This window comes from Desulfofundulus luciae (genome assembly GCF_030813795.1).
In the GTDB taxonomy this organism is placed as follows: Bacteria; Bacillota; Desulfotomaculia; order Desulfotomaculales; family Desulfovirgulaceae; genus Desulfofundulus; species Desulfofundulus luciae.
Window position 1 is genome coordinate 56,622 of record NZ_JAUSUX010000011.1, and the last position, 48,762, is coordinate 105,383.

Consider the following 48,762-nt stretch of genomic DNA (forward strand, 5'->3'; position numbering starts at 1 on the left):
CGACTGGGTTGCGGATGTACGGGCTCCCACCCCTTCGGCGGCGGCGGAAATGGTGGTCCCGGTCCGGGAGGAAATGGCCCGCTACCTGGGTCTTCTGGAAGGGCGCCTGTTGCGGGCCATACGGGAAAAATTGCAAACCTGCCGGGCAAGGCTGGATGCCTGCCGTCAGAGCAGGGTACTCCGTTACCCGGTGGATGTTCTCTGTGGTTTCCGGGGACAAATGGTGGACGATCTATTCCGCCGCTTAAACCGGGCCATGGAGCAATATCGCCTGCGCCAGCAAAGCCGTCTGGCGTTGCTGTCCGGCCAACTGCAGGCCTTGAGTCCGCTGGCCACCCTTGCCCGGGGGTACAGCATTTGTACCCGTTCAGACACAGGTGAGGTGGTGCGGCGGGCCGGGGAGGTTGCACCGGGGGAGAAGGTACAGGTAGAGCTCTATCGCGGCCGTCTATGCTGCCAGGTGGAGGAATCAATTATAGAGTAAGTAAATGTTCGGTAAAACCGCTTTTTTAACTACAGGGGCACGGCGTTGTCCGTAGCGTATGAGTGAGCGGATAACGCCTGCCTTAGGCGGGTGACTAAACAGACGCCCATGATGCTTTCAGCGTCACCAGGAGAAGATGAAAATCGCTGCCGTTTTGCACGTAAGCGAGCGACATTGAGCCGAGCAGATGCCAAACTTAGCGAGACCGAGGGCGGAGGCGGGGCCGAGGGCATGGATGCCCGAGGCCGGCCCCTGAGGCATGGATGCCGAATGGGCCGGGAACCCCGCCGAAGTCCGAGGTCGAGCGCTAGTTTGGCCTGCGAGGCGAACGGAGCGAGCGCGTGCAAACGGTAGGCAATTACTTTTTTCAGGGTATTTAAATAGAGGAAATGTAAAGGGGGAGGCTAAACATGGCAGCGACACTTATTGATGGGAAAAAGGTGGCGGCGGAGATCCGGGAAGAGGTTAAGGCCGAAGTGGCCCAGTTGAGGGAACGGGGTATTATCCCCAAGCTGGCCGTGGTCCTGGCCGGTGACGATCCGGCCTCCGTGGTCTATGCCCGGTCCAAGGAGAAATCCTGTGCCAATGTGGGCATCGAGTTTGAGCTTTTCACCTTGCCCGGCAACGCGCCCGAAGAAGAATTGCTGGCGCTCATCGACCGCTTGAACAGGGACGACAGCGTACACGGGATTATGATTGAATTGCCCCTGCCCAAACACATGAACAAGCAGCGGGTGCTGGAAGCCGTGTCGCCGAAAAAGGACGTGGATGGCGTCCACCCCATCAACCGGGGTTACATTTTAAGCGGCGGGGACGGCCTGTTCCCGGCCACACCCCAGAGCTGCATTGAAATCATGCTCCGTACCGGCATTGAAATCAAGGGTAAAAATGCCGTGATTGTGGGCCGGGGCGAGACGGTCGGCAAACCCCTCATCTTCATGATGCTCAACCAGAATGCCACCGTTACCGTGTGCCATACCAGGACCGCCGATCTGGCCTACCATACCCGCCAGGCCGACATTCTCATTGCCGCCGTCGGCAAACCAAGAATGATCAAGGCCGACATGATCAAACCCGGAGCAGTGGTGGTGGATGCCGGTATCAACCAGGTGGAGGGCGGCATTTGCGGTGACGTGGACTTTGAAAACGCCAAGGAGGTAGCCGGGGCCATCACCCCTGTGCCCGGCGGTGTGGGCAGCCTGACCACTGTGCTGATTCAAAAGAACGTGCTCAAAGCCATCAAGCTGCAGGGGAAGATTTGAGGAGGTGTTTTTTGGTGAGCGAGATTTTTGATTTTCCCTTTCGCAGGATACTGGCGGTAGCTGCTTCCGACGCCCCAACTCCCGGTGGGGGCAGCGTTTCCGCCATAGTGGGTGCCCTGGGGGTGGCCATGACGGCCATGGTCGGCAACCTCACGGTGGGCAAGCCCAAATTTGCCGATGTGGAGCCCCAGGTCAAGGAAATTACCGGCGCGGCTTACTTTATCATTAACAAACTGGAAAAGCTGGTGGCGGCCGATATTGCAGCCTTCGGCAAGTTCATGGAAGTCTACCGGATGCCCAAAAACACCGAGGAAGAAAAGGCCAGGCGGGAAGAACTGATGCAAAAGGCCCTGAAAACGGCCACTGACACTCCCATGGAAGTGGCCCGCACCCTCCTGGAGGCCCTGGAGATTACCGAAAGGCTGGCTAAGATTGGCAATAAAATGGCCATCAGCGATGCGGGCGTGGCCGCCTACATATGTGAAGCGGCCATCAACGCCGTACTTCTGAGTGCCGACATCAACATCCCCATGATTAAAGACCAGGACTATGTCAAGGGCATTCTGGCAGAAAAGGAAAGGATCGTTTCCGAGGCCAAACGGTTAAAGGATGCGGCTGTGGCCGTGGTCCAGGAAAGAATGAAGTAAAGAACCTCCCGATTTCATTTTGACGGGCGGGTCTGCCGGCAGCAGGCGGATCCGCCGGTCGTTTTATACATGGTTTAATTTATTTTAGCTAATAAAAAGTCACCTCGTTTAACTTGATCCAGCCCAGCAGGTCCAGCAGATCTACCAGTTGATCAAATAATTGCTTTTGTTCCTCCAGGGAGAGTTCTTCTATTGCCCGCACCAGTTCCTCTATCCGGGACATATTTTCACCCCCCTGATACATACGATAAGCAATGCCCGCTCCTTTGTCAAATCATCCACAAACAAAACGGGTATTTGTGCTGCCGGCCATTTGTGGTAAGATAGGGGCCAGGAGGGTCATCAATGTCCGCAAGCCAGACCCGCTACCGGGTTTATTCGGAATTCCTGAAGGAAAAATTCGGGGGCAAAGTATACAAGTTGCCCATCAACCTCCCCGGAACCTGTCCCAACCGGGACGGCACAATAAGCACCGGGGGGTGTATCTTCTGCGACGAGGAGGGGGCGGGTTTTGAGTGCCTGCCCAGCAGCCTTTCGGTAGAGGAACAGCTGGCAGCCAACCGGGAGTTTTTCCGCAAGCGCTACAAGGCTGATAAATTCATCGCCTATTTCCAGGCTTTTACCAACACTTACCTGCCCTTTGAGCGCTTCCGGGAGTATGTCCTGGCTGCTGCCGGCGGGGAAGACATGGTGGGCATTTCCATTTCCACGCGCCCGGACTGCATCAACGACCGTTACCTGGATTTCCTGGCGGAAGTGGGCCGGGAAAAAAATCTGGTTATGGACATCGAACTGGGGCTGCAGACAGTCAATTACCATTCCCTGTTGCGGGTAAACCGCGGGCATACCCTGGCCGAGTTTATCGATGCGGTGCAGCGCATCAAAGAGCGGGAGCTGGAAATCTGCACGCACCTGATCCTCAACCTGCCCTGGGACGATATGGTTGACGTGATCGAAAACGCCAAGATTCTCTCCGCCCTGCAGGTGCAGTATGTAAAGCTCCACTCCCTTTACGTTGTCCGGGATACCGTACTGGGGGAAATGTACCGGCGCGGGGAGTTTTCCATCATCCCTATGGAGGAATACGTGGACCGGGTGGTCACATTTCTGGAATACCTGCACCCGGATATCGTCATCCAGCGCCTGGTCGGCCGCGGCCCCTATGACCGGGTGCTTTTCTCCAACTGGGGAGTGAGCTGGTGGCAGGTAAAGCAAAGGATTGAAGCCAGGCTGGAAGAACTGAACACCTGCCAGGGGCGACTCTGCGACTATTTAAACGGCCCGGCGTTGCGGAAGAGATTTCCCTGCGGGCCGGAGTAGACACCATCACGCTTTCAGCGTCGTAACTTTTCAGTAAAACCGTTACCACCGGCACGGTGCCGCGTTGTCCAAAGCGAACGACTTGCGGAGCGCTGGTTACAGCACCCGGCGAAGCGAGGGTAACCGGACTGCGGCGCGAAACCAGCGGCACCGAAATATAGCTTTAGCAAAGACAACTTAACTGAAACGGCAAAAAGATGACAGTAAGGTGCAACTGCCATGCCGCATTTGCAGCGCCGCTAGTCCGGTCCGAAGCAAGCCGCGGTGCTGTCAGCGCGGAGCACTGGAGTGAGCGTGGACAACGCGGCACCATAACGGGGTTATTGAACATTTACTCATCTTCACTGCCGTTTTGCACGTAAGCAAGCGACATTGAACCGAGCAGATGCTGAAGAGGTTCACTATTGAAGCGAGGTATAGCCATGAAAAAACTAACCTTTGAAGAAGCGCTGGCCAGACTGGAAGCAGTGGTACGGGAACTGGAAGAAGGACAGTTGCCTCTGGAAAAATCCCTGGCCCTTTTCGGGGAGGGGATTACTCTTACGCGTTTCTGTCATCAGGAGCTGGAAAAGGCCGAGGAGCGTATTTCCATACTCACCGCCAATGAAAAGGGAGAACCGGTATTAAAAGATTCCGATCCCTGTCTTGCTGATCTGCTCAATCCGGATAGGAAGGAGTAAGCAAGTTGGATTTTTTGACCGAACTAAAAGCCAGGGCAGCCCTGGTGGACCGGGCACTGGATGAGCTTGTACCGTCAGAAGATACTTATCCGCCTGTAATTCACCAGGCCATACGGTACAGCCTTTTTGCCGGGGGGAAACGGCTGCGGCCCGTCCTGGCCCTGGCAGCGGCCGAAACGGTAGGCGGCAACCCCGCACGGGTATTGCCGGCGGCCTGTGCCCTGGAATTGATCCATACCTATTCTTTGATCCATGACGATTTGCCTGCAATGGATAATGATGATTTCCGGCGGGGAAAGCCGACCTGTCACCGGGTTTATGGTGAAGCGGTAGCCATCCTGGCGGGGGACGCCCTGCTAACTCATGCCTTTGCTCTTCTGGCCAAAAATGCCCAGAACCAGATGGCACCGGCAGAACGGGTGGTGCAGGTTATTGCGGAGGTGGCGGCGGCTGCCGGCACCCTGGGGCTCATTGGCGGGCAGGTGGTGGATACCCTGGCTGCGGACACCGCAGTAGATGCCGCCACCCTGGAGTATATCCACCGCCACAAAACCGGGGCGCTGTACCGGGTGGCCGTGCGGGCAGGGGCCATTTTAGCCGGCGCAAATGAAAAGCAACTGGAGGCCTTGACTATTTACGCCGAGAACCTGGGTCTGGCTTTTCAAATACAAGACGATATCCTGGATGTGGAAGGTGACCCGGCCAGGCTGGGCAAACCCGTGGGCAGCGACGAAAGAAATAAAAAGGCTACTTATCCGGCTCTTTTCGGATTGGATGTGGCCAGGGCAAAGGCCGGGGAAGCGGTCGCGGCAGCCCTGGCCGCCCTGGAGCCTTTTGATGAGCGTGCCGATTTTCTGCGGGAACTGGTCCGGTTTGTAATTGCGCGGGATTTTTAGAGCTTTAAGGAGATTTAGCGCATGGCAATGACCCTGAAGGGTTTGTATATCAACGGCGAGCTACTGCCAACCGGGGGTCATCCTAAAGGTTAGCAGCACCATTTGCTTTTATTTCTGAGCTTATGTTATAATTCATTTCCGAAACTAGAAAGTGGGATAAGTGACGCAGTATCCTAGTCAGGTATGCCTTTTTTGAAGACGGGCCTAAAAATCCGTCGCGGGCACATCGATGAAGTTCCTGGTGCTGGCTGCTGACGCCCAGTCGGGGGCTGGTACTGGGAGTTAAGGAGTGAGGGCGAGCCGCAAAGGCATGCGGGCGTGGACCCTGACTCCGCGGAGACCCAAGTGCGTGGGAAAGCGTAAAAGCCGTACTATGGCTTGGGGTGTGAACCTGCACGTGGTGAAAGCTGCGTGCAGTGTAGCCTGCCTTGAGTGGTAGCGGTGGATGTCGTTGGCAACCGGTACCTCATATCCCCAGTGGGCCCAGGGGAAGGTGGCCGGTGGACTGAAACCGTTACTGCAAAAGAGGCTAGAAAAGGGCCATCCTGCCGGGGAAAACTCCTAGGCTGTCCGGTAACACCGGGGCAGCGCGGGGATTGCAGTGTGGACTAAGTGGTAATCCAGCCCCGGGACCGGCAACGTCCCGGAAGCAGCCCGAAGGGGAAACCGCCGGCCTGGCGACAGCCGGTGGCTGCTTGGGAAAACCTGCTGGACCTTAAGCCACAATATTTACCCGCGCTGCTGTCACTTGTCCCCGTGATACATAACTCTCTTTTCCCTTCCCGTATGAGGTGACTGTATTTGGGAAACAATAAATCTACAGTTTCAGGCCGGTACGTACTTATGGTGGGTACGGCCTCTTTTTTACTGGCCATAATATTTTTTTGGTTTTCAGAATTGCTGGCCGGTAAGGTGAAAAGTCTTTTTTTATCTTTTCTTTTTTTAGTTATAATTATACTGATCGGTATTCTGGCCGATATCGTGGGTACGGCGGTGGCAGCTGCTGAAGAGTCCCCTTTCCATGCCAAAGCGGCCAAACGGGTGCGCGGGGCAAGGGAAGGGGTATATCTGATCCGGAACGCCGACCGGGTGGCCAACATCTGTAACGATGTTATCGGGGATATTGCCGGAACGGTAAGTGGTGCCCTGGGAATTGCCCTGGTTTTGCAAATCTTACTTTACTGGAAGGGTATCAACCAGGCTTTGTTGAATATGATGGTAACCGCTCTCATTGCCGCTTTTACCGTAGGCGGCAAGGCGGCCGGGAAGCGCATAGCCATTTCCCGGGCCAACGAGGTAATTTTTCTGGTGGGAAAGTTGCTGGCTGCCTTTGAACAGTTGACGGGGATAAGGGTGATCAGGAAAAAATACCGTCGGGCGGGCAAATAACACCAGGTACGTCGGGAAGGGGAAAAAATGGGAGACTTGCTTTCAACAATTAATTCTCCGGCGGATCTACGCTCCCTGGATATGGCCGCTTTACAGCAGCTTGCTTCCGAAATCCGGCAGGAGATTATCGAAACGGTGGCCAAAAACGGCGGCCACCTGGCCCCCAATCTGGGGGTGGTGGAACTTACCCTGGCTTTACACCGGGTTTTTCAAACTCCCCGGGATAAAATTATCTGGGACGTAGGCCACCAGTCCTATGTGCATAAGCTGGTTACCGGCCGTCGCCCCGTTTTTCATACACTGCGCCAGTTTGGGGGCATCAGCGGTTTTCCCAGACCCCAGGAGAGCGAACATGATGCCTTTGGTACCGGGCACAGCAGCACCTCCATTTCCGCAGCTTTAGGTTTGGCCCTGGCCCGGGACCTGAAGGGCGACAATTACTCCGTGGTAGCGGTGATCGGGGACGGGGCAATGACCGGGGGCATGGCCTTTGAGGCTTTAAACCATGCCGGCCACCATAAGACCAGTTTAATCGTTGTTTTAAATGACAACGAGATGTCCATTGCCCCCAATGTAGGAGGGCTTGCCAAATACTTGAGCCGCCTCCGTACCGATCCCATGTATTCCAAAGGCAAGGAAGAACTGGAACAGCTTTTAAAGCGCATTCCAGCCATTGGTCCCCGGGTGGTTAAAGCGGTGGAGCGGGTAAAGGATTCCCTGAAATATCTGGTAGTACCCGGCATGTTTTTCGAGGAACTCGGCTTCATCTACCTGGGGCCGATTGACGGGCACAATATCCAGACCATGATCAATGTCTTCCAGCAGGCCAAAGCCACCAGGGGACCCGTCCTGGTACATGTGCTCACCCGCAAGGGGCGGGGCTACCCGCCGGCGGAGGAGAATGCCGATAAATTTCACGGAGTTGGTCCGTTTGAAGTTAAAACGGGCCAGGTAATTAAAAAGCCGGGGCAGCCTCCTTCCTATACCGAGGTATTTGGGCGCACCCTGGAAGAACTGGGACGCCGGGACAAGCGCATTGTGGCCATTACCGCGGCCATGCCTTCCGGCACCGGTTTGGATCGTTTTGCCGCTGCCTTTCCCGAACGGTTCTATGATGTTGGTATTGCCGAACAACACGCCGTTACCCTGGGCGCGGGCCTGGCAGCGGGCGGATTAAGACCCGTAGTGGCTATTTATTCTACCTTTTTGCAGAGGGCCTACGACCAGGTGCTCCACGATGTCTGCCTGCAAAACCTGCCCGTAACCTTTGCCCTTGACCGGGCGGGCCTGGTCGGGGAAGACGGAGCCACCCATCACGGCGTGTTTGATTTTGCTTACCTGAGATCCATTCCCAACCTGGTGCTCATGGCCCCCGGGGACGAAAACGAACTGCGCCATATGTTAAGAACGGCGCTGGATTACCCGGGACCGACAGTTTTGCGCTATCCCCGGAGTGCCGGTACGGGGTGCCCGCTGGATGAAGAAATTGTCTCCCTGCCGGTCGGGAAGGCCCGGGTGCTCCGGGAAGGAGACGACATTACCCTGCTGGCCGTGGGCACCATGGTTTCCCTGGCCGGGGAGGCGGCTTCCCTTCTGGAACAGCAGGGCATATATGCCACGGTGATTAACGCCCGGTTCGTCAAGCCACTGGATGAGGAATGTATTACCCGCTATGCCCTGCGCACCCGGCAGGTGGTTACCATCGAAGAGCACGTCCTGCAGGGAGGATTCGGCAGCGCCGTCCTGGAACTGCTTGGGGACAGGGGGTTGCGCAACGTCCAGGTCATCCGCCTGGGAATTCCCGATGAGTTCATCGAGCACGGCAGCCGGGCCGTTTTGCTGGCCCGCTGCGGCTTGACCGTGGAAGTGCTGGTTAATACCGTATTAAAGGCCCTGGGCGCAAACAGGGCAAAAACAAAGGTAAAAATTGGGGTGCAATGGCCATGACCGCTGCCAGGCAGCGCCTGGATTTGTTGCTGGTGGAACGGGGACTTTTTGCCAGCAGGGAAAAGGCCAGGGCTGCGGTGATGGCCGGCCAGGTACGGGTGGACGGGCAACCGGTAGATAAGCCGGGCCGGCTGGTGGACCCCCGGAGCCGGATTGAGGTTACCGGGCGGATGCCTTACGTCAGCCGCGGCGGTTTAAAACTGGAAAAAGCCATTCACAGCTTTCAGCTCGATTTTACCGGCCGGGTAGTTCTGGACGTGGGGGCATCCCACGGCGGGTTTACCGACTGTGCCCTGCAGCATGGTGCCCGCCTGGTTATTGCCGTGGATGTGGGATACGGTCAGATGGCCTGGAAGCTCCGCCGCGACCCCCGGGTGGTAATCCTGGAGCGCACCAACATCCGTTACCTCCGGCCGCAGGACCTGCCATGCCTGGCTGACATAGCGGTGGTAGATGTTTCTTTTATTTCCCTGGAGAAGGTGCTGCCCAAACTGCAGGAACTGACCACCGGCGATGCCCTGGGTGTAGCGCTCATTAAACCCCAGTTTGAGGCCGGCCGGGAAAAGGTGGGCAAAAAGGGAGTGGTACGGGACCCGGCGGTGCACCGGGAAGTCATTACTGCCGTTTGCCGGGCCATTAAAGATCTGGGGTGGGGCGTACGGGGTCTTGATTTTTCGCCAATTAAGGGCCCGGAGGGCAATATCGAATTTCTGGTTTGTTTTGACCGGAGTGTCCCCGGCCAGGTAGACCTTTCTTCCACCATCCCGGCGGTGGTGGCGCGGGCCCACGCCGAACTTGACGCCGGTAACAGGGATTAGCCTGCTGCCGGCGGTTTTAGCTAAAAGGAGTGACCCGATGAAAACCATCGGCCTGTTGGTTAACCCGGGTAAACAAAGGGTAGCCCCCCTGGTGGAACAAATTGTTGACTGGCTGACTGCACGGGGTTGCCGGGTGGTGATGACCGTTGATGCGGCCACCGTCCTGGGCCGGCCCGAGCTGGGTCTCCCCCGGGAACAGCTTGTTGGGGAAACCGAAATTCTGCTGGTACTGGGCGGCGACGGTACCCTGTTGCGCTGTGCCCGGGAATCTGCTCCCCGGGGTATACCGCTTCTGGGAATCAATCTCGGCCATCTCGGCTTTCTGACCGAAGTTGATGTTCCGGAACTTTTGCCCGGTTTGGAGAAACTTTTAGCCGGCCAGTACACCATCGAGGAGCGGATGATGCTTGAGGCCAGGGTTATCCGGGAAGGGCTTATAGTGGAACGGGTTATTGGTTTAAACGACGCGGTTATTACCAAAGGAGCCTTTGCCCGGCTCATTTTTCTGGAAACCTATGTTAACGATGATTTCGTCAGCACCTATCCCGCCGATGGCCTGATTGTAGCTACCCCTACCGGTTCCACGGCCTATTCCCTTTCTGCCGGCGGCCCCCTGGTTACCCCGGAGCTGGACCTGATGGTGGTCACCCCCATTTGTCCCCATTCCCTCTGGGCACGACCACTGGTCATTAATGCTGCCAGCCGGGTGCGGGTGATTGTTCGCTCGGAACAGGGGGAAGTAATGTTAACGGTTGATGGCCAGCAGGGCTGCAAATTACAATTTAATGATACGGTGCTGATCCAGCAAGCGGCCCACCGCGCCCGGTTGATCCGGCTGAAAAACCGCAGCTTTTTCTATCTCCTGCGCCAGAAGCTAAGTGAGGGTGAGCGTTTGAATGGTTGCTAGAAGTGCCAGTGCGGTCCAGTGGGCGCAAAGCTTTATTGCTCCGGTGCTGGTGCCCGGTTGCCTGGCGGTGGACGCCACCGCGGGTAATGGCCAGGATACCCTGTTTTTAGCCCGGGGTGTGGGGCCGCAGGGGAAGGTTTTTGCCTTTGACATTCAAATCCAGGCCCTGGAAAAAACCAGGGAAGAGCTGGCCGGGGCCGGTTTGCTGGACCGGGTGATCCTGCTGGCCGCGGACCACCGGGAAATGGCCGCCCATGTTCCCGGTGCCGTGAAGGCAGTTATGTTTAACCTGGGCTATTTGCCCGGCGGGGACCACCGGATCATCACCCGGCCCGAATCCACCCTGGAAGCGCTCAAAGCGGCCCTGTCCCTTTTAGCATCCGGGGGGCGCATTTCCCTGGTGGTTTACACGGGACATCCGGGCGCCGCAGAGGAATTGAGGGTCGTGGAGGAGTTCACCCGGGGCCTTTCTCCCCGCCATTATACGGTGGTAAGGCTATCCTTCTGGAATCGTTCTTCAAGGGCGCCGGTAGTAATTCTTCTGGAAAAGGCGGGTGCAGAAACGTGAAGGCCCGGCGGCAAAGGCAAATCCTTGAGATTATCCGCCAGCAGGTTATCGAAACCCAGGAAGAACTGGCGGAGGCCCTGCGGGCCGCCGGGTTTCCCGTTACCCAGGCAACCGTGTCCCGGGATATCCGGGAGCTGGGATTGGTCAAGGTACCCGGAGAGAACAATACCTTTCGCTATGCCGCTCCCGGTGAAACGCCCCCTTTAAGACGGTATGAACGGTTGAAGAGACTCCTGCGCAGTTCGGTACAGTTCATCGATTTTAGCGAAAACCTGGTGGTGGTAAAGACACTGCCGGGCGAGGCCCAGGGTGTGGCATCGGCCATTGACCAGGCAGCCTGGCCGGAAATCATCGGCACCGTGGCCGGGGACGATACCATTTTGATTATAGTTAAACCGAAAAAACTGGTAAATACAGTTTTGCAACGCTTAAATCAGCTTGCCAGGGGGTGAGGAATTGCTGGTTTCCCTGGATATTCAGGATTTCGGCCTTATTGACCGGCAGACCATTGAATTTACCCCCGGGTTAAATGTACTCACCGGGGAAACGGGGGCGGGAAAATCCATAGTTGTGGAGGCCCTGCAGGTGGCCCTGGGCGGCAGGGCGTGGGCGGAATTTATCCGCACAGGCAGGGAACGGGCCAGGGTTACGGCGGTTTTTGAGATTCACCCGTTAGCTATGCTAAAGGAAAAGCTAAAGGCGTGGGGAATCCCGCTGGAAGACGACGGGATACTGATCATGGCCCGGGAACTGGCCCGGAGCGGGCGCAACATTTGCCGGTTAAACGGGCAGGTGGTTACTTTAAGCGCCTACCGGGAAGCGGGCCAGTACCTGGTGGATGTCCACGGCCAGCACGAAAGCCAGTCGCTCTTTAACCCCGACCGGCACAGGGATCTCCTGGATCGTTTTGGAGGATTGTGGTCCTTGCGGCAAGAGGTGGCCGAAATCTACCACAGGTGGCGTGAGCTTACGTCTCAGCTGGAGGAACTCCGCCGCGGTGCAAGGGACAGGCTGCACCGCCTGGACATGCTTACATATCAGGTCCAGGAGATTGATCGTGCCCGCCTCTCGCCGGGAGAAGAGGAAGCGCTCACCCAGGAGCGCAACCGGCTGGCCAATGCCGGGAAGATTGCGGCCCTGGCCGGCCGGTGTTATCAGACCCTGCATGGAGGAGAGGAAGGCATCCCGGCGGTAATAGATCTCCTGGGCCGGGCCTGCCGGGACCTGGAGGAGCTTTCCCGGCTTGATCCGGAGCTTTTGTCCCTGGCCTCGACCCTGGACGGCGTCTTATACCAGGTGGAGGATGTGGCGCGGGAACTGGCCCGTTACCGGGACGGGGTGGAATTTAACCCCGGCCGCCTGCAGGAAGTGGAGGAGAGACTTTCCCGTATTCACGACCTCAAGCGCAAGTACGGTGATAGTGTGGAGGAAATCCTGCGTTACCGTGAAGAGGCGGCAGCCGAGCTGGAGTTACTGGCTTCCAGCGAGGAAAATGCGGCGGCGCTGGAGGATGAGATCAAACTCTGGGAAGAGCGCTGGCAGCAAAAGGCACTGGACCTATCCCGTGCCCGCCGGGAGCATGCCCGGAAGCTGGAAGGGGCGGTGGCCCGGGAACTGGCGGATCTGGAAATGGGAAAGGTGGAGTTCCAGGTTCTCTTTGAAGACCTGGCCCAGCCTTCCGCCGCCGGGCGGGAGCGCGTGGAGTTTCTGATCTCTCCCAACCCGGGGGAACCCCTGCGTCCCCTGGCGAAAATTGCTTCCGGGGGTGAGCTGTCCCGGGTGATGCTGGCCATGCGCGCCATCCTGGCTACAGTGGATGAGCTACCCACCCTGGTTTTTGACGAAGTAGATGCGGGCATCGGTGGGAGGACCCTGGTGGCCGTGGCTGAAAAGCTGGCCGATATCGCCGGCCACCGCCAGGTGATCTGCGTTACCCACGCGGCCCAGATAGCCAGCTTTGCCCGCACCCACTTCAGCATTTCTAAAGAGGTCCAGGCCGGTCAAACCACTACCCGGGTGAGAAGGCTTGATGAGGAAGGCCGCCTGGCGGAGCTGGCCCGCATGCTCGGCGGACGGGAGGCAGACGGCCTGGCCAGGGATCATGCCCGTCACCTGCTGGAACAGGCCAGGGGAATTATAGAAAAATAAAACACCTATGACGCTTTCCATGTCACCAAGAGAGGATGTAAATCCCTGCCGTTTTGCACGTAAGCGATCGACATTGAGCCGAGCAGATGCCAAACTTATTTTTAATTTCTAAAAGCCCAATAATGGGCTTTTTATTTTTTTAAACGCAAATAAGCCAATAACGGCACATTTAGTCAGAATAATTGATATTACCTCGGGCTATCTTAAAAATGCACACTTTTATTTTAATTTTTAGTACCTTATCTGGATACCAGTATGCAGATGGAGGTGGGACAAAAAATAAACGGGGAGGCGATTAATTCTGAGCAGAAAAAGGTTTTTTTCCATCATGGCAATATTCACCCTGGTCCTGAGTCTTTTGTGCGCAAACATAACCGTAAAAACTTTATTTATGTCTTTGGGGCCAAACGTGGCCATAGGCGACCCCCTGATACCGCGGGGATTACCCGCAAAAATTTTTAAAGTAGAAATTTTGTCCGGACAGCCAAAAGCCAGATGGACCTCCGGGCAAGGGGTCGTTCCCGTAGCCACCGTCCCCGGCCGGGTTGATATGCAAATAAAGCTTCTGGGTCTTATTCCGCTAAACCGTATGGTGGTTAATGTGGTGCCTGCCGTGAAGGTCGTCCCGGGAGGGCATTCCATAGGCGTTCTCCTTCATGCCCAGGGAGTAATGGTGGTTGGCCACGCGGTGGTAACAGACCTGAAGGGACAACGGCACAATCCCGCCCTGCAGGCAGGAATTTCAAACGGTGATGTTATCCTGAAAGTAAACGGGTGCCGGGTACAGAGTGAGCAGCAGGTACGCAACGAAATAAGCCGGTGCGGTGAAACGGGCCGCCCGGTCACCCTGGAAATAAAACGGGGGCAACGTGTCTTCATCACCCGGGTTAAACCCATCTTTTGTGCCGAAACAAGGCGTTACCGTATTGGGCTTTATGTGCGGGATAGTGCTGCCGGTGTCGGTACCCTGACTTTTTATGAACCGCGAACCCAAAAATATGGTGCCCTCGGTCACGTGATTACCGACATTGAAACCAACCGCAAAATTGAGCTTGGTGACGGTCAAATTGTGGAGGCAATGGTACAGGGGATCCGCCCGGGCCGCCGGGGCCAACCGGGGGAAAAAATAGGTCTTTTCAACGGCAACGGGTTAACCGGTAATATTGAAAAAAATACGTCCTACGGAATTTTTGGTTACTTGCGCAGGCCCCTGACCAATCCCTTATATCCCCAACCCGTGCCCGTAGCCCTGGTCTACCAGGTGAAAAAGGGTCCGGCTGAAATGCTCACGGTTCTAAAGGGAAATCGTATTGGGCGTTTTTCCGTGGAAATATTACAGGTGATGCCCCAGAACAAATGGGAGGGAAAGGGCATGGTGATTAAAGTTAACGATCCCGAGCTTTTACGACAAACCGGGGGCATCATCCAGGGAATGAGCGGTAGCCCGATTATACAGGACGGAAAGTTTGTCGGAGCCGTAACGCACGTGTTTGTTAACGATCCCACCCGGGGTTATGGCGTACTTGCCGAGTGGATGCTCTGGGAAGCCAATTTAATGCCCATTCCGAAGGAGAAAAAAGCTGCCTAAATATAAGTTTTTTCGACTAAGACCCAGATTTTATGCATAAGTAACTCATTTAGTGTCATATATTAACAGAAATAGTAAATAAAATAATTTACTCCGTATAGAAGGAGTTTTTTTTTGCGCGTCGAAATTGGCTATAAATGCCATTAGAGAGAAAATATAAAGAGTAGAATATTCAGGAGGCGGGATTTAATGGTGAAAAAAACCGTTAAGGTGCTAATTGCTGATGATAATCGAGAGTTTTGTGAATTACTCAAAGAATTTATCAACCAACAGGAGGACTTTCAATTATCAGGTATTGCATATAATGGTTTAGAGACCCTGGAGCAAATTAAACAGCAAAAACCGGATGTGGTAGTGCTGGATATCATCATGCCCCATTTAGATGGCATTGGCGTGCTTGAGAAGTTGGGGAGTGTTTCGCCCCGTCCCAAGGTAATTATGCTTACGGCCTTTGGCCAGGAAAGTGTAACCCAGCGTGCAGTTGAGCTAGGGGCCGACTACTATATTCTAAAACCTTTTGACTTTAGCGTGCTGGCCACGCGTATCCGGCAACTTGCCGATGGGGTTAATGTATCCCAGTACATTTCCCCGTCCAAAACCAGAAACCTGGACGTTGCGGTAACAAACATCATCCACGAAATGGGCGTACCGGCCCATATCAAAGGCTATCACTATTTGCGGGATGCTATTCTGGCAGTAATTAACGAAGTCAACCTGCTGGGGGCAGTAACCAAAGAACTTTACCCCATGATTGCCCAGAAATATCAAACCACGCCCAGCCGGGTGGAAAGGGCTATCCGTCATGCCATTGAGCTGGCGTGGGACAGGGGTAATGTGGAAATGATGACGAAATTTTTTGGTTATACTATAAATATACAGCGGGGTAAACCAACCAATTCCGAATTCATAGCCATGGTTGCGGACAAGTTGAGGCTGGAGGCCAAGGTGAGTTAAAACTAAATACCAGAACCTGACCGGCGGTCAGGTTTTTTTACGAGTTAATATTCAGTAAAACCGTTATGGAGCGGGGACCCAGCACTCACCGGGATACCAGCTCTTCCCAAAATCGGATGTGTCAATTAAACCTGAAACACGGAAGCAGAGTCATATTTTGGTGAGTGCTGGGCCGCAACCGGGTTCACTGAATATTTACATTTACGAAACAGGGACCGTTTCTTGACTGGCCGCTACAAAAACTGTAAAATGTTAGAGAAATGTTAAGGCGGTGAAAGTGGCATGCACGTTAAGGGTATTGCCCGGGTGGACAGGCGGACCAAGCACCTGGTCAAACGTCTGGCGGCTCACGAGATTGCCATTATCAACCACCCTGAACTTGATGACGTCGCCGCCCGGTCTCTGGTGGAAACGCGGGTACGGGCGGTCATTAACGCCGCTTCCTCCCTGAGCAACCGGTATCCCAACCCCGGCCCCCTGACCCTGGTCCAGGCCGGGGTAATCCTGGTGGATAATGCCGGGGAGGAAATTATGGATCTGGTGGCTGAAGGACAGGAAGTGGAAATAAAAGACGGCCTGATTTTCTGTCAGGGTCGCCAGGTGGCCTCCGGTCATATCCTCACTGCCGAGGAGATAAAACAAAAAATGGCCCTGGCCCAGCAGAACATGGGAGCCGTTATTTCCCGTTTTGTGGAAAATACCCTGGAACATGCCCGGCACGAAATGAGCCTGGTTAAGGGTGAGTACCAGCGGCCGCACTTGCGCACCTCTTTTAAGGGCAAGCATGTGCTCATTGTAGTACGGGGACACAACTACAAGGAGGATCTAAATGCCATCAAATCCTACATTGACGAAGTGCGCCCCGTACTGGTGGGCGTGGACGGCGGTGCCGATGCCCTGATAGAATTCGGTTACCAGCCCGACATCATAGTTGGGGATATGGACAGCGTTTCGGATAAGACTCTAAGATCGGGAGCGGAGCTGGTGGTCCACGCTTACCCCGATGGAAGGGCTCCCGGGCTGCAACGCATTCAGCAACTGGGGTTAAAGGCAGCGGTTTTTGCCGCTCCCGGCACCAGCGAAGACATAGCCATGCTTTTAGCTTATGACGGGGGGGCAGAGTTAATTGTAGCCGTGGGGACCCACTTTTGTGTGGAGGATTTTTTAGAGAAGGGGCGGCAGGGCATGGGAAGCACCTTTTTGGTGCGGTTGAAAGTCGGTTCAATTTTAGTTGATGCCAAAGGGGTCAGCAAGCTCTACCGCAATCGCATTAAAGCCAGGTACCTGGCTCAAATTGTTCTTGCTGCCCTCTTGCCTGCCGCCGTGGTGGTAGTCGTCTCCCCTGCCACCAGGGAATTGTTGCGCCTGCTGTACATACACTTCCGGCTGCTGCTGGGGATTTAGGCTGGTGGTATAATGATTATTAATCTACGGTATCATATCGCTTCCCTGGTGGCGGTTTTTCTCGCCCTGGGACTTGGTATACTGGTGGGCAGCACCATGCTCGGCAATGAGGCCCTGACCAAACAGCAAAAACAGCTGGCGGATAAACTCATGGTGCAGATGGAGCAGCTCCGGGAAAAGAACGAAGCAGTGGAGGCCCGGGCCAATGCCCTGGAAATGGACAACCAGAAGCAAAAACAGTTTGAGAAGCAGGTGCTGCCGGTTCTGGTCCGGGATCGTCTGGCCGGGTACCGGCTGGCTATTATTGAAACCAATAGTTACGGATTTCCCGACGATCTCATTGCCACTTTACGCCTGGCCGGGGCGGAAGTAGAGTCCATCACCACCGTACTTAACGGTTTTTACATAAACGGCCAGGACCAGACACTGCAAAGGCGGTTGGGATGGGGTAACCTGACTAACGAACAATTAACCACCCGCCTGGCCGGGGAAATTGCCCGGGGACTGGTTAAAGGCCGGAGCAAGGTTTTAGATGTCCTGGAGGACGAAAACCTGATTAAAATTAGTGGGAATTATGGGGTGCCCCTGGACGGAGTTATTATCATCGGCGGCAGCCAGGACCGGAATATGGTCAGGGTCCAGGCACTGGATTTGCCCCTCATTGATACGCTTTTGCAAAATAAAATACCGGTCTACGGTGTGGAGGAAACCAATGTGCTTTACTCCTACATGCCGGATTACCAGAAGAAACGCATTACCACTGTTGACAATATCGACACCATTCCCGGCCAGGTAGCCCTGGTGATTGCCCTCACCGGGAAGCCGGGACACTACGGGGTCAAACCTACTGCTCAGAAGTTGCTCCCTGAACTGGACGAAGGGGGAAAACCCGCCGATGGCAAAAGAACAGGCAGTGTCGGTACTGGTTCCCGCCTATAACGAGGCAAGCCGCATAAAGGATACTGTACGGGCCGTTCTATCTATCCCCGAGGTGGCCGAGGTAGTGGTTGTTGATGACGGTTCCACCGATGCTACGGCTGAAGTAGCCCGGGCCAGTGGCGCCCGGGTAATTCGTCTTCCCCGCAACCTGGGCAAGGGGGAGGCTTTGAACCGGGGTGCGGCCCTTTGCACCCGTGATGTGGTCCTGCTCATTGATGCCGATCTGGGTGCCAGTGCCGTCGAGGCCAGGCACCTGCTTTTACCGGTCCTGAAAGGAGAAGCCGATATGACGGTGGCCCGCTTTCCCGCGGCCAGGCGTAAGGGAGGATTTGGCCTGGTTAAGGGACTGGCCAGGGCCGGGATCCGGTGGTATACCGGCCTGGTAATGGAATCCCCCTTATCCGGGCAGCGGGCCATGACCAGGGAAGTGCTGCAACATCTGGTACCTTTTGCCTCCGGCTTTGGAGTAGAGGTGGGCATGACTATTAAAGCCGCCCGCCTGGGTTTCCGGGTGCAGGAAGTTCCCGTGGTCATGACCCACAGGGAGACCGGCCGGGATTTAAAGGGGTTTTTACACCGGGGAAAGCAATTCTGGCACGTGGCCCGGGTTCTCTGGCAGGCCAGAAATTCGCTATAATATTTATTCGGATGATAGGATGAGCTGAGCCCCCACTGGGGACCAGGTAACCACTGCCCGGGTAGTTGACCCTACCTTTGTGCGAGGTGTTCATCATGCCCTTTTTTATAACCGCCTTTTCCTTTCCGGCGACCATGGTTTTTGCCGGTCTTTTAGGGGTGCTGCTCACCCGCCTGTTCCTGCCCGGACTGATGGGGATGATTGTGGAAGCCGGCTTTGTGCGTCCCAATTTCCGGGGTGAGGTTATTCCCCTGGGGGTAGGCCTGGTGTTTTCCCTGGCTGCCGTAGCGTGCATAGTCCTGCTTTACCCGTTTTTGCCGGGGCAGCTGCAGTTTTTTGCCCTGGCCTTTTGCCTTGCCCTGGCCGCCTTCACCTGCCTGGGCCTGGTGGATGACGTCTGGGGTTCCCGTGCTACCAGCGGCTTGAAGGGACACCTGAAGAGCCTGTTGCAGGGGAGGCTAACCACCGGCGCCCTGAAAGCCCTGGCCGGCGGGACCTTGAGCCTTTTCCTGGCGGCAGTGGCCGGTTCCCTGGTCTGGGTGCCGGTCAATGCCCTGACCCTGGCCCTTTCCGTAAATGCCATCAACCTTTTGGATTTGCGCCCCGGCCGGGCCGGAAAGGGTTTTCTTTTGGGCTCTTTTCTTTTATTTGTGGCCGGTTGGGGGCAATGGCCTTTAGTTTTCCTGGCCGTTTTAACGGGCAGTGTTGTGGCCTACCTGGCCGTGGATTTGAAGGCCAGGGCCATGATGGGTGACACCGGTGCAAACGCCCTGGGCGCTGCCATGGGGCTAACGGCGGTATGGGTCCTCCCGGACGGGGTTAAACTGGCTTACCTGGGACTGCTCATTGCCCTGCACGTGGTGGCCGAAAAATATTCCCTCACCAGCCTTATTGCCCGCAGCCCGTTGCTGGATCGCCTGGACCGCTGGGGCAGCGACCGGCAATAAACAGTTTTTCGCTGCGGGGATAGGAAATTCGGTGTCTTTGTCGAATTGTTTGACCGTGGGGTGATCCCGGGTGAGCAGAGGTTTGAGAAGAATAACAATTTTTACCGGCCATCTGGGCAGCGGAAAGACCGAACTGGCCATTAATTTTGCCCTTTCCCTGAAGGAACGGGGTTTGCCCACGTCCGTAATTGATCTGGATGTGGTGAACCCCTATTTTCGCACCCGCCTGGTCAGGCAAAAACTGGAACAGATGGGGTTAACGGTGGTTTGTCCCCGGGGTGAGTGGATGAGGGCGGATTTACCGGCCCTGCCCCCGGCCATCCGCGGGGTGCTGGAGGACCCGGACCGGTACGGCGTTTTTGATGTGGGTGGCGATGAAGTGGGGGCGACGGTCCTGGGACGGTACAAACCCCTGCTACCCGCTAAAGACTACCACCTCTGGCTTGTGGTGAATACCTGCCGCCCTTTTACGCGAGATAAAGAGGGCATCATCAATATGCTGGAGAGTATCGAGAAGGCCTGCCGCCTGCAGGTAACGGGCCTGGTAAGCAATACCAATCTGGGGGCAGCTACCGGCTGGGAAACCATCCTGGCCGGACACCGGGTGGTGCAGGATGCGGCCCGCGTCCTCAACCTGCCGGTGGTAATGGTGGCGGCACGCCGGGAGCTGGCGGAACATCTGCGCGCCCACCTCCCCCCCGGGTTGCCCGTACTGCCCTTGAACCTCTTTATGCAAACCCCGTGGCAGGATTTTTAGTTGTTAAACATGCGCCGGGGACCAGCTCACCGCCCTGTTATGAAAAGTTATCTGCAGGTATTTGAGGAGGGAGATTTTTGGCTGTCGCACGAGTGACATTTAGAGAAGAACGCTGTAAGGGTTGCGAACTCTGTGTTACCTTTTGCCCGAAGGGCATCATTACCCTGGCCAAGCATATCAACAGCATGGGTTTTCATCCGGCAACCATTGAAGATCAGAGCAAATGTACCGGCTGTGCCACCTGTGCCCGCATGTGCCCGGATCTGGTTATAGAAGTAGAAAGGGAGGTGGCCCGGGTTGGCTAAATTGCTAATGAAAGGAAACGAGGCCATCGGGGAGGGTGCGGTAAGGGCCGGCTGCCGTTACTTTTTTGGTTATCCCATTACGCCCCAGAGCGAACTGCCTCACTACCTGGCCAAACGCCTCCCGGAAGTGGGGGGACTTTACCTGCAGTCGGAAAGTGAAACGGCTGCCATCAACATGGTTTACGGTGCCGCCGGCGCGGGTGCCCGGGTGATGACTTCGTCCTCCGGCCCGGGCATAAGCTTGATGCAGGAAGGCATATCCTACCTGGCCGGGGCTGAATTGCCCTGTGTCATTGTAAATATGATCCGGGGTGGCCCCGGTTTGGGCAATATCGCGCCGGCCCAGTCCGACTACTTTCAGGCCACCAGAGGGGGCGGCCACGGGGATTACCGGGTGATTGTCCTGGCTCCCGCCTCGGTGCAGGAGATCATTGACTTGATGCAGGTAGCCTTTGACCTGGCCGACTGCTACCGCAACCCGGTGATGGTGGCGGGCGACGGTATCCTGGGACAAATGATGGAGCCGGTGGAACTGGGAGAAGAAAAGGAAATAGAGATTCCCCCCCGGCCGTGGGCGGCCACGGGGCGCATGGGCGGGGAAAAAAAATTGATCAACTCCCTGTACATTGTTCCCGAAGAGCTGGAGCAGCATAATCTAAAACTGGCCAAAAAATATGCGCTGATCAGCGAACGGGAACAGCGCTGGGAGGAGTACCGGCTGGACGGGGCAAAGCTGGTGCTGGTCGCCTTTGGTACTGCCGCCCGCATCTGCAAGGCAGTGGTGGACCGGTGCCGGGAAGAAGGCCTGGCGGTAGGCCTGATCCGGCCTATCACCCTGTGGCCCTTCCCCCAGAAGGCTTTTGAGCCGGTAATTGAGAAAACAGAACGATTCCTGGTTGTGGAAATGAGCCTGGGACAGATGGTGGAGGATGTCCGCCTGACCGTGAACGGCCGCCGTCCCGTGTATTTTTACGGCCGTTGCGGCGGTATGCTTCCCGTGGCGGCAGATGTGGTGCGGGAAGTGAAAAAATTGTACGGGGGGGAAGGCCAGTGATGAAAAAAGTTTTCACCAGACCCCGGTCATTGAAGGATATTCCCACCCATTACTGTCCCGGCTGTACCCACGGTATCGTTCACCGTCTGGTAGCCGAGGTAATTGACGAGCTGGAGATCTTTGACCGTACCATCGGCGTGGCACCGGTGGGTTGTTCGGTCTTTGCTTATAATTACTTTGATTGCGATATGTTCCAGGCTTCCCACGGCCGTGCCCCGGCTGTGGCCACCGGAATCAAGCGGGTGTTGCCCGACCGGGTGGTCTTCACTTATCAGGGAGATGGTGACCTGGCGGCCATTGGGACGGGGGAGATTGTCCATGCTGCGGCCCGGGGAGAGAAATTCACCGTGATTTTCATTAACAATGCCATTTATGCCATGACCGGGGGCCAGATGGCTCCCACCACCCTGCTGGGGCAAAAGACCACCACCACTCCCTACGGGCGGGATAAAGAAGTTAACGGTTACCCGGTAAAAATAGCGGAAATGCTCAGTGTACTGGACGGTACGGCCTATGTGGCCCGGGTTTCTGTGCATGATCCGGCCCATGTGGTCAAGGCCAAAAAGGCCATTAAACGGGCCTTTGAAGTGCAGCTGGCTAATCTTGGCTTTTCCATTGTCGAGGTGCTGTCGGCGTGTCCCACCAACTGGGGCCTGCCTCCGGCAAAAGCCTTAAAATGGTTGGCCGAAAACATGATTCCCTACTATCCCCTGGGGGAGTACAAAAAACCTGCGGAGGTTGGTTAAAATGTATGAGGCAATTTTGATCGCCGGCTTTGGCGGGCAGGGGGTTCTTTCTACCGGACAACTCCTGACCTACGCCGGTATGCTGGAAGGGAAGCACGTGTCCTGGATTCCCTCCTACGGTCCTGAAATGCGGGGCGGTACGGCCAATTGCGGGGTAACCATTTCCGATTCACCCATCAGTTCCCCGGTAGTTACCGAACCTACTTCCCTGATTGTGATGAACCGCCCCTCCCTGGAAAAGTTTGAGGGGAGCGTGGTCCCCGGGGGATTGATCTTGGTCAACAGTTCCCTTATTGAGATCAAGGCTACCCGTAAAGATATCCGGGTATATTATATACCGGCCAATGAACTGGCCGAAGAACTGGGAAACGCCAGGGTGGCCAACAACGTCATTCTGGGAGCATTGCTGGAATTGACGGGGGTAGTTTCCCTGGATGCGGTGGAAAAATCCCTGCGCGAGGTTTTGCCCGCCCATCGCCACAACCTGATTCCCCTCAACCGCCGGGCCCTGGAAACCGGTGCCGCCCTGGTTCGCCGTCCGGCCGCTGCCCGGGCAGGGTAATGGCCCAACTGCTGGAGGGGTTTTGATGATCAATCAGGATAGAATCCTGGCCGAATTTCTCGAGCTGGTGCAGGTAGACAGCGTCAGCGGGCGGGAAAGGGCGCTGGCAGACCTGCTGGCGGCCCGCCTGAGGGGGCTGGGATTGGATGTATATGAGGACCGGGCCGGGGCCGAAACCGGGGGGGAAGCCGGCAACCTGATTGCCACCCTCCCGGCCCGGGGCCCGGAGCGCCCCCTTTTGCTGGTGGCCCACATGGATACGGTGGAACCGGGCCGGGGCGTGCGACCGGTGGTGGAGAACGGGGTTGTCCGTTCTGCCGGGGATACCATTTTAGGGGGCGACGACAAGGCCGGCATAGTAGCCATTCTGGAAGTGCTCCGGGTTATCACGGAACAACGGCTTGCCCACGGCGGGCTGGAAGTGGTCTTTACCATTGGAGAGGAAATTGGCCTTTTGGGGGCCAAACATCTGGACCACACCCGGTTGCGCTCTTCCATTGGTTACGTGCTGGACTGTGACGGGCCCGCCGGGACCATAGTGGTACAGGCCCCCACCCAGGATAAGATAGAGGCGGTTGTCCGGGGCCGGGCGGCCCATGCCGGGATCAATCCCGAGGATGGGATTAATGCCATTGCTGTGGCCGCCCATGCCGTAGCCCGGATGACCCTGGGCCGTATTGATGAAGAAACCACGGCCAACATCGGCGTTATCTCCGGTGGCAAGGCCATTAACGTTGTTCCCGATTCCTGCCGTCTCGAGGGGGAAACCAGGAGCCTTGACGGGAGCAAATGCCGTGCTCAAACGGCGGCCATGGTAGAGGTTCTTGAAACAACAGCCGCCCAATTTGGGGCCAGGGTGGAAGTGACAACCCGGACCCTCTACCACGAATTTAAACTGGCTGAATCCCATCCTGCCGTTGTACTGGCGCGAAGGGCGGCCGAAAACCTGGGCCTGGTCCCACGGCTGGTTAAAACCGGCGGAGGCAGTGATGCCAACATATTTAACTCCCGCGGCATTACCTGCGTCAACCTGGGAATTGCCATGCAAAAGGTTCATACCACTGAAGAATTTATCCGGGTAGAAGATCTGGTGACCAACGCCCGCTATCTCCTGGAAATTATCCGGGTGGCGAATGGTAGTAACCAGTAGTTGGAGGCCGTGGAATGATCCGCATCCGTACTGGAGAAGTTGTAGGTGTGCAGGCGAAACGTCCGGGATTGACCGAGGTCCTGGTCAGGGTGGAGGGGAAGGAAGAGCGGGCCGTAAACTACGATCACCTTACCGGTCCGGTCAAACCGGGGGATGCGGTGGTCCTCAACACCACCGCGGTTTACAAAAAACTGGGTACCGGAGGTACCCATTTTATTATGGCCAACCTGGCCAACCCGGCGCTTGATGTCCCCTGCGCGGGGCACATTATGAAGGTCCGCTATACCCCCTCCCAGGTTAAAGTGCTGGCCGTGGAAGAGGAGGAACACCCCGAAAACCAGTCCTTCCGGGCGGTGGATTCTCTCGGCGGCACCCCGGTAATCGTAGCCTCCCTGCACAGCATGATTGCCCCGGCGGCAGCCGTAATCCACAAGCTGACCCGCGGGAAGGCCCGGGTAGTGTATTTAATGACCGATGGTGCGTCCCTGCCCCTTCCTTTGAGCCGCCTGGTATATGAACTAAAAGAGAAAGGGCTCCTGTCAGCCACCGTCACCTGCGGCCATGCCTTTGGCGGGGACTACGAAGCCGTCACCGTCTACAGCGGCCTTCTGGCCGCCCGGGGTGTAGCCGGGGCAGACATCATCATCGCGGCCATGGGACCGGGCATTGTCGGCACCGGCTCCACCTTTGGTTTTACCGGCGTAGAGCAGGGAGAGCTGGTGAATGCGGTACATATCCTGGAGGGACAACCGGTGGCAGTGCCGCGCATCGGCTTTGCCGATGCCCGGGAACGCCACCGGGGGCTGAGCCATCATACCCGGACTGCTCTGGGCCGGGTGGCCCTCGCCCCCTGTACCATCCCCATTCCGGTCCTGGCTTCAGAAAAGCATGCCCTGGTCTGGCGACAGCTCCAGGAGAGCGGCATCCTGGCCAGGCACCGGGTGGTCGTGGTAGAAGACAACCCCACCCGGGAGGCGCTCAAGGAGTATGGCCTTGCCGTTACCACCATGGGGCGGGGCATAGATGAGGACCCCGAATTCTTCCTTGCCGCGGGAGCAGCCGGGGTATATGCGGCCGGGTTGTTTTTAAAAACAAATGCCGTCAGTGAAGGGAAACCCTGAGGAAGTCCCGTAAAGTAGTGTAGTATGCAGCGTATTCCCGGAGCATTGCGGTAATCATCCCGGCTTTACCGATAAACACAAAACCGTGTTTGCTGAAGTACACCTGCACCGGTTTTGCCTCCTTGTAAATGTGATTTTCATAGCCAGCAACCTCAGTTAAATATATGCCCTGGTATTTAATGGTATAACGTGATGGGGTGAGATTTTGTTACCCGCAGTGATCCTTACCGCCAACGCCAGCGGAGCCGCCCTGGCCGCCCGGCAGGGCCTGGTGGTTATGGTGGTGGATGTGATTGACATGTCGACCAGCCTGGAGGCGGCCCTGGATGAAGGAGCGGCGGCTGTGTTTGGAGCCAGCCCTGATGCGGCCAGACCCCCGGTTCCCGTTGATCCGGCAGGGGTGGGCCGGCTGGCCGGGGAAAGAGCCCGGGCACTGGATACCGGTGTGGTGGTGATTGCCGAGCCCCGCACCGGTACCGGGGAGCAACGCAAGGCCGGCATACAAAAGGTGCTCGGGGGCATTGCCGCTGCCGGGGCAAGGCTTGAGGCTGTAATTCCCAATTTAGGCGCTTCCGTTTACGAACTGGCAGACTTTAGAGGAAGGGTGGTGGTGGCAGCTACGGGGTCCGGGGGGGTGGCCTTTGATGCCGCCCTGACGGCCGGTGCCCCGGCCGTCCTTGCCGGAACGGTGGCCCGTACACGCCACAAAAAAGGCAAGGACCCGGCTCTGGCTGCCGCCGCCCGGGCGGTGGCGGCAGCAAAAAAAATGCACCGGGGCATTGCCGTGGTGGCCGCCAGCGGCAATTCTATGGAAGACTTGCTGGCCGCCGGCTACATCCATCGCCTGATCCTTGAACTTTTTTAATTCATACCCCCCCTTCTTCAACCATATATATGAGCATGGACAGGTTTGGAAGGGGGGAGAGTTTTGCTCGACGTTTTCCGCCATTCCCTGCGAAGCAGCTGGCCCCTTTGTTTGCTGGTATTAATTATCTTTACCCTGGGCCTGATTTGTGGTGCCCTTAACCTTACCTTCCTTCCCCCGGTACAAATCCAGGAACTTCACGATTATATGAATACATTCATAAAGGAGGTCCGGAATCTGAATTTGGAAACGGGCCGGATGGCCTGGGAGGCCATGTACGGCAAATTGCTCATCATGGTTGCCCTTTACCTTTTGGGACTAACATTTATTGGTATCCCCGTGATCCTTGCTCTGGTTTTCCTGAAAGGATTTGTTCTGGGTTTTACCGTAGCTTTTCTCAATTACGACCTGGCCTGGAGCGGATTGCTTTTAGCCCTGGCCTGTATTATCCCGCAACATTTGCTTTATTTGCCCGCACTGTTTGTGGGTGCGGTGGCGTCCCTTTCCTTTGCCCTCGTGCTTCTTCCCCGTCCCTCCAGTACCTGGAGCAAAATATGGGGGTCATTTGCCCGCTACACCGGGGTGATGCTGGCTGCCCTGACCGTGGCAGTCGGGGCGGGGCTGGTAGAGACCTTCTTGACGCCCTGGTTGACCAGGATGGTGGTCGGCATCCTGGAGTGAGATGGTAAATGTTCAATAAAACCACAAGGCAGGGAAGGGAGGGAAACCCCGGTGGACTACCATGACCGGGTGGGATCATGATGGTAATTCTTTTAACGAAACTAAAACGCCGGTTGATGTTTTGCCTGCGCATGCTGGTGGTGCTGGCCATCCTCGCCGTTCTCTGCGGGCATATCTACGGCCTGATCAGGTCCGGTGGTGCCTTTAACCAGACCCGGTCCTCTTCTCCCGGCAGCTCCGTTTACAACCCCGCCACTGGTCCTTTTGACGCGGGCCGGGGTACATTGATGGACCGCCTGTTCGAATTTTTACGGGAATATTACCGGGGGCGCAATGGTGAGCCGGATTAACAACCGGGCTTTTCTTTTTTTGTCCGCTTTATAGCACCAGAAAGGAAATGGTTTTTGAAGAAAGAAATTATAAAATATCAAAAGAACACAACGCCCGTGGTTGTCCCGGGGCATTAGCTGGATTTTAACTGTAATGGAGGGATGAGATTTTGCCGGCCAAGGTTTTTTTTGCCGACATGCGGGCCAAACATAAAGAAAATCTTCTGGATAAAGTGGAAAAGCTCTTTGAGCGCGCGGGAATGAGAGAGCTTTTCGCACCCAGGGACCTGGTGGCCTTTAAAGTTCATTTTGGGGAGCGGGGTAATACGGGCTATGTGCAGCCCCAGTTTATTCGCCGCCTGGTGAACAAGGTCAAAGAACTGGGAGGGAAACCCTTTCTTACCGATACCAACACCCTTTACGTGGGCGGCCGTTCAAACGCGGTAGATCACCTGCAAACAGCCATTGAAAACGGTTTTGCCTATGCCGTGGTTGATGCTCCCCTGATCATTGCCGATGGACTTACGGGGAAGGATTACATTAATGTGCCGGTTAATTTGAAACACTTTAAAGAGGTAAAGATTGGCGGCGCCCTTGTTCATGCCGATGCCCTGATGGTGGTAAGCCATTTTAAATGTCATGAACTCACGGGCTTTGGCGGTGCCCTGAAAAACATCGGCATGGGATCGGGCTCCCGCAGCGGCAAGCAAATGATGCACTCCGACGTACTGCCCAGGGTGAACCCTGAAAAATGTGAGAGTTGCGCCCGTTGTACCCCCTGGTGTCCGGCGGGAGCTATTACCGTGTCCGGGGAAACTAAAAAAGCAGCGATCGATCAGGAAAAATGTATTGGCTGCGGTGAGTGTACGGTTACCTGCCCGGTAGGAGCAATAGACATTAACTGGAAAACGGATCCGGAAGCGATCCAGGAAAAGATTGTGGAATACGCCGCCGGGGTACTCCAGAATAAGAAGGGCAAAGCCGGGTTCATCAACTTTGTGACCAATGTTTCTCCGGAATGCGACTGTGCCGGCTGGACGGACGCCCCAGTGGTGCGGGACATTGGCATCCTGGCTTCCCTGGACCCGGTGGCCCTGGATCAGGCCTGTGCCGACCTGGTGAACGGGGAGAAGGTTTTACCCGGCTCCCGCCTGGAGGGCCGGGAAGTGCAGGACATATTCCGTGCCCTGTGGCCCCAGACCGTATGGGAGCGCCAGCTGACCTACGGGGAAGAAATAGGCCTTGGTACCCGGCAATACGAACTGATAAAAATTTAACCCGTTTAACGAGTTCTGGAACCTTTTCCCGCTTCATACCGTCTAAATGCACACACCATACCCTTCCGCAACCGATTCCAGGGCCGGCGCGGCAGCGGAATACCGGCCTGCCGCAGAACAATGGCAGTCAGCTTACCGTTCCTGAACCTTTTTACACCACTTTTCAGGGCTCTTGTTTGGTGAAGGGGACTTTTGGTTTCGGGCCAGAGTCCCCTTTCTTCCGTGGTGACAACCGGCAGGGAAAAGCATGGCAATCAGCAGGATTAGTGGGTTTCCCGTGGAAATAGAAGGGGTAACAATGTGCAGGGGGCGATGTGTCTTGCAGGCTTTAATTGGCAGTTTTATCCATTACCTGGCGGTGGAAAAAGGGCTGGCCCGGAACACCACGTCTTCCTACCAGTTCGATTTAAACCAGTACTGGCTTTTTTGCCAGTCCCATCGTTTGGATCCCCTGGGGGAGGGACGTGGTGCCGTGATGGCTTATTTGCTCAAGTTAAAAAAGGACGGAAGGGCTCCGGCCACAATTTCCCGGCACCTGGCGGCTTTAAAATCCTTCTATCGTTTTCTGGTTCAAGAAGGAGTCATTTCTACCGACCCCACTGCTAATCTGGAATCGCCCCGTCTCGCCCAGCGGTTACCGAGGGTATTGACCACCGAAGAAGTAGACAGGCTCCTGGCTCAACCCCGCACATCCTCGGCCACCGGACTGCGGGATAAAGCCATGCTGGAGCTGCTTTACGCCACCGGCCTGCGGGTGAGTGAACTGGTTTCCCTGGATCTGGCCGATGTTAACCTGGAACACGGTTTTGTGCGTTGCTTTGGGAAAGGATCCAAAGAAAGGATTATCCCCCTGGGTTCTGTGGCGGCCTTTTATGTGTCCGAATACCTCACCCGGGCCAGGGGTAAACTAACCAGAGGCACCCATACCCCCGCCCTGTTTGTCAACCAGCAAGGACGTCGTTTAACCCGGCAGGGATTCTGGAAGATTATTAAAAAATATGCCCGCCAGGGGCGAATTACCAAAGTGATTACCCCCCACGTCTTACGCCATTCCTTTGCCACCCACCTGCTGGAAAACGGTGCCGACCTACGCTCTGTTCAGGAATTGCTTGGTCACGCTGACATTGCCACCACGCAAATTTACACCCATTTAACCCGCACCAGGCTGCGGGAAATTTACAACCGCACCCATCCCCGGGCACAACTGGATGGATAAAAAGGAGTTGATCTTACTTGGCCGCAACCATCAACCGTCTTACCCTTATTGTTCTTGACAGCGTGGGTATCGGGGAACTTCCCGACGCCGCTCAATACGGGGATGCGGGCAGCAATACCCTCGCCAATACTGCCCGGGCCGTGGGAGGGCTCAATTTACCTTACCTGGGCCGGCTGGGCCTGGGAAATATTGCTCCCATCGAGGGAGTTCCTCCGGTGGACCGGCCCCAAGCCGCTTACGGGCGGATGGCTGAAGCTTCCGCCGGCAAGGATACCACCACCGGCCACTGGGAAATTGCCGGCTTGTTGCTGGAACGGCCCTTTCCGGTCTACCCCAACGGCTTTCCCCCGGAAATAATCAGGCCCTTTGAGGAGCGCATCGGGCGACCCGTGCTGGGGAATAAGGCGGCCTCCGGTACGGTTATCATTGAGGAACTGGGCCCGGAGCACATGAGGACCGGGTATCCCATTGTTTATACCTCGGCCGACAGTGTGTTTCAAATTGCCGCCCATGAAGAGATTATTCCCGTGGAAGAATTATACCGGATGTGCCGTATTGCCCGGGAGTTGCTCACCGGCGACCACGCCGTAGGGCGGGTTATTGCCCGGCCCTTTGTAGGGCGGCCCGGTGCTTTTAAACGCACGGACAGGCGGCGGGATTTCTCCCTCCCTCCGCCGGGCCCCACCGTTTTAGATTTGCTTTTAGAAAACGGATTTTCCGTCCTGGCCGTAGGCAAAATTGAGGATATTTTTGCCGGCAAAGGCATCACCGAAGCCGTACATACGGAAGGTAATATGGACGGGGTGGATCAAACCCTTGCCTGCATGCGACGCCTGGAGCGGGGGCTGATTTTTACCAACCTGGTAGACTTTGATATGCTTTACGGTCACCGTAACAATCCTCGGGGGTATGCGGATGCCCTGGAGGCTTTTGACCGGCGCCTGCCGGAAATTCTGCATGCCACCAGACCCGATGAGGTGCTGATTATCACCGCCGATCACGGGTGTGATCCCACCACCAGCAGTACGGACCACAGCCGGGAATACGTACCTCTTCTGGTTTACGGCCAAAGGGTGAAACCGGGGGTAAATCTGGGGACCCGCAATACTTTCAGTGACGTGGCCGCCACCGTGGCCGAGCTTTTCGGACTTTCCTATCCGCGGGGAACCAGTTTTGCCCGGGAAGTAATTGTCCGGTAAAACCGCTACCACCGGCACCATGGCGGGGTCACTGAACATTTACGCTGAACATTTACCACGGAAATTTTGAGGTGAAGAATTGTGCGCATGTACGATATTATCCTGAAAAAACGCCAGGGATTCGAGCTCACCACGGAAGAAATCAACTTTTTTGTCCGGGGATATACGGCCGGGGAAATACCCGATTACCAGGCAGCGGCATTATTAATGGCCGTCTTTTTTCAGGGACTTAATTACCGGGAAACGGCGGACCTCACCCTGGCCATGGCCAGTTCCGGAGACCGGGTCGATCTTTCCGGCATTTCCGGATGCAAGGTGGACAAGCACAGTACCGGTGGGGTGGGGGACAAAACCACTTTGGTGCTGGCCCCCCTTGTGGCTGCCGCCGGGGTACCCGTGGCCAAGATGTCCGGCCGGGGATTGGGCCACACCGGCGGAACTGTGGATAAGCTCGAGTCCATCCCCGGTTTTAAAGTAAATCTTGCTCCGGATGATTTTATACGCCAGGTCAGGGAAGTTGGCGTGGCGGTGGTGGCCCAGACGGCCAATCTGGTACCGGCGGATAAGAAGCTCTACGCCCTGCGGGACGTCACGGCCACGGTGGACAGCATTCCCCTGATTGCCTCCAGCGTAATGAGCAAAAAAATCGCCGCCGGAGCTGACGCCATTGTTCTGGATGTGAAGGCAGGAAGCGGGGCCTTTATGCGTTCTGTGGATGAGGCCTCTACCCTGGCTCGGACAATGGTAGCCATCGGCCGGCAGGCGGGCAAAAGGACCGTGGCAGTGATTAGCGACATGGACCAGCCTCTGGGCTTTGCCGTGGGCAACGCCCTGGAGGTGCGGGAGGCTATTGCAACCCTGTCCGGGCAGGGTCCATCCGATTTGCGGGAGCTGTGTCTCGTACTGGGCGGCCACATGCTCGTCCTGGCCGGTGCGGCAACGGATGTGGAGGAGGGGATGAACCGGCTGGCCGGCTTGCTTGAAGGGGGGCGGGCATTGGACAAGTTCCGGGAGATGGTTAAGGCCCAGGGCGGTGATCCGCGGGTGGCGGATGAGCCGGATCTGTTACCGGAGGCCTCATACAAGGAGCAGGTGAAGGCGCAGGAAGATGGGTATGTGGCGACCATCCATGCCGAAAAAATTGGCCGGGCGGCCATGCTCCTGGGGGCCGGCCGGAAGGCCAAGGAAGACACCATCGACCCGGCGGTGGGAGTGGTTTTGCACAAGAAGGTGGGGAACCGGGTGAAGGCGGGGGACGTCCTGGCCACTTTGCATGTAAACAATCCGGAAAATCTGGCCACAGCGCGGCAGCTAGTCGCCGGGGCCTTTATCTTCAGTCCCAGCGCACCCGGGGTAAGAAAGCTGATCCACGGGGTGGTTGGCCTACAAGGAGTCGTGGGTCAATGTTTGAGTTAATAGACCAAAAAAAGAAGGAACTGGATGGCTTAAGGCCCTTTCCTCCTGCCGTTGCAGCCAGGTTGAGGGAGTTTTACCTCGTGGAGTGGACCCACCACTCCACGGCCCTGGAAGGAAATACCCTGACTCTAATGGAGACGCGGGTGGTTCTGGAAGGCATTACCGTGGGAGGAAAAACGCTGCGGGAACACCTGGAGATCATTGACCATAAAGATGCCATTGAGTACGTTGAGGAATATGTCCATGAGGACATTCCCTTAACGGAAACATTTATCAGGGACGTTCACCGCCTGGTGCTTAAGAGTACCTTTCCGGATGCGGCCGGACGCTACCGTACCGGGAATGCGGTTATTGCCGGGAGCAAACACAGACCACCTGAAGGGTTCCAGGTACCGGCCTTAATGAAGAATCTGGTGGAAGATTTTAATACCAAATGGTCAACCAGACATCCTGTGGAAAGGGCAGCCTGGCTGCACTGGAAACTAACGCACATTCACCCCTTTGTGGATGGCAACGGGCGGACCGCCCGGTTGCTGATGAATTTTGTCTTCATGCGGGAGGGGTATCCACCCGTAGTTTTCAAAAAAGAGGAGCGGGAGCGCTACCTGACCTCTCTGGAGGAGGCGTCGGTGACCGGTAATATGATGTCCTTTCTGGAGCTGGTCAGGGATGCTTTACTGGCCTCCCTGGAGACATTTTTAAGTGTGGTTCGTTCTGCAAGATGAAGGAGTTGACCTCTTTTGAAAGAGCAGTGGAAGGGCTTTCTTTTCGTGGTTTTAGCCGCTTTTTTATGGGGGCTTTCCGGTAATGTGGCCAAATATTTGTTTAACCGGCAGATTAACCCCCTGGATGTGGTACAAATGCGGCTATTTCTTTCTTTTATGTTTCTTTTGCTCTATCTGGCTTTTGTCCGCCGTTCCCTTATCCTTATTGAACGAAAACACATTTGCTACATGGTTATTTTCGGCACCTTTGGTGTTACCGCCGTGCAATCTACATATCTTCTGGCCATCAGCCAGACCAACGTGGCCACGGCCATTTTTTTGCAGTATCTGGCCCCGGTACTGGTTTTAGGTTACGGGCTCCTGCGCAAGCAGGAAAGATTGGCCCTGCCAAACGGTCTGGCCCTGTTTTTTTCCGTCCTGGGCGGTTTTCTCATGGTCAAAGGCAGTCCCGGCGCCGGGCTGGCCGTGAGTATTCCGGGTCTTGCGGCAGGTCTTTCTTCTGCCGCCGCCTTCGCCTTTTATACCCTGTACGGCAAGAAAGGGCTGGCTACCTATTCTCCCTGGACACTGCTGTTATACGGTTTTGCCATGGGAAGCGTGGTTTTTTGCTTTTACCGCTTACCATGGGTTACTCTGGCGCAATACTCCTGGCAGGAATGGCTTTTTTTTGTTTACATTGCCGTGTTTGCCTCCATCCTGCCCTTTGGCTTTTACTTTAAAGGGCTAAATTATTTGAGCCCGGTCAAAACAAACCTGACCAGCACTCTGGAGCCGGTGATCGCTGGCATACTGGCCTACCTCTTGCTCGGCGAGACCTTGACTCCCTGGCAGATCCTGGGCTGCGGCTTGATTTTAACCGGTGTGATCTTAATTCAACTCTCCGGGTACAGGCCGGTTAAAGAGACCTTTAACATAGATGGAGCTGCCTAGAGTAACCAAAAACCCTGGCTCTACCAATAGTGGGGGCCGGGATTTTTTATTTTTTATTGACATAAGTCTAAAATAGGAATAAAATAGTTCTGGGCTATAGCTCATTAAAAAAGGGGGGAATCCCATGAAGGTGGCTGTTTGCGCCCAGGATAACCACATTGATGCCCGGGTAGACCAGCGCTTCGGTCGCTGCCCGTATTTTGTCGTGGTAGACCTGAACAGCGGAGACTGGGAAGGTCTGCAGAACACAGGAACACAGTCCAGCGGGGGAGCCGGCGTTCAAACGGCCCAATTGCTGGTCAACAGGGGCGTCAATGTTGTCCTGGTGGACCGAATTGGACCCCATGCCATAGAAGTACTCGGTAGAGCAGGGATCCAGGTGTATGGGGGAATAAGCGGTACGGTGAGACAGAGCGTTGAAGCCTACCGCCAGGGGCGGTTGTCCCTCCTGAGCCGGGCAAATTCCCCAAGCCACGGCGGTATGGGAAGGGGTTAAAAACTATGATTATTGCAGTAGCCAGCGGCAAGGGGGGGACGGGTAAAACTACAGTGGCCAGCAGCCTGGCCCTGGTGGCGGCGGAAAAAGGAGAAGTATTGTTCCTGGACTGTGATGTAGAAGAACCCAACGGTCACATCATGCTTAAACCGCGCTGGCACAAAAAAGAAACGGTGCGGGTTCCGGTACCGGAAATCAACCGGGAAAAATGTACTTTATGTGGCAGGTGTGCGGAGGTTTGCGCCTTCCATGCCCTGGTTGTCCTCCCCCGGGAGGTTATGCTTTTCCCCACCATGTGCCACGGCTGCGGGGGGTGCTGGCATCTCTGCCCGGCCGGGGCCATTTCTCCCGGGTGGCGGGAAATAGGGCAGGTGGAAGAAGGTTCAAGCGGTAAAATCGGTTTTGTTCACGGCCGGTTAAATGTGGGTGAGGCCATCAGTCCTCCTCTCATCCAGGCAGTCAAGGAGCGTATCCGGCCGGGCATATTGAACATAATCGATGCACCGCCGGGAACCTCCTGCCCGGTAATCCGGGCGGTAAGAGGTGCCGACTTCTGCCTCCTGGTTACCGAGCCCACGCCTTTCGGACTTCATGACCTGAAACTGGCATATGAAATGGCCGCCAGGTTAGGGGTGCCCTGCGGAGTGGCTGTTAACCGTTCAGATGGAAATGATAACCTCATACGCCAGTTCTGCCACAATAATAACGTCCCCCTGCTTTTCCGGTTGCCCCGGGACCGGGAAGTGGCCGGGGGATATGCCCGGGGCATTCCTGCTGTTGAGGTACGCCCCGGGTGGAAGAAACACTTTTTAGACTTACTGGCCTATTTAGAAAAAGGGGGTTACGCCCGGTGCGCGAATTAGTGGTGCTCAGCGGGAAAGGAGGTACGGGTAAAACCACCGTCTGCGGGAGCCTGGCCGTGCTGGCTTCCAACAAGGTGATGGCAGACTGTGATGTGGACGCGGCAAACTTACATTTACTCCTGGACCCTGTGCTGAAATTCTCCTCACCCTTTTACGGCTTGAAAAAAGCCACCATCAACCGGGAAAAGTGCCTGGGCTGTAATCTCTGCCTGCATTTGTGCCGGTATGATGCCATCGGTCCCGGATTTGTTGTGGATCCGGTTCTCTGTGAAGGATGTGCCGTTTGTTGTCACGCCTGTCCCTGCGGGGCAGTGGAAATGATAGAGCATGTAGCCGGGTATTTATTCCTATCCGATACCCGTTACGGTTCCCTGGTACACGCCCGGCTGGGCATCGCCGAAGACAATTCGGGGAAGCTGGTGGCGGCGGTGCGCAAAGAAGCCCGCCGCCTGGCAGAAGAAGAAAAAAAAGAACTGGTAATTACCGATGGTCCACCCGGTATCGGCTGCCCGGCAATTTCTTGCCTATCGGGAGCGGATCTGGTCCTGGTGGTAACCGAACCCACTTTTTCCGGAAGACACGACCTGGAACGGGTTCTCGAACTGGCAAAACATTTCGGATGCCAGGCGGCAGTTTGCATCAACAAATGGGACCTGGAGCCTGAAAACACCCGGGTGCTGGAGTCGCTCTGCAACCAGTATTCCGTTCCGGTGGTGGGGTACCTGCCCTACGACGAAAGTGTAATGGGGGCAGTTAAAAGCGGCCGGCCGGTTATCCAGGAATGTTCCGGCCCCATGGCAGAGGGAATGCTTGCTTTGTGGGACAAACTTAAAGCCCTGTTGGAATTGAGGTGAGGAAGCTATGACCCAAGACCAGGCAAAGTGCAGTACCTGTAAAGATAAGAATACCGAACAATGCAACCCGGAAAAATGTTCAGAACCTGCCGTCCTGCCCCTCAATGAGGCCAGCGATATTAAGCGAGTGGTTGCGGTTATGAGCGGCAAGGGCGGCGTGGGCAAATCTTCGGTCAGTGCTCTTTTGGCCGTTGCCCTTGCCCGCCGGGGTCACCAGGTGGGTATCCTGGACGCGGATATTACCGGCCCCAGCATTCCCAAGCTTTTCGGGGTAATCGACCGGCCGGAACAGTTTAATAAATTTATTTTACCGGCAAGAACAATAACGGGCATCCGAATGATGTCTTTGAACCTTTTACTGCCCCAGGAAGATGACCCGGTAATCTGGCGCGGCCCCATCCTGTCAAGTGCCGTCAAACAATTCTGGACTGACGTGGCCTGGGGTAAGCTGGATTACCTGATCGTGGATATGCCCCCGGGTACCGGAGATGTACCGCTCACGGTTATGCAATCCCTGCCGCTGGACGGATTGCTGGTTGTTTCTTCACCCCAGGATCTGTCCATGATGGTGGTAAAAAAGGCAATAAAAATGGCCCGGCTAATTAACGTACCCATCCTGGGTCTGGTGGAGAATATGAGTTACCTGCCATGCCCCCACTGTGGCGAGAAAGTTCATCTTTTCGGTTCGAGCCGCGTGGGAGAAGCAGCACGGGAAAACAATTTACCGTTGCTGGCTGTCCTTCCTGTAGACCCGAAATTAACGGAGCTGGGTGATGCCGGGCTCATTGAGAACTACAACGGCACATCCATGCAAAACATTGAGCCTCTGGTGGAAACTCTGGAAAAAATATTAGAAAAAAACAATTAAGGAGCGTGAAGGAGCATGAAAATTGCCCTCCCTTACGACCGCGGTCAGGTTAATCAGCATTTCGGCAGGAGCGAAGAATTTGTTATTTTCGAGATGGCCGGCCAGGAAATTAAAAGCCGGGAAACAGTATCCACCGTCACCCTGCAGCATAACCATGAAGGTCTGGCCGAACTGTTTAAAAACAAAGGGGTTGATGTATTAATTCTGGGCGGCGTAGGCCCCCGTGCCATACAAGCGCTGCAGCAATACGGCCTGCAGGTGATCACCGGCGCCAGCGGTAACGTGGAAGAGGTGGCCCGGGCCTTTGCCCGGGGGGAACTGGTCAGCCGGGGGTCCATATGTGACCACGGCCACGGTTACGGTAATCAATGCCACTACGGCCCGGGCTGCCGTTAGCAGTTGGCAAGCTTTTGATGGCTCTAATTTTAAATGCGATTAAATTAAGAGGAGGGCTAATGCCCTCCCAAAACTTTAATAATAATTATTAATAAATGTTAATTATTTTTGGGGGGAGTATCAAATGAGTTTCGATCTGGATAGATTAGCTGCAGAACTCCAGAAAAAAGTATGGTCACAATTCAGCGATGTAGTTATCGATCATGCCAACAATCCCAGGAACATCGGGAGCATTGAAGAAGCAGACGGGTATGCCAGTGTTACCGGCTTATGCGGCGACACGATTCAGATATGGCTGAAGGTAAAAGATGGCAGAATTAGTCAAATTACCTTCTGGACTGACGGCTGCGGCACCACTATTGCCGCCGGTAGTATGGCTACCGAACTGGCCAAGGGCAAGGCTCTACCTGAGGCTTTGCAAATAACACCCCGTGACGTGCTGGATGCTCTGGGGGGATTGCCCGAGGAAAGCGTGCATTGCGCTTTTCTGGCGGCAAACGCCCTGCATGAAGCTATCAAAGATTACCGGAAATCTCAAGCCGGCCATTTCAATGGCGGCCCACAGACCAGATCGGGGGCCGAGGGTAAATAAAGAGGAGGCACCCGGCTGGACTGAATGCTTATTGCCTGTGGCGTCCTTCCAATCCAAGGTACTCTTTGAGCGCTGCTTGAAGTACTTGGGAAAAATTAACTTTTCTTTCTTCGGCCATGTCGTTTAGCCACTTGGGAATGGTCAGAGTTTTTTTAACAGCCTTTTCTTCCATCCTGTCGCGAAATGGTGGCATCCAAACTTCGATAAGCACAATAGCTTGGTTGGGCTCTGCCTTGATTTGGCTAATTTTGCTTGGCTCAGGGATGGCCATGCCCTCCTGTTCCATGCCGTACAGGTGGAGTGCTAATGCTTCTTTGGCCATGTGCAGGGCCTCTTCTTCAGTATCGCCGCAGGTAATGCATCCAGGAAGGTCGGGAAATTCGATTGAAATGCCGTCATCAGCATAATCAAAGATTGCTGGATATATATATCTCTCTTTTACCATTGTTAGATCCCCCTTACGAGGATATAGATTTTTACGCCTCTATCTCCGCTTGCTTAAAGATGCTTTTCACTGTTTTGGCTGGCAGGCTTTTCTTTGGGTGGGGGACGGTAACCAAGGAGTATGTTTTCATTGCCTTCTCCCCTTTGAGCAGATTAGAACACGTATAACTATACGTTTCAATTGGGTGTTGCCTTTTTTACACAATGTTCAACCTGCTTGGGGAAAAGATGGTCAGTATTGGTGGCCAGGAGTGAAAAATTAGCCGCAAAGGGCCATGGTGGATGGCTGGCGGCCCAATGAATAGGGCCCTGAGTCACGCCTACTGGCGGACTCAGGGTCTGCTCAGTCCCGAATGCTATGAAGCAATCAGTCAAGCTTGGCGAACTGCCGGATGCGGGTCCGTATGACCGGTGGCGGTAGAGGACGGGGGTTAGCCGCTCCCTCCTACTCGATTTCTTAAATTAAAACACCTTTTTCCGGGTCAACTCCTCCTGAACGTCAACCAGCGCTTCACCGAAACGCTGGAAGTGCACTACCTCCCTTTCCCGCAAGAAACGCAGGGTATCCTTTACCCCGGGGTCATCGGTCAAGCGGATCAAATGCTCATAGGTAGTCCGGGCCTTTTGTTCTGCCGCCATGTTTTCATGCAGGTCGGTGACCGGGTCTCCCGTGGCCTGAATATAGGCGGCCGTCCAGGGGACCCCGCTGGCATCCACCGGGTAGACCGCCCGGTCGTGTTCGGCAAAATAGGCTCCCAGATCTTCCCGGCGCAACTGCTCCGGGGTGGCACCCTTCAATAAACGGTAGATCATGGTACCTACAATTTCCCAGTGGGCCAGCTCTTCGGTGCCAATGTCCGTGAGCAGGCCTCGAGCTTTATTTGTAGGCATGGTGTAGCGCTGGGTCAAATAGCGTACGGCAGCAGATAATTCTGAATCCGGCCCGCCGTACTGGGCCATTAAATATTTGGCCATGCGCAGGTCGGTCTTATAGACCCTTACCGGATATTCCAGCTTTTTTTCGTAAATCCACATCCTCTCCAGTCCTTTCTTAAAATTGAATTTCCCAGGGCCAGGGATCTTCAATCCAGCGCCAGGGATATTCGCTGGGCGAAAAGCCATAAGATACCAGCGGCCCGTACATGCGCTCGTACTGGGCCTTCAACTGGTTCAAGCGCTCGGTAACCAGGTTGTAATCATTTAAAGGCTCCTGTTCAGTGGGATGGGTGTCCAGGTAAAGGGTCAACTCTATGGCCGCGAATTCCAGGGCCATAATATCATGCAGCAATTGCAATCGCCTCGAATCCACTTATTTTCCTCCTTTCCAGGGGGGAGTTACATTTTAATAGGGGTAGGGGCTGTAAAGTTCCGGGAAAAGGGTCCCTTTTTCCAGAGCCTCCGCCGGACTGTAAGTTCTGCCGTAACGCTGGGGGGGTACATAGGCCTGCGCCAGACGTAGTGGGGGGTAAAAGGCAGTGGTATGGGCGACCGGGGAAGGGTCTGCAGCGGTTGCTTTTACTTCCTGCCCGGGCGTTTTTTCGGGAGTGGTCATTCCAATAAGCCTCCTCCAATAAATAACATTATATGGCTGTTCTTACAGATAAAGTATGATGGGCCAGCATATAATGACACCGCAAAAAGTGTAATCCTTGAGTTTCCTGCCCAAATGATGAGCGCTGACAAAAAACCCCCGGCGGGTGGCGCCGGGCTTCTTTCATTCCGCAATGCCGGCCAGTTTTTTGGCCGGCTTATTCTTTTTCCGGACCGGTGAAGGCGTACAGGGCCATCTTCTGGCCCTGGGATGCGTTATTTGTCAGAAACTAGATCCCCCCGGGGCTTATAAATTTTATAGGGATTGTAAACCTTAAGTGACAGCCGGCAAAATTACCGGACCCGACATCAGTTGCCGAGGTGGGGACCCGTGTTGCATCCTGCGCCGCAAAGTTTTAGCCGTTTTCTGGTCATGGTGGTTATTTTTTGTCTGTTTTATCGGGTGGCGGCTCCGTTAGGGGCAGCCCCTTCCAGTAACGTCCTGGCCGGACGTGTGATCGTGATTGATCCCGGCCATGGCGGGGACGACCCCGGGACGGTGGGGTGTCACGGTATTGTGGAAAAGGATGTGGCCATGGAGGTCAGCCGGCGGGTGGCGGGCGTTTTCCGGCAGGCCGGGGCCCGGGTGGTGCTGACCAGGGATGGAGACCGGGAACCGGCGGGTCCCGGGGGAAGCGGTGGGGAAAGGATAGAAGCCCACGACCTGGCCCGCCGGGTGGAGCTGGCCAACAAATGCGGTGCCCATCTTTTCCTGAGCATCCACTTAAATCATTTTTCCGAGCCCGATGAATACGGGGCACAGGTATTTTACCAGACCGGTTCCCGGGAAAGCCGGAAACTGGCTGAAGCCATCCAGGCGGAGCTGAACAAGAACCTGGTGGATTCGGGGCGCCAGGCTTTGGCCGGTGACTTTTACGTCTGCCGCAATTCCCGCATGCCGGCGGTAATAGTGGAAGTGGGGTTTTTAAGCCACGAACAAGAATCCCGGCAGCTAACCGCTCCCGCCTATCAGGAACGGGCTGCCCGGGCCATCCTCCAGGGTGTGGTCAATTACTTTCAGGGCGACAAGGGGGAGGTGAAACAGCATGGTTAACATTACCCGCCTGGTGGCTTTCTTGCTCGCTTTAAGCCTGGCCGCCGGCCCCGCTGCCGCAAGCAGTAGTGTGCCGGTGACCGGGGGACTTTCCAATCAACCGGTAAAGAATATTGATTACTCACCTTTAAAAAAGCAAATGGAAAAATTTGTGCGCGGGAAAAAGTCCACCTTTGCCATTTACTTTGAGGATCTGGCCTCCGGCACCAGTTTCGGCATTAATGCCGACAAACCAATGGTGGCAGCCAGCACGGTCAAGCTGCCCATGGCTCTGTATATAAACCAACTGGTGGTACAGGGTAAAATGCACTGGTACGACCGGGTGAGTTACCGCAAGGCTACGGATTACGAAGACGGTTCTGGAGTGCTGCGTTACGAAGCCAGGGACGGAGATACCTTTTCCCTGCGCTTGCTGACCAATCTGGCCATCACCATCAGTGATAACGTGGCCTACCGCATGCTGGCCAGGCACGTGGGCCGGCCGAATTTTTATGCCTATATGAAGGGGCTGGGTGGCCGTACAGTCTATCCGGGAGGGAAAAATTTGACCACTGCCCGGGACCTGGCCACCTATGTCAGGGCCACCCTGGATTTCGCCCGGCGCCATCCGCAGGAAGGCCAGCGCCTGCTGGACGATCTGGCCCACCCGTCTTTTCATATCGGCTTACCGGGGTTGCTTCCGCACCAGGTCATGGTGGCCCATAAGGAAGGGGATCTGGAGGGGATAGCCAACGACTGCGGGGTGGTTTTTAGCCGGCGGCCTTACATCCTGGTGGTTCTGTCCGGTGGAGTGAGGGATACCCGGGAGGGTTTTGCCGACATCGCCCGGTTAAGCAAGATGGCTTACGATTTTCAGGAATCTCTCCCGGCGGCTGAAATATTCCCGGTATACCAATCACCGGTAAATGTTTCAGTAAAACCGCTCCCACCGGCACCATGGCGGGGTCACTGAACATTTACAATCACCGAAATAAGGGTAAGGAGGTTTGACTAAATGTTCGCCCGGAAAATCCTCAGTACCTTGTTGATTTGTTTATTTACCCTGGCCTGTGCCTTACCGGCCTGGGCGGTGAAAGAGAAGGAGGAAGGCACCAGCGGCGGGCTGGATACTACCGCCGAATCAGCGGTGCTCATGGAAGCCCATACGGGCAAGGTTTTATGGGCCAAAAATCCCGATAAGGAATTACCCATGGCCAGTGTGACCAAAATCATGACCCTTCTTTTAGCCGTGGAAGCCGTGGAACAGGGCAGGGTCAGTTTGAAGGACCGGGTGGTGGCCAGTGAAAACGCGTGGGAGATGGGCGGCTCCCAGATTTACCTTGAACCCGGGGAAGAATTCAGTTTCGAGGAAATGCTCATTGCCGTGGCCGTAGGATCGGCCAATGATGCCAGCGTGGCCGTGGCCGAGCACATCCTGGGGAGCGAAGAGGCTTTTGTGGAGGCCATGAACCGGCGGGCCAGGCAACTGGGCTTAACACACACCCACTTTGTCAACTGCACAGGCCTGCCGGCCAGGGGCCATTACACTTCGGCTTACGATATGGCGGTTATTTTGCGGGAATGTTTGAAATATCCCCTTTTCCGCCGCATCTCCTCCATCTACGAATATGATTTGCGGGGCGGGAAGTTCAAGCTGTGGAATACCAACAAGCTGCTCAAGTGGTACGAGGGCGTGGATGCTGGTAAGACGGGCTGGACCAACGAGGCCAAATATTGCCTGGCTTCTTCGGCGGAACGGGACGGCCTGCGGTTGATTGTGGTAGTCCTGGGTACACCCGAACCAAAGAGCCATTTCCGGGAATCCATCAAGCTTTACAAGTATGGCTTTGCCCGTTACAAGGCGGTAAACATCTACCCGGCGGGTGCTAAAGTAAAATCCCTGCCGGTAAGCAAGGGCGTGGTGGACAAGCTGGATGTGGTGGCAAAAGACCGGGTTACCGTGGTAGCACCAAAAGGGGAGGACCGGGGATTCACCACCCACCTGGAACTGCCCTCCCACGTAACCGCTCCCGTGACCCGGAGGCAGCAGCTTGGCTTCTGTGTAGTGAAAAAGGACGGGCAGGAAGTGCTACGGGTGCCTCTGGTGGCCCGGTATGAAGTTAAAAAGGCCAACTTGCTGCAGCAGATCAAAAAAGTATTTACCCGCCTGCACAGCGTTCGTTAAAACGGGTGCCCCGGGATAAGGGGCGCCTTAAAATTTGCATTTCGACAGAATGTATGGTAACATTTAGCAGGAGAATCCCATCCCAACGTAGAAGTTACGAGTTAAATACGGCAAATATTCATTAAAACCGTTATAACGAGGATGCGGTGCGCATCTTACGCAAAGCACTGGAGTGAGCGAGGACCCAGCACTCACCGGGATACTGGCTCTTCCCAAGACCGGATATGTCAATTAAACCTGAAACACCGGGAGCAAAGTCATATTTGAGTGAGTGCTGGGCCGCATCCAACCGGGCTCATTGAATAATTTATTTACCCAAAACGCGGTAGGAGTGATCTATGGTGGAACTGGATCTGGAAATCAGACAGGATACCCTGTTTGTCCGGCCGGAAGGGGAGCTGGACCTGGGGGTAGCCGATTTCCTGCGCAATGCCCTGGAAGAATCTTTAAATAAAAACCCGGTGCGTCACCTGGTGCTCAATTTAAGCCGGGTCTCTTATATTGACAGTTCCTGCTTAGGGGTTATCCTCGGCCGCTACAAGCGCCTGGCCCGGGAAGGAGGCAGGGTTTCCCTGGTGGGTTTGCAGCCCCATGTGCGGCGCATTTGTGAGCTTTCGGGGCTGTTGCGGATCATGGGTGAGTATACCACGGAAGAGGAAGCTGTGGCCAGGGCCGGGTGAGGGGGGATTGCCATGAAGGTGATTAACCAGCTAAAGATGGAGTTTTTAAGCCTGCCGGACAACGTAGCTTTCGCCCGGGTGGCCGTGGCCGCCTTTGCCTCCCAACTGGACTTTACCCTAAACGACTTGGAGGAAATTAAAGTAGCTGTTTCCGAAGCGGTGGCCAATGCCATTGTCCATGGTTATGAAAATTCCCCGACTGGCATCGTACGGGTGCTCGTCACGTTGCTGGAAACCGGGGTGGAAATCCGGGTGGAAGACAACGGCAAGGGCATTGCCGATGTAAAGAAAGCGCTGGAACCGGCCTATTCCACCGATCCGGAACGCATGGGGCTGGGGTTTGTGTTCATGCAGTCCTTCATGGACCGCCTGCATGTGGATTCCAGCCCGGCCAGGGGAACCCGGGTAACGATGATTAAAAACATTAACAACCGGGGTGCAGCAGCGGCTTCCCAGGGGGGGCATTGAGGTGACTGCCCTATGAGTACCCGATTGGTGGAAATGAATTTACCCCGCTTCCCCCTTTTGGACGACGGAGAGATGCGGGAACTGCTGCGCCGCGCCCGGGCCGGGGACAAGACTGCCCGGGAAAGGCTCATCAACTGTAATCTAAAACTGGTCTTCAATTTGGTCCGGCGCTTTCAAAACCGGGGTTACGAACTGGAAGATTTGTTCCAGATTGGGTGCATTGGTCTGATGAAGGCCATCGATAAGTTCGATCTAAACTACGACGTTAAATTTTCCACTTATGCCGTGCCCATGATTGTGGGGGAAATCCGGCGCTTCTTGCGGGATGATAACCCCGTGAAGGTGAGCCGGTCGGTGAAGGAAACCGCCTACCGCATCCAGCAGGCCCGGGAGCGCCTTACCGGGCGGCTGGGCCGCGAACCCTCGGTGGGGGAAGTGGCCGCGGAGTTGGGGATTTCCCGGGAGGATGTGGTCACCGCCATGGAAGCGGCCCAGGCGCCTACCTCCATCTACGAAACTCTCCACCAGGATGATGGCGATCCCATATACCTTCTGGATCAGCTCCGGGATGGAGATGAAGGGGAGATGCCCTGGCTTGACCACATTGCGGTGAAGGAATTGCTCATGTCCCTGCCAGAACGGGATAGAAAAATCCTCATCTGGCGGTTTTTTGAAGACAAAACCCAGGCAGATGTGGCCAGACGGCTGGGTTTGTCCCAGGTACAGGTGTCCCGCCTGGAACGCCAGGTTTTAAAAAAGCTCAAGGAAATGTTGCAACCCGGGGAGAATGGTTAACCCCCGGGTTTTTTCACTGTTTCTTGCCCGCATAAAACTCTCTTTCATTGTAGATAATAGCCTTAGTTGTTAAAAAAGTTTATCAAAGGGGGGTGACTTTATGCATATCAGGGTTTCGGAATTAGTAGGTGAGTCGCCCAACGGATGGAAAGCTGCAGTCCAGGCGGCCGTGGACGAAGCCTCCAAGACCATCAGCGATATTGTAGGCGTGGAAGTGGTCAACCTGACCGCCAATGTGCAAAACGGTCGGGTTGTCGAGTACAAGGCCAATGTAAAGGTTGCCCACCGGGGTTAGCGGCAAAAAACAAGGAAATTCAGCCTTTTCCGTGTTGCCCGAAAGGGGTACCTTGCAAACTCAATCCAGAACAGTCCAATCTAAAACCCGGTAAAATCAAAGATTCCAGAACAGTTCGTTTGCAAACGGTTTGCAAACTCCCGCTGTGGGTAACGGGAACAAAAAGGTGCCGGAGAACCAAAGCCCGCCTGTTTTTCTACAGGTGGGTTTTGGTTTTTTGGCACAATTTATCGCTACCTGTCGAACTGCCCCAAATACAAAAGCCCGCCTACCATCATATGGAATTCCAGAATATTACAAGAACTGCATTGCTGGGTACCCTGCCTTACGGTTCGTTTTTTCAACCGCTGGTACGGTGGGTTGTACATTTCGGGTACCTGCCCGACCGTTTTTGGGTGGACTTTGCGGTTTGTTTGTATGGGGGTAGGTAATGTGGCGGGTGGCGCTGATTTCACAACCGGCAAAACAACAATCGCTTGCATGAAGCAATCTATTGTTTCCAGCCATGCCTTGGTGTAGGAGGATACTACTACGGTTGCCCTTTCCAATCGAATACACCATGTGGTATGAAGGCAGGAGCTCGCAATACTATTCCCCCGATTTGGACTTTGGAGCCGGAGCGTGCCGGCCTGTCAACACCGGTCTTGATCATTATTGCCGGGCCTGGCAGGCGAACAATATAAAGAACAACGTTTTTCGTGGGTGCCCGCCTTTTTTATTAATGGACGAAAACGGAGCAGCCCGCTCCCCTCTTCCGGGGGCAGGCCGCTGATGTGCAAACGACCAAAATTGTGCCGGAACGATGATCTACTGGGTTTGTCCGTAAGGAGCAGGCGGGCCAAAGTGTTCGAAACCTCCGTCCTGCGGCGCGTTTTGCAGCCGCTGGATCAATTTATCGGCTTTATCCTTAGGAATCTTGCCGTCCTTCACCGCCTGCTGGATGGCCTGGATTTTGGCATCAAGGAGTTTCTGGTGCAGTTGATCCATAGTAAGCCCTTTTTCCTGGGCGATGTCGGAAATCTTCTTACCCTGCTGCAGTTCGGTTTTAAGTTCGTCGGCGCTCATACCCAGGATTTGGGCCAGCACATCCATCTGCTTGCCCATGAATTTCCCGGCTCCGGCTTTCGTGCCATCTTTAGAGCCGTGGAACAGTCCCATTGGGAAAAACCTACCCTGTTCTATCCTGTCCTTGATTTTTTGTGCCTGGTCGGAAGTCAGCTTGCCCTGCTGAACGGCTTCATCAACCATTTGCAGTTCGGTTTGCTTGATGGCATTCATCAGTTTGCCTTGTTCTACGCCCAGGTTGGCCGCCAATTTTTCCAGGAAGACCTGGAATGGTGCGGGCACCCCGGACTGGTTTCCCGCGGGTGCGTTTTGTGCCAGGGCGACACCCGAAAGAAGCGCAACCGCAGCAAAGGCAATAGCGATAATCACGGCAACTTTTCTTTTCACCGCAAACTCCCTCCTCTGTAAATTTCGCACTCTTTTTCCCCCGTTGAAAGTGCAGATACTTTCCGCCTCCTAGGTGACCTGGCGCAGGGTGGCTCCGGCTGGAGGCTTTCTCTATCACCTCCTCGAAACGGCTTTTTTTCGGCGGCAGGCGTCCTCGGTACTTATTTAAACAGGTGATTGTTGCGGGTCAATTAAAAGTTCGTTAAAGATTCATTGCGGAGTTTTGCAAAAAAATGAAAAGGTTTGTGAAACTGTAAAAAGAAAGGGGGCTTGCACGTGCATCTCATCCTCAACCGCCCGGGTTTGTTCGGGTGGCTGTCCGAGATGCTCCAGATGCTTAACACTCGACAATATTTGACAATGTTCCTCTTGCAGTGGCAATACAAGAATCGGTAGTGCTATCCTATTCAGTACCATTTTTTAGGGACGCCCGACCTTTTTCTTTTGAGAATTGTTGTCTAAAGAGAGGTGGCCTCGTAACCATGCCATCGCCACGGCGGTATACACCGAAGCGGTGGGCCGGGTGCTGGGCCTGCAGGAGAAAGAGCTGGAATGGCTCACCCGGGGGGCTTTCTTCCATGACTGCGGGAAGATAAGCTGGCCCTTGGCGCTGGTGGACAAGACAGGTCAACCGGATCGGCGAAGAAGTTGCGGAGATTGCAGAACAGACCAACCTCCTGGCACTAAACGCTGCTATAGAAGCCGCCCGGGCTGGCGAGCACGGGCGTGGTTTTGCCGTAGTAGCTGAAGAAGTAAGGAAGCTGGCGGGGAAAACGAAGGATGCGGTAGGGACTGTGAAAGAATTGGCTGCAGAAGTGGACCAGTTGTCAGAATCGGCCGACCGCCGCAGCAAAGAGGTAACGGAGTCCTTTGAGATTTATTCCGGGCAGGTTACCTCTGTAGTACAAAGCATAGATGAAAGCATGAAGCAGGTGGAACTTGCATCCAGCGCCCTCAACGAAATAACCCGGGTCATGAATCAGGTAGCCACTACGGCAACAGATCTTGCCCAGTCGTCACATCGGCTTGCCCAAATAACAGCTTTCGGTGACTCCTGTGTAGCTAATGCCACCCACATCCGTGAAGCCACCCTGCCGGTTCTGGAAGAACTCCTGGTCGAGATAGGATACGCCGGTTCATACCCTGGCAGCCAGGCTTTTCGACCATGCCCGGTTCATTGATACTGTAGTGGCGAAAGTTGGAACAGGCGAAAAATTATCCGACCATACCGGATGCGCCTTCGGACGCTGGTATGTAGGTGAGGGCGGCAGGCAGTTCGGCCACTTGCCTTCCTGGCGGGCTATAGACGAGCCTCACCGCTTGGTTCATGTTGTCGGTGCTACTCTGGTGAGAGAGGCCCGGGCAGAAACAGCCGAAGAATTGGCCCAGGCATCCCTGGAACTGCTACGTTGCTTCGTAGCGCTGAAAAAAGAGATTGCCAAAATAACCAAAGGTTAAAAAGAGAAGGGGTTTAAAAAGAGAAGTTAATAAGGCCGCCTATAGCGTACTGGGCATCAATATGGCCGGTCAGAAGGAAGTCCTGCGCATCTGGGTTGGGGAACACGAAGCGCCAGTTTCCAGCTCAGTGTCTGCAATGACTTGAAAAGGGGCGGCCAATGTGAAGATTGCCCACCGGGGCTAAATCGAAGTTTGAAACTTTCAAATTAAAACCTCCCGAAAATCAAGGGATCCGGGGCAATAATAGAAGACGTACCACTACATTTACCTCCATTTTACAATAATGAGGGTGTGTGGTAATCATCGGAAGTCCGAGCACTTTGTTTGCAAGTGCCGTTACCGTCGTTTTTGATTTCAGCTACCTTTAGGGGTGGCCGGATTCCCAGTGCTCTGAATGCTTCATATGCGTTGCCCACCAGTTCCGT

56 protein-coding genes and 2 pseudogenes (1 of these 58 cut by a window edge) are annotated in these 48,762 nt (G+C 55.3%); 51 read left to right on the forward strand and 7 right to left on the reverse strand.

The genetic code is table 11. The features are described 5' to 3' along the window. From xseA to J2Z49_RS08215, 3 genes are all read left to right on the forward strand, one after another. Positions 1-484: the final stretch of an exodeoxyribonuclease VII large subunit gene (gene xseA / locus J2Z49_RS08205; RefSeq protein ID WP_307401907.1), read on the forward strand. 725 nt of this gene lie to the left of the window's left edge; only the last 484 of its 1,209 coding nucleotides appear in the window; its start codon lies off the left edge, out of view; its stop codon occupies positions 482-484. A 410-nt stretch (positions 485-894) separates the two neighbouring features. Further along, complete coding sequence (locus tag J2Z49_RS08210) at positions 895-1,746, forward strand: bifunctional 5,10-methylenetetrahydrofolate dehydrogenase/5,10-methenyltetrahydrofolate cyclohydrolase (protein WP_307401910.1); 852 nt, start codon at positions 895-897, stop codon at positions 1,744-1,746. Positions 1,747-1,760: 14 nt separating this feature from the next. After that, positions 1,761-2,393 carry a cyclodeaminase/cyclohydrolase family protein gene (locus J2Z49_RS08215; protein WP_307401914.1) on the forward strand — a complete coding sequence of 211 codons (633 nt, stop codon included), beginning with the start codon at positions 1,761-1,763 and terminating at the stop codon, positions 2,391-2,393. A gap of 88 nt (positions 2,394-2,481) precedes the next feature. On the opposite strand, the gene J2Z49_RS08220 is transcribed toward J2Z49_RS08215, so the two are convergent. Then, positions 2,482-2,616 carry a hypothetical protein gene (locus J2Z49_RS08220; RefSeq protein ID WP_307401915.1) on the reverse strand — a complete coding sequence of 45 codons (135 nt, stop codon included), beginning with the start codon at positions 2,614-2,616 and terminating at the stop codon, positions 2,482-2,484. Positions 2,617-2,738: 122 nt separating this feature from the next. Between J2Z49_RS08220 and J2Z49_RS08225 the strand changes: the two genes are divergently transcribed. The 38 genes from J2Z49_RS08225 (at position 2,739) to J2Z49_RS08410 (ending at position 37,937) form a co-directional block, all read left to right on the forward strand. Continuing rightward, on the forward strand, positions 2,739-3,713 hold the full coding sequence (locus J2Z49_RS08225) for a TIGR01212 family radical SAM protein (protein WP_307401918.1): 975 nt from the start codon (positions 2,739-2,741) through the stop codon (positions 3,711-3,713). Between the two features lie 422 nt (positions 3,714-4,135). Next, positions 4,136-4,393 carry an exodeoxyribonuclease VII small subunit gene (gene xseB / locus J2Z49_RS08230; protein WP_407650070.1) on the forward strand — a complete coding sequence of 86 codons (258 nt, stop codon included), beginning with the start codon at positions 4,136-4,138 and terminating at the stop codon, positions 4,391-4,393. A 5-nt stretch (positions 4,394-4,398) separates the two neighbouring features. After that, entirely contained in the window at positions 4,399-5,289 is an 891-nt protein-coding gene (locus J2Z49_RS08235; protein ID WP_307401921.1) for a polyprenyl synthetase family protein, read from the forward strand. Between the two features lie 801 nt (positions 5,290-6,090). Next, positions 6,091-6,678 (forward strand): hypothetical protein, encoded by a 588-nt coding sequence (locus J2Z49_RS08240; protein ID WP_307401923.1) that lies wholly within the window; start codon positions 6,091-6,093, stop codon positions 6,676-6,678. A 27-nt stretch (positions 6,679-6,705) separates the two neighbouring features. Continuing rightward, positions 6,706-8,625, forward strand: a complete 1,920-nt coding sequence (gene dxs / locus J2Z49_RS08245; RefSeq protein WP_307401926.1) for a 1-deoxy-D-xylulose-5-phosphate synthase — start codon at positions 6,706-6,708, stop codon at positions 8,623-8,625. Continuing rightward, positions 8,622-9,443 carry a TlyA family RNA methyltransferase gene (locus J2Z49_RS08250; RefSeq protein ID WP_307401929.1) on the forward strand — a complete coding sequence of 274 codons (822 nt, stop codon included), beginning with the start codon at positions 8,622-8,624 and terminating at the stop codon, positions 9,441-9,443. The genes dxs and J2Z49_RS08250 overlap by 4 nt, the downstream gene beginning before the upstream one ends. A 37-nt stretch (positions 9,444-9,480) precedes the next feature. Further along, positions 9,481-10,350 (forward strand): NAD(+)/NADH kinase, encoded by an 870-nt coding sequence (locus tag J2Z49_RS08255; protein ID WP_307401930.1) that lies wholly within the window; start codon positions 9,481-9,483, stop codon positions 10,348-10,350. Beyond that, complete coding sequence (locus J2Z49_RS08260) at positions 10,340-10,918, forward strand: tRNA (mnm(5)s(2)U34)-methyltransferase (RefSeq protein ID WP_307401933.1); 579 nt, start codon at positions 10,340-10,342, stop codon at positions 10,916-10,918. Before J2Z49_RS08255 ends, J2Z49_RS08260 begins: the two co-directional genes overlap by 11 nt. Then, positions 10,915-11,370, forward strand: coding sequence for an arginine repressor (gene argR, locus J2Z49_RS08265; RefSeq protein ID WP_307401936.1), 456 nt, complete (start codon positions 10,915-10,917; stop codon positions 11,368-11,370). The genes J2Z49_RS08260 and argR overlap by 4 nt, the downstream gene beginning before the upstream one ends. Positions 11,371-11,374: 4 nt before the next feature. Beyond that, complete coding sequence (gene recN, locus J2Z49_RS08270; protein ID WP_307401939.1) at positions 11,375-13,066, forward strand: DNA repair protein RecN; 1,692 nt, start codon at positions 11,375-11,377, stop codon at positions 13,064-13,066. A gap of 472 nt (positions 13,067-13,538) precedes the next feature. Further along, on the forward strand, positions 13,539-14,654 hold the full coding sequence (gene spoIVB / locus J2Z49_RS08275; protein ID WP_307401942.1) for a SpoIVB peptidase: 1,116 nt from the start codon (positions 13,539-13,541) through the stop codon (positions 14,652-14,654). A 189-nt stretch (positions 14,655-14,843) separates the two neighbouring features. Continuing rightward, positions 14,844-15,608: a sporulation transcription factor Spo0A gene (gene spo0A, locus J2Z49_RS08280; RefSeq protein ID WP_307401945.1), complete on the forward strand. Its 765-nt coding sequence runs from the start codon at positions 14,844-14,846 to the stop codon at positions 15,606-15,608. Between the two features lie 282 nt (positions 15,609-15,890). Further along, positions 15,891-17,012, forward strand: coding sequence for a putative cytokinetic ring protein SteA (gene steA / locus J2Z49_RS08285; RefSeq protein ID WP_307401949.1), 1,122 nt, complete (start codon positions 15,891-15,893; stop codon positions 17,010-17,012). A 12-nt stretch (positions 17,013-17,024) separates the two neighbouring features. Beyond that, positions 17,025-17,951: a copper transporter gene (locus J2Z49_RS08290; RefSeq protein WP_307401952.1), complete on the forward strand. Its 927-nt coding sequence runs from the start codon at positions 17,025-17,027 to the stop codon at positions 17,949-17,951. After that, positions 17,908-18,588, forward strand: a complete 681-nt coding sequence (locus J2Z49_RS08295) for a glycosyltransferase family 2 protein (RefSeq protein ID WP_307401955.1) — start codon at positions 17,908-17,910, stop codon at positions 18,586-18,588. Before J2Z49_RS08290 ends, J2Z49_RS08295 begins: the two co-directional genes overlap by 44 nt. Before the next feature lie 95 nt (positions 18,589-18,683). Next, positions 18,684-19,535 (forward strand): MraY family glycosyltransferase, encoded by an 852-nt coding sequence (locus tag J2Z49_RS08300; RefSeq protein WP_307401960.1) that lies wholly within the window; start codon positions 18,684-18,686, stop codon positions 19,533-19,535. A 70-nt stretch (positions 19,536-19,605) separates the two neighbouring features. Continuing rightward, the gene (locus J2Z49_RS08305) at positions 19,606-20,292 is read left to right on the forward strand and encodes a nucleotide-binding protein (RefSeq protein WP_307401963.1); all 687 of its coding nucleotides are present in this window, start codon (positions 19,606-19,608) and stop codon (positions 20,290-20,292) included. Between the two features lie 77 nt (positions 20,293-20,369). After that, on the forward strand, positions 20,370-20,597 hold the full coding sequence (locus tag J2Z49_RS08310; RefSeq protein ID WP_307401966.1) for a 4Fe-4S binding protein: 228 nt from the start codon (positions 20,370-20,372) through the stop codon (positions 20,595-20,597). Next, positions 20,590-21,651, forward strand: coding sequence for a 3-methyl-2-oxobutanoate dehydrogenase subunit VorB (locus J2Z49_RS08315; RefSeq protein WP_307401969.1), 1,062 nt, complete (start codon positions 20,590-20,592; stop codon positions 21,649-21,651). The genes J2Z49_RS08310 and J2Z49_RS08315 overlap by 8 nt, the downstream gene beginning before the upstream one ends. Then, entirely contained in the window at positions 21,651-22,397 is a 747-nt protein-coding gene (locus J2Z49_RS08320; protein ID WP_307402069.1) for a thiamine pyrophosphate-dependent enzyme, read from the forward strand. Before J2Z49_RS08315 ends, J2Z49_RS08320 begins: the two co-directional genes overlap by 1 nt. Position 22,398: 1 nt before the next feature. Next, entirely contained in the window at positions 22,399-22,959 is a 561-nt protein-coding gene (locus J2Z49_RS08325; protein ID WP_307401971.1) for a 2-oxoacid:acceptor oxidoreductase family protein, read from the forward strand. Between the two features lie 25 nt (positions 22,960-22,984). Beyond that, on the forward strand, positions 22,985-24,109 hold the full coding sequence (locus tag J2Z49_RS08330) for a M20/M25/M40 family metallo-hydrolase (protein WP_307401973.1): 1,125 nt from the start codon (positions 22,985-22,987) through the stop codon (positions 24,107-24,109). 14 nt (positions 24,110-24,123) lie between these two features. Next, a complete protein-coding gene (locus tag J2Z49_RS08335; protein WP_307401974.1) occupies positions 24,124-25,230 on the forward strand; it encodes a DUF3866 family protein in 1,107 nt (368 codons plus the stop codon). A 205-nt stretch (positions 25,231-25,435) separates the two neighbouring features. Then, on the forward strand, positions 25,436-26,095 hold the full coding sequence (locus J2Z49_RS08340) for a hypothetical protein (RefSeq protein ID WP_307401976.1): 660 nt from the start codon (positions 25,436-25,438) through the stop codon (positions 26,093-26,095). 63 nt (positions 26,096-26,158) lie between these two features. After that, entirely contained in the window at positions 26,159-26,776 is a 618-nt protein-coding gene (gene spoIIM, locus J2Z49_RS08345) for a stage II sporulation protein M (RefSeq protein ID WP_307401979.1), read from the forward strand. Positions 26,777-26,853: 77 nt separating this feature from the next. After that, complete coding sequence (locus tag J2Z49_RS08350) at positions 26,854-27,126, forward strand: hypothetical protein (protein WP_307401982.1); 273 nt, start codon at positions 26,854-26,856, stop codon at positions 27,124-27,126. Positions 27,127-27,275: 149 nt separating this feature from the next. Next, positions 27,276-28,382, forward strand: a complete 1,107-nt coding sequence (locus J2Z49_RS08355; protein ID WP_307401985.1) for a DUF362 domain-containing protein — start codon at positions 27,276-27,278, stop codon at positions 28,380-28,382. Positions 28,383-28,701: 319 nt separating this feature from the next. After that, positions 28,702-29,598, forward strand: coding sequence for a site-specific tyrosine recombinase XerD (xerD, locus tag J2Z49_RS08360; protein WP_307401989.1), 897 nt, complete (start codon positions 28,702-28,704; stop codon positions 29,596-29,598). A 17-nt stretch (positions 29,599-29,615) separates the two neighbouring features. Next, entirely contained in the window at positions 29,616-30,797 is a 1,182-nt protein-coding gene (locus tag J2Z49_RS08365; protein WP_307401992.1) for a phosphopentomutase, read from the forward strand. Between the two features lie 81 nt (positions 30,798-30,878). Further along, positions 30,879-32,213: a pyrimidine-nucleoside phosphorylase gene (locus J2Z49_RS08370; protein WP_307401995.1), complete on the forward strand. Its 1,335-nt coding sequence runs from the start codon at positions 30,879-30,881 to the stop codon at positions 32,211-32,213. Then, a complete protein-coding gene (locus tag J2Z49_RS08375; RefSeq protein ID WP_307401998.1) occupies positions 32,201-32,938 on the forward strand; it encodes a Fic family protein in 738 nt (245 codons plus the stop codon). Before J2Z49_RS08370 ends, J2Z49_RS08375 begins: the two co-directional genes overlap by 13 nt. Positions 32,939-32,953: 15 nt before the next feature. Continuing rightward, a complete protein-coding gene (locus tag J2Z49_RS08380) occupies positions 32,954-33,868 on the forward strand; it encodes a DMT family transporter (RefSeq protein WP_307402001.1) in 915 nt (304 codons plus the stop codon). Positions 33,869-33,992: 124 nt separating this feature from the next. Next, on the forward strand, positions 33,993-34,364 hold the full coding sequence (locus J2Z49_RS08385; protein ID WP_072869678.1) for a NifB/NifX family molybdenum-iron cluster-binding protein: 372 nt from the start codon (positions 33,993-33,995) through the stop codon (positions 34,362-34,364). 5 nt (positions 34,365-34,369) lie between these two features. Further along, positions 34,370-35,227 (forward strand): ATP-binding protein, encoded by an 858-nt coding sequence (locus J2Z49_RS08390; protein WP_307402005.1) that lies wholly within the window; start codon positions 34,370-34,372, stop codon positions 35,225-35,227. Then, entirely contained in the window at positions 35,215-36,081 is an 867-nt protein-coding gene (locus J2Z49_RS08395) for an ATP-binding protein (RefSeq protein WP_307402008.1), read from the forward strand. The genes J2Z49_RS08390 and J2Z49_RS08395 overlap by 13 nt, the downstream gene beginning before the upstream one ends. A gap of 7 nt (positions 36,082-36,088) precedes the next feature. Next, complete coding sequence (locus tag J2Z49_RS08400) at positions 36,089-36,949, forward strand: Mrp/NBP35 family ATP-binding protein (RefSeq protein WP_307402012.1); 861 nt, start codon at positions 36,089-36,091, stop codon at positions 36,947-36,949. Positions 36,950-36,964: 15 nt separating this feature from the next. Then, complete coding sequence (locus J2Z49_RS08405; protein WP_307402015.1) at positions 36,965-37,345, forward strand: NifB/NifX family molybdenum-iron cluster-binding protein; 381 nt, start codon at positions 36,965-36,967, stop codon at positions 37,343-37,345. A 124-nt stretch (positions 37,346-37,469) separates the two neighbouring features. Continuing rightward, positions 37,470-37,937 (forward strand): iron-sulfur cluster assembly scaffold protein, encoded by a 468-nt coding sequence (locus J2Z49_RS08410; protein WP_307402018.1) that lies wholly within the window; start codon positions 37,470-37,472, stop codon positions 37,935-37,937. Between the two features lie 28 nt (positions 37,938-37,965). On the opposite strand, the gene J2Z49_RS08415 is transcribed toward J2Z49_RS08410, so the two are convergent. The 5 genes from J2Z49_RS08415 to J2Z49_RS08430 form a co-directional block, all read right to left on the reverse strand. Continuing rightward, on the reverse strand, positions 37,966-38,382 hold the full coding sequence (locus J2Z49_RS08415) for a type II toxin-antitoxin system HicB family antitoxin (protein ID WP_307402021.1): 417 nt from the start codon (positions 38,380-38,382) through the stop codon (positions 37,966-37,968). 31 nt (positions 38,383-38,413) lie between these two features. Further along, a complete protein-coding gene (locus J2Z49_RS14855; RefSeq protein WP_407650069.1) occupies positions 38,414-38,512 on the reverse strand; it encodes a type II toxin-antitoxin system HicA family toxin in 99 nt (32 codons plus the stop codon). A gap of 331 nt (positions 38,513-38,843) precedes the next feature. Beyond that, on the reverse strand, positions 38,844-39,416 hold the full coding sequence (locus J2Z49_RS08420; RefSeq protein WP_307402024.1) for a manganese catalase family protein: 573 nt from the start codon (positions 39,414-39,416) through the stop codon (positions 38,844-38,846). 16 nt (positions 39,417-39,432) lie between these two features. Beyond that, positions 39,433-39,690 carry a spore coat protein CotJB gene (locus J2Z49_RS08425; protein ID WP_307402027.1) on the reverse strand — a complete coding sequence of 86 codons (258 nt, stop codon included), beginning with the start codon at positions 39,688-39,690 and terminating at the stop codon, positions 39,433-39,435. A 33-nt stretch (positions 39,691-39,723) separates the two neighbouring features. Then, a complete protein-coding gene (locus tag J2Z49_RS08430; RefSeq protein ID WP_307402030.1) occupies positions 39,724-39,933 on the reverse strand; it encodes a spore coat associated protein CotJA in 210 nt (69 codons plus the stop codon). A gap of 351 nt (positions 39,934-40,284) precedes the next feature. Here J2Z49_RS08430 and J2Z49_RS08435 point away from each other — a divergent pair, with 351 nt between their 5' ends. The 7 genes from J2Z49_RS08435 (at position 40,285) to J2Z49_RS08465 (ending at position 45,427) form a co-directional block, all read left to right on the forward strand. Then, the gene (locus J2Z49_RS08435; protein WP_307402033.1) at positions 40,285-41,025 is read left to right on the forward strand and encodes an N-acetylmuramoyl-L-alanine amidase family protein; all 741 of its coding nucleotides are present in this window, start codon (positions 40,285-40,287) and stop codon (positions 41,023-41,025) included. Beyond that, positions 41,018-41,977: a serine hydrolase gene (locus J2Z49_RS08440; RefSeq protein ID WP_307402035.1), complete on the forward strand. Its 960-nt coding sequence runs from the start codon at positions 41,018-41,020 to the stop codon at positions 41,975-41,977. Before J2Z49_RS08435 ends, J2Z49_RS08440 begins: the two co-directional genes overlap by 8 nt. A 42-nt stretch (positions 41,978-42,019) precedes the next feature. Next, entirely contained in the window at positions 42,020-43,189 is a 1,170-nt protein-coding gene (locus J2Z49_RS08445; RefSeq protein WP_307402038.1) for a D-alanyl-D-alanine carboxypeptidase family protein, read from the forward strand. Between the two features lie 338 nt (positions 43,190-43,527). After that, positions 43,528-43,869 (forward strand): anti-sigma F factor antagonist, encoded by a 342-nt coding sequence (spoIIAA, locus tag J2Z49_RS08450; protein ID WP_307402041.1) that lies wholly within the window; start codon positions 43,528-43,530, stop codon positions 43,867-43,869. A gap of 12 nt (positions 43,870-43,881) precedes the next feature. Next, entirely contained in the window at positions 43,882-44,337 is a 456-nt protein-coding gene (gene spoIIAB / locus J2Z49_RS08455) for an anti-sigma F factor (protein ID WP_307402044.1), read from the forward strand. 12 nt (positions 44,338-44,349) lie between these two features. Beyond that, a complete protein-coding gene (sigF, locus tag J2Z49_RS08460) occupies positions 44,350-45,132 on the forward strand; it encodes an RNA polymerase sporulation sigma factor SigF (protein ID WP_307402047.1) in 783 nt (260 codons plus the stop codon). Positions 45,133-45,232: 100 nt separating this feature from the next. Then, the gene (locus J2Z49_RS08465) at positions 45,233-45,427 is read left to right on the forward strand and encodes a dodecin family protein (RefSeq protein ID WP_307402048.1); all 195 of its coding nucleotides are present in this window, start codon (positions 45,233-45,235) and stop codon (positions 45,425-45,427) included. An 807-nt stretch (positions 45,428-46,234) separates the two neighbouring features. Here the strand turns inward: J2Z49_RS08465 and J2Z49_RS08470 are convergent. Further along, positions 46,235-46,879, reverse strand: coding sequence for a hypothetical protein (locus tag J2Z49_RS08470; protein ID WP_307402051.1), 645 nt, complete (start codon positions 46,877-46,879; stop codon positions 46,235-46,237). Positions 46,880-47,535: 656 nt separating this feature from the next. Between J2Z49_RS08470 and J2Z49_RS08475 the strand changes: the two are divergent. The 3 genes and pseudogenes from J2Z49_RS08475 to J2Z49_RS08485 all read left to right on the forward strand — a co-directional run. Then, positions 47,536-48,060: pseudogene (locus J2Z49_RS08475) on the forward strand (methyl-accepting chemotaxis protein); the annotation flags it as partial. Between the two features lie 7 nt (positions 48,061-48,067). After that, complete coding sequence (locus J2Z49_RS08480; protein ID WP_307402054.1) at positions 48,068-48,337, forward strand: CZB domain-containing protein; 270 nt, start codon at positions 48,068-48,070, stop codon at positions 48,335-48,337. Positions 48,338-48,356: 19 nt separating this feature from the next. Next, positions 48,357-48,532 (forward strand): annotated as a pseudogene (locus tag J2Z49_RS08485) (transposase); the annotation flags it as partial. Positions 48,533-48,762: the final 230 nt, after the last annotated feature.

Coding starts and splice junctions, on each gene's coding strand:
- J2Z49_RS14855 (WP_407650069.1), bottom strand. CDS start 38,512: ATGAAAACATACTCCTTGGTTACCGTCCCCCACCCAAAGAAAAGCCTG.
- J2Z49_RS08385 (WP_072869678.1), top strand. CDS start 33,993: ATGAAGGTGGCTGTTTGCGCCCAGGATAACCACATTGATGCCCGGGTA.
- J2Z49_RS08290 (WP_307401952.1), top strand. CDS start 17,025: ATGATTATTAATCTACGGTATCATATCGCTTCCCTGGTGGCGGTTTTT.
- J2Z49_RS08255 (WP_307401930.1), top strand. CDS start 9,481: ATGAAAACCATCGGCCTGTTGGTTAACCCGGGTAAACAAAGGGTAGCC.
- J2Z49_RS08330 (WP_307401973.1), top strand. CDS start 22,985: ATGATCAATCAGGATAGAATCCTGGCCGAATTTCTCGAGCTGGTGCAG.
- J2Z49_RS08430 (WP_307402030.1), bottom strand. CDS start 39,933: ATGACCACTCCCGAAAAAACGCCCGGGCAGGAAGTAAAAGCAACCGCT.
- J2Z49_RS08405 (WP_307402015.1), top strand. CDS start 36,965: ATGAAAATTGCCCTCCCTTACGACCGCGGTCAGGTTAATCAGCATTTC.
- J2Z49_RS08400 (WP_307402012.1), top strand. CDS start 36,089: ATGACCCAAGACCAGGCAAAGTGCAGTACCTGTAAAGATAAGAATACC.
- steA (WP_307401949.1), top strand. CDS start 15,891: ATGCACGTTAAGGGTATTGCCCGGGTGGACAGGCGGACCAAGCACCTG.
- spo0A (WP_307401945.1), top strand. CDS start 14,844: ATGGTGAAAAAAACCGTTAAGGTGCTAATTGCTGATGATAATCGAGAG.
- J2Z49_RS08420 (WP_307402024.1), bottom strand. CDS start 39,416: ATGTGGATTTACGAAAAAAAGCTGGAATATCCGGTAAGGGTCTATAAG.
- J2Z49_RS08225 (WP_307401918.1), top strand. CDS start 2,739: ATGTCCGCAAGCCAGACCCGCTACCGGGTTTATTCGGAATTCCTGAAG.
- J2Z49_RS08465 (WP_307402048.1), top strand. CDS start 45,233: ATGCATATCAGGGTTTCGGAATTAGTAGGTGAGTCGCCCAACGGATGG.
- spoIIAB (WP_307402044.1), top strand. CDS start 43,882: ATGAAGGTGATTAACCAGCTAAAGATGGAGTTTTTAAGCCTGCCGGAC.
- J2Z49_RS08325 (WP_307401971.1), top strand. CDS start 22,399: ATGTATGAGGCAATTTTGATCGCCGGCTTTGGCGGGCAGGGGGTTCTT.
- spoIIAA (WP_307402041.1), top strand. CDS start 43,528: ATGGTGGAACTGGATCTGGAAATCAGACAGGATACCCTGTTTGTCCGG.
- J2Z49_RS08350 (WP_307401982.1), top strand. CDS start 26,854: ATGATGGTAATTCTTTTAACGAAACTAAAACGCCGGTTGATGTTTTGC.
- J2Z49_RS08250 (WP_307401929.1), top strand. CDS start 8,622: ATGACCGCTGCCAGGCAGCGCCTGGATTTGTTGCTGGTGGAACGGGGA.
- xseB (WP_407650070.1), top strand. CDS start 4,136: ATGAAAAAACTAACCTTTGAAGAAGCGCTGGCCAGACTGGAAGCAGTG.
- J2Z49_RS08440 (WP_307402035.1), top strand. CDS start 41,018: ATGGTTAACATTACCCGCCTGGTGGCTTTCTTGCTCGCTTTAAGCCTG.
- dxs (WP_307401926.1), top strand. CDS start 6,706: ATGGGAGACTTGCTTTCAACAATTAATTCTCCGGCGGATCTACGCTCC.
- J2Z49_RS08295 (WP_307401955.1), top strand. CDS start 17,908: ATGGCAAAAGAACAGGCAGTGTCGGTACTGGTTCCCGCCTATAACGAG.
- J2Z49_RS08220 (WP_307401915.1), bottom strand. CDS start 2,616: ATGTCCCGGATAGAGGAACTGGTGCGGGCAATAGAAGAACTCTCCCTG.
- sigF (WP_307402047.1), top strand. CDS start 44,350: ATGAGTACCCGATTGGTGGAAATGAATTTACCCCGCTTCCCCCTTTTG.
- J2Z49_RS08300 (WP_307401960.1), top strand. CDS start 18,684: ATGCCCTTTTTTATAACCGCCTTTTCCTTTCCGGCGACCATGGTTTTT.
- J2Z49_RS08335 (WP_307401974.1), top strand. CDS start 24,124: ATGATCCGCATCCGTACTGGAGAAGTTGTAGGTGTGCAGGCGAAACGT.
- J2Z49_RS08210 (WP_307401910.1), top strand. CDS start 895: ATGGCAGCGACACTTATTGATGGGAAAAAGGTGGCGGCGGAGATCCGG.
- J2Z49_RS08410 (WP_307402018.1), top strand. CDS start 37,470: ATGAGTTTCGATCTGGATAGATTAGCTGCAGAACTCCAGAAAAAAGTA.
- J2Z49_RS08320 (WP_307402069.1), top strand. CDS start 21,651: ATGAAAAAAGTTTTCACCAGACCCCGGTCATTGAAGGATATTCCCACC.
- J2Z49_RS08375 (WP_307401998.1), top strand. CDS start 32,201: ATGTTTGAGTTAATAGACCAAAAAAAGAAGGAACTGGATGGCTTAAGG.
- J2Z49_RS08415 (WP_307402021.1), bottom strand. CDS start 38,382: ATGGTAAAAGAGAGATATATATATCCAGCAATCTTTGATTATGCTGAT.
- J2Z49_RS08445 (WP_307402038.1), top strand. CDS start 42,020: ATGTTCGCCCGGAAAATCCTCAGTACCTTGTTGATTTGTTTATTTACC.
- J2Z49_RS08390 (WP_307402005.1), top strand. CDS start 34,370: ATGATTATTGCAGTAGCCAGCGGCAAGGGGGGGACGGGTAAAACTACA.
- J2Z49_RS08260 (WP_307401933.1), top strand. CDS start 10,340: ATGGTTGCTAGAAGTGCCAGTGCGGTCCAGTGGGCGCAAAGCTTTATT.